General features: G+C 32.4%; 46 protein-coding genes and 2 pseudogenes (1 of these 48 only partly in view). 39 read left to right on the plus strand and 9 right to left on the minus strand.

The features are described 5' to 3' along the window. Positions 1–1,694, minus strand: partial view of a zinc-dependent metalloprotease gene (locus RMO53_RS13125; RefSeq protein WP_310381572.1) — the 5' portion only. The gene continues 781 nt to the left of window position 1, outside the view; only the first 1,694 of its 2,475 coding nucleotides appear in the window; the start codon lies at positions 1,692–1,694; its stop codon lies beyond the left edge, outside the window. A gap of 167 nt (positions 1,695–1,861) precedes the next feature. On the opposite strand from RMO53_RS13125, the gene RMO53_RS13130 reads away from it, so the two are divergent. From RMO53_RS13130 to RMO53_RS13150, 5 genes are all read left to right on the plus strand, one after another. Then, positions 1,862–2,482: a peptidylprolyl isomerase gene (locus RMO53_RS13130; RefSeq protein ID WP_310381576.1), complete on the plus strand. Its 621-nt coding sequence runs from the start codon at positions 1,862–1,864 to the stop codon at positions 2,480–2,482. Between the two features lie 44 nt (positions 2,483–2,526). Further along, a complete protein-coding gene (locus tag RMO53_RS13135) occupies positions 2,527–5,736 on the plus strand; it encodes a VPS10 domain-containing protein (RefSeq protein WP_310381578.1) in 3,210 nt (1,069 codons plus the stop codon). Between the two features lie 56 nt (positions 5,737–5,792). Beyond that, positions 5,793–5,969, plus strand: a complete 177-nt coding sequence (locus tag RMO53_RS13140; protein WP_310381580.1) for a GldL-related protein — start codon at positions 5,793–5,795, stop codon at positions 5,967–5,969. 37 nt (positions 5,970–6,006) lie between these two features. Next, a complete protein-coding gene (rlmH, locus tag RMO53_RS13145; RefSeq protein WP_310381581.1) occupies positions 6,007–6,480 on the plus strand; it encodes a 23S rRNA (pseudouridine(1915)-N(3))-methyltransferase RlmH in 474 nt (157 codons plus the stop codon). 226 nt (positions 6,481–6,706) lie between these two features. Continuing rightward, the gene (locus RMO53_RS13150) at positions 6,707–7,135 is read left to right on the plus strand and encodes a CHRD domain-containing protein (protein ID WP_310381583.1); all 429 of its coding nucleotides are present in this window, start codon (positions 6,707–6,709) and stop codon (positions 7,133–7,135) included. 418 nt (positions 7,136–7,553) lie between these two features. Here RMO53_RS13150 and folP read toward each other — a convergent pair whose 3' ends face one another. Beyond that, the gene (folP, locus tag RMO53_RS13155) at positions 7,554–8,381 is read right to left on the minus strand and encodes a dihydropteroate synthase (RefSeq protein ID WP_310381585.1); all 828 of its coding nucleotides are present in this window, start codon (positions 8,379–8,381) and stop codon (positions 7,554–7,556) included. Positions 8,382–8,517: 136 nt separating this feature from the next. On the opposite strand from folP, the gene RMO53_RS13160 reads away from it, so the two are divergent. The 12 genes and pseudogenes from RMO53_RS13160 (at position 8,518) to RMO53_RS13215 (ending at position 17,750) form a co-directional block, all read left to right on the plus strand. Continuing rightward, positions 8,518–9,060, plus strand: a complete 543-nt coding sequence (locus RMO53_RS13160) for a DUF1599 domain-containing protein (RefSeq protein WP_310381586.1) — start codon at positions 8,518–8,520, stop codon at positions 9,058–9,060. Between the two features lie 204 nt (positions 9,061–9,264). Further along, positions 9,265–9,480, plus strand: a pseudogene (locus tag RMO53_RS13165) (four helix bundle protein); the annotation flags it as partial. A gap of 156 nt (positions 9,481–9,636) precedes the next feature. Next, entirely contained in the window at positions 9,637–10,737 is a 1,101-nt protein-coding gene (locus RMO53_RS13170; RefSeq protein ID WP_310381589.1) for a BT_3928 family protein, read from the plus strand. 62 nt (positions 10,738–10,799) lie between these two features. Then, on the plus strand, positions 10,800–11,297 hold the full coding sequence (locus RMO53_RS13175; protein ID WP_310381591.1) for a TlpA disulfide reductase family protein: 498 nt from the start codon (positions 10,800–10,802) through the stop codon (positions 11,295–11,297). 51 nt (positions 11,298–11,348) lie between these two features. Continuing rightward, positions 11,349–12,101: a triose-phosphate isomerase gene (tpiA, locus tag RMO53_RS13180; RefSeq protein WP_310381593.1), complete on the plus strand. Its 753-nt coding sequence runs from the start codon at positions 11,349–11,351 to the stop codon at positions 12,099–12,101. A gap of 304 nt (positions 12,102–12,405) precedes the next feature. After that, positions 12,406–13,239, plus strand: coding sequence for a 50S ribosomal protein L11 methyltransferase (prmA, locus tag RMO53_RS13185; RefSeq protein WP_310381594.1), 834 nt, complete (start codon positions 12,406–12,408; stop codon positions 13,237–13,239). Between the two features lie 16 nt (positions 13,240–13,255). After that, the gene (locus RMO53_RS13190; protein WP_310381596.1) at positions 13,256–13,867 is read left to right on the plus strand and encodes a class I SAM-dependent methyltransferase; all 612 of its coding nucleotides are present in this window, start codon (positions 13,256–13,258) and stop codon (positions 13,865–13,867) included. A gap of 41 nt (positions 13,868–13,908) precedes the next feature. Then, positions 13,909–14,184 (plus strand): ATP-dependent Clp protease adaptor ClpS, encoded by a 276-nt coding sequence (locus tag RMO53_RS13195; protein WP_310381599.1) that lies wholly within the window; start codon positions 13,909–13,911, stop codon positions 14,182–14,184. A gap of 95 nt (positions 14,185–14,279) precedes the next feature. Then, positions 14,280–15,551 (plus strand): sterol desaturase family protein, encoded by a 1,272-nt coding sequence (locus RMO53_RS13200; protein ID WP_310381601.1) that lies wholly within the window; start codon positions 14,280–14,282, stop codon positions 15,549–15,551. A 4-nt stretch (positions 15,552–15,555) separates the two neighbouring features. Continuing rightward, positions 15,556–16,230, plus strand: a complete 675-nt coding sequence (locus RMO53_RS13205; protein WP_310381603.1) for a lysoplasmalogenase — start codon at positions 15,556–15,558, stop codon at positions 16,228–16,230. A 33-nt stretch (positions 16,231–16,263) separates the two neighbouring features. Further along, complete coding sequence (locus RMO53_RS13210; RefSeq protein WP_310381605.1) at positions 16,264–16,926, plus strand: hypothetical protein; 663 nt, start codon at positions 16,264–16,266, stop codon at positions 16,924–16,926. Positions 16,927–17,108: 182 nt separating this feature from the next. After that, positions 17,109–17,750 (plus strand): annotated as a pseudogene (locus RMO53_RS13215) (hypothetical protein). 155 nt (positions 17,751–17,905) lie between these two features. On the opposite strand, the gene RMO53_RS13220 reads toward RMO53_RS13215, so the two are convergent. Both RMO53_RS13220 and RMO53_RS13225 read right to left on the minus strand, forming a co-directional pair. Next, complete coding sequence (locus RMO53_RS13220; RefSeq protein ID WP_310381607.1) at positions 17,906–18,319, minus strand: DUF6691 family protein; 414 nt, start codon at positions 18,317–18,319, stop codon at positions 17,906–17,908. Between the two features lie 3 nt (positions 18,320–18,322). Continuing rightward, entirely contained in the window at positions 18,323–18,880 is a 558-nt protein-coding gene (locus RMO53_RS13225) for a YeeE/YedE thiosulfate transporter family protein (protein WP_310381609.1), read from the minus strand. Between the two features lie 156 nt (positions 18,881–19,036). Between RMO53_RS13225 and RMO53_RS13230 the strand changes: the two genes are divergently transcribed. From RMO53_RS13230 to RMO53_RS13310, 17 genes are all read left to right on the plus strand, one after another. Further along, positions 19,037–19,489, plus strand: a complete 453-nt coding sequence (locus RMO53_RS13230) for a 2-dehydro-3-deoxyphosphooctonate aldolase (RefSeq protein ID WP_310381611.1) — start codon at positions 19,037–19,039, stop codon at positions 19,487–19,489. Between the two features lie 67 nt (positions 19,490–19,556). After that, positions 19,557–20,375 carry a 3-deoxy-8-phosphooctulonate synthase gene (gene kdsA / locus RMO53_RS13235; protein ID WP_310381613.1) on the plus strand — a complete coding sequence of 273 codons (819 nt, stop codon included), beginning with the start codon at positions 19,557–19,559 and terminating at the stop codon, positions 20,373–20,375. 10 nt (positions 20,376–20,385) lie between these two features. Continuing rightward, positions 20,386–21,243: a hypothetical protein gene (locus RMO53_RS13240; RefSeq protein WP_310381615.1), complete on the plus strand. Its 858-nt coding sequence runs from the start codon at positions 20,386–20,388 to the stop codon at positions 21,241–21,243. A gap of 91 nt (positions 21,244–21,334) precedes the next feature. Further along, entirely contained in the window at positions 21,335–21,958 is a 624-nt protein-coding gene (locus RMO53_RS13245) for a hypothetical protein (protein WP_310381617.1), read from the plus strand. 2 nt (positions 21,959–21,960) lie between these two features. After that, positions 21,961–22,257, plus strand: a complete 297-nt coding sequence (locus tag RMO53_RS13250) for a transcriptional regulator (protein WP_310381618.1) — start codon at positions 21,961–21,963, stop codon at positions 22,255–22,257. Positions 22,258–22,311: 54 nt separating this feature from the next. After that, positions 22,312–22,644 (plus strand): hypothetical protein, encoded by a 333-nt coding sequence (locus tag RMO53_RS13255; RefSeq protein WP_310381620.1) that lies wholly within the window; start codon positions 22,312–22,314, stop codon positions 22,642–22,644. Between the two features lie 19 nt (positions 22,645–22,663). Beyond that, the gene (gene creD / locus RMO53_RS13260) at positions 22,664–24,025 is read left to right on the plus strand and encodes a cell envelope integrity protein CreD (protein ID WP_310381622.1); all 1,362 of its coding nucleotides are present in this window, start codon (positions 22,664–22,666) and stop codon (positions 24,023–24,025) included. A gap of 372 nt (positions 24,026–24,397) precedes the next feature. Beyond that, positions 24,398–24,976, plus strand: a complete 579-nt coding sequence (locus tag RMO53_RS13265) for a hypothetical protein (protein WP_310381624.1) — start codon at positions 24,398–24,400, stop codon at positions 24,974–24,976. Positions 24,977–25,130: 154 nt separating this feature from the next. Beyond that, positions 25,131–25,919 (plus strand): transglutaminase domain-containing protein, encoded by a 789-nt coding sequence (locus tag RMO53_RS13270; RefSeq protein ID WP_310381625.1) that lies wholly within the window; start codon positions 25,131–25,133, stop codon positions 25,917–25,919. Between the two features lie 45 nt (positions 25,920–25,964). After that, positions 25,965–27,212, plus strand: coding sequence for a peptidase T (pepT, locus tag RMO53_RS13275; RefSeq protein ID WP_310381627.1), 1,248 nt, complete (start codon positions 25,965–25,967; stop codon positions 27,210–27,212). A gap of 160 nt (positions 27,213–27,372) precedes the next feature. Next, complete coding sequence (locus RMO53_RS13280) at positions 27,373–27,798, plus strand: hypothetical protein (RefSeq protein WP_310381629.1); 426 nt, start codon at positions 27,373–27,375, stop codon at positions 27,796–27,798. Between the two features lie 181 nt (positions 27,799–27,979). After that, a complete protein-coding gene (locus RMO53_RS13285; protein ID WP_310381631.1) occupies positions 27,980–29,125 on the plus strand; it encodes a beta-propeller fold lactonase family protein in 1,146 nt (381 codons plus the stop codon). Positions 29,126–29,256: 131 nt separating this feature from the next. Further along, a complete protein-coding gene (locus RMO53_RS13290; protein WP_310381632.1) occupies positions 29,257–29,958 on the plus strand; it encodes a response regulator transcription factor in 702 nt (233 codons plus the stop codon). A gap of 7 nt (positions 29,959–29,965) precedes the next feature. Beyond that, a complete protein-coding gene (locus RMO53_RS13295; RefSeq protein WP_310381634.1) occupies positions 29,966–31,432 on the plus strand; it encodes a HAMP domain-containing sensor histidine kinase in 1,467 nt (488 codons plus the stop codon). A gap of 46 nt (positions 31,433–31,478) precedes the next feature. After that, positions 31,479–32,039 carry a TlpA disulfide reductase family protein gene (locus tag RMO53_RS13300; RefSeq protein WP_310381636.1) on the plus strand — a complete coding sequence of 187 codons (561 nt, stop codon included), beginning with the start codon at positions 31,479–31,481 and terminating at the stop codon, positions 32,037–32,039. 75 nt (positions 32,040–32,114) lie between these two features. After that, the gene (locus RMO53_RS13305; protein WP_310381639.1) at positions 32,115–32,597 is read left to right on the plus strand and encodes a TlpA disulfide reductase family protein; all 483 of its coding nucleotides are present in this window, start codon (positions 32,115–32,117) and stop codon (positions 32,595–32,597) included. A gap of 1 nt (position 32,598) precedes the next feature. Beyond that, positions 32,599–34,068 carry a DUF6029 family protein gene (locus tag RMO53_RS13310; RefSeq protein WP_310381641.1) on the plus strand — a complete coding sequence of 490 codons (1,470 nt, stop codon included), beginning with the start codon at positions 32,599–32,601 and terminating at the stop codon, positions 34,066–34,068. Between the two features lie 134 nt (positions 34,069–34,202). On the opposite strand, the gene yajC is transcribed toward RMO53_RS13310, so the two are convergent. The 3 genes from yajC to nusB are packed head-to-tail and all read right to left on the minus strand — an operon-like array spanning position 34,203 to position 35,855. Further along, positions 34,203–34,475, minus strand: coding sequence for a preprotein translocase subunit YajC (gene yajC / locus RMO53_RS13315; RefSeq protein WP_310381643.1), 273 nt, complete (start codon positions 34,473–34,475; stop codon positions 34,203–34,205). Between the two features lie 24 nt (positions 34,476–34,499). Then, positions 34,500–34,925 carry a DUF1573 domain-containing protein gene (locus RMO53_RS13320; protein WP_310381645.1) on the minus strand — a complete coding sequence of 142 codons (426 nt, stop codon included), beginning with the start codon at positions 34,923–34,925 and terminating at the stop codon, positions 34,500–34,502. An 18-nt stretch (positions 34,926–34,943) separates the two neighbouring features. Continuing rightward, positions 34,944–35,855 (minus strand): transcription antitermination factor NusB, encoded by a 912-nt coding sequence (gene nusB / locus RMO53_RS13325; RefSeq protein WP_310381660.1) that lies wholly within the window; start codon positions 35,853–35,855, stop codon positions 34,944–34,946. A gap of 156 nt (positions 35,856–36,011) precedes the next feature. Here nusB and RMO53_RS13330 point away from each other — a divergent pair, with 156 nt between their 5' ends. Continuing rightward, positions 36,012–37,772: an ABC transporter ATP-binding protein gene (locus RMO53_RS13330; RefSeq protein ID WP_310381648.1), complete on the plus strand. Its 1,761-nt coding sequence runs from the start codon at positions 36,012–36,014 to the stop codon at positions 37,770–37,772. 70 nt (positions 37,773–37,842) lie between these two features. After that, positions 37,843–38,220 (plus strand): PUR family DNA/RNA-binding protein, encoded by a 378-nt coding sequence (locus RMO53_RS13335; protein WP_310381650.1) that lies wholly within the window; start codon positions 37,843–37,845, stop codon positions 38,218–38,220. A 60-nt stretch (positions 38,221–38,280) separates the two neighbouring features. Here the strand turns inward: RMO53_RS13335 and RMO53_RS13340 are convergent, their stop codons facing one another. Together RMO53_RS13340 and RMO53_RS13345 are read right to left on the minus strand one after the other, a co-directional pair. Further along, positions 38,281–38,634, minus strand: coding sequence for a tRNA-binding protein (locus RMO53_RS13340; protein WP_310381651.1), 354 nt, complete (start codon positions 38,632–38,634; stop codon positions 38,281–38,283). Positions 38,635–38,727: 93 nt separating this feature from the next. After that, positions 38,728–39,660, minus strand: coding sequence for a peptidylprolyl isomerase (locus RMO53_RS13345; protein WP_310381652.1), 933 nt, complete (start codon positions 39,658–39,660; stop codon positions 38,728–38,730). 118 nt (positions 39,661–39,778) lie between these two features. Here RMO53_RS13345 and trmD point away from each other — a divergent pair, with 118 nt between their 5' ends. From trmD to RMO53_RS13360, 3 genes are all read left to right on the plus strand, one after another. Continuing rightward, positions 39,779–40,459 carry a tRNA (guanosine(37)-N1)-methyltransferase TrmD gene (gene trmD, locus RMO53_RS13350; protein WP_310381654.1) on the plus strand — a complete coding sequence of 227 codons (681 nt, stop codon included), beginning with the start codon at positions 39,779–39,781 and terminating at the stop codon, positions 40,457–40,459. A gap of 145 nt (positions 40,460–40,604) precedes the next feature. Next, on the plus strand, positions 40,605–40,955 hold the full coding sequence (gene rplS / locus RMO53_RS13355; RefSeq protein ID WP_310381656.1) for a 50S ribosomal protein L19: 351 nt from the start codon (positions 40,605–40,607) through the stop codon (positions 40,953–40,955). A gap of 219 nt (positions 40,956–41,174) precedes the next feature. Then, a complete protein-coding gene (locus tag RMO53_RS13360; protein ID WP_310381658.1) occupies positions 41,175–42,398 on the plus strand; it encodes an isocitrate dehydrogenase (NADP(+)) in 1,224 nt (407 codons plus the stop codon). Positions 42,399–42,605: the final 207 nt, after the last annotated feature.

Genomic DNA, 42,605 nt, shown 5'->3' on the forward strand with positions numbered 1-42,605 from the left:
TCTGTTTGAGTTGTTGGATCAAAATCACTACTTTGTTTCCCATATTTATAGATTGGATTACCTACTTTTTCAAGTATCCATGAATCTAATGTAGCTATTTCATCTTCTGGAGATTTGGCTTTTGGAATCACACGATAACCCCAATTTGTAGCATAATGATCATATGGTCCCATTTGTCTAAAAAATCGAATGTTTTTATCACCAGGTTGTGCGATGTAATTGAATCGGGCATAATCCATCAAACTGGCAGCTATACCAAATTTTTGTGTAAAAGCACCGTCTCTATAACGCTCTACATCATAAGCATTACTTGCACACATATTATGAGGAAAACCAAGTGCATGACCTACTTCATGAGCAATTACAATGCGCATCATGTTTCCCATGTCCTCATCACTCGTTTTTAATGTTCGAGCCGAAGGATTTGCTGCGCCAGTTTCTAATAAATAACGATTTCTGTAAGAACGCAAATGATTGTGATACCAGATAACATCGCTTTCGATAATTTCGCCAGTTCGTGGATCAGAAACACTTGGTCCAACTGCGTTACGGGTTGTACTGGCTACGTATCGAATTACAGAATACCGAATGTCTTCTGGGCTAAAATCTGGATCTTCTTCTTTGGTTGGAGCATCTTTGGCAATGATAGCATTTTTAAAGCCTGCTGTTTCAAACGGTTTTATCCATTCTTCGACTCCAAGTTTTATATATTTTCGCAATTTTTCTGGAGTAGCAGGATCTAAATAATAAACTATAGGTTTTATAGGTTCAACAAGTTCTCCTCGTGCATAAGCTTCTGGGTCTTTGGGTTCTAATCTCCAACGTCGAATGTATGTTTTTTGATCCGATTTTAAAGCATCACTACCATAATCGTATTGACTTACTGTAAAAAATCCTAGTCTCGGATCGGCAATTCTTGGTGTCATCAATTTTTCTGGAAGAAGAATCATAGATTGATTCATTTGTATACTAATGGTTTCTGTGTCTTCAAGCACTGATGGTTTTGATGCATTGTAAGTAAAATCTTGAATTACTTCGATATTTAACGGAAAACTTTTCATAGTAGTAATAAAACTTCGAGTGTCATCTAAACCTTTCACCTTATAGGCTTCTCTGATTCCTGCAGATAAACCACTTATGGCTTTTACATCGCTACTGTAAAATTTAGTGACATCAATAACGGTATTTGCTGAATCCTTACTGAATGCTACGATGTCAAAAGCAAACAATGTTGGCGCATAATTATTAGCTTTAACGGATATGCTTATGGGTAAACTGTCATTTGCTACAGCATTAAATGATTTTGATTTCAAAAGAATTTTATCTTGAAATCGTTCCCAAACTACCATTTGCTCATTAGTTTCAGAACCCGCATTTACAAATCCACCTCCCAAATTTGCCGGAAGTTTTGATAATCGACTTACAAGCAACATGTCTTTATTCAAGTATTTATTAGGCACTTCAAAAAAATATTTTTTATCCACTTTATGCACTTTAAATAAACCATCATCCGTTACAGCATCTTTAGTTATTACTTGGCTGTATTCTTTTATTGCGCCATCTTTCTTTTTTTCGGGAACTACGGTTGGAGCAACTTCTGATTTCTTGTTTTTATCTTTTTTAGATTGAGCAAATGAAGTTATCGTTGTTAAACTAAAAATAATTGCTGTTGCGAAAATGAAATATTTTTTCATTTAATGGTTTTTAAAGATTAATTCATACCAAAAATAATTTTAACTCGCTGTAAAATGATTTTTATTCATTGATTTAACTAATAATTAACAAATAAAAATATCAAAAACACAATCGTACCAAATAATTATTTCTACTTTTGATTGGCTTGTAATTAATTTTTAAATTAATGAAAAAACTATTTTTTATCTTTTCCTTAATTCTATTATTTAGTTGCAGTAAATCTGTATATAAAACCAAATGGACAACGGCAAAAGCACCTGATACTTTCGTTACTAGATTTGAAACTTCAAAAGGAACATTTGATATTCAAATTAACAGAGTAAGTTCTCAAAAAGCGGTTGATCGCTTTTATCAATTAGTAAAAAATCATTATTTTGATACAACGATTTTTTATAGAGTTGTACCCGATTTTGTAGCTCAATTTGGAATAAGTGATTCTACAAAAACGGCACAATGGAAAAAATCAAAAATTCCCGATGAAGAAGTTCGTCAAAGTAACATAAAAGGGGCGTTAAGTTTTGCTAGAGGTGGAAAAGAAACCAGACACGATCATCTTTTTATAAATCTGACAGACAACCCTCGCCTTGATACCTTAAATTATCAAGGAGTCAAAGGATTTCCCGCTTTTGGAAACGTGATAAACGGAATGGAGGTAGTGGAAAAATTATATTCAGGATATGGAAATGAAACCATGAGCAAAGTAAATCCATTAAATTATGCTCAATTATTAAAAAAATTTCCAAAACTAGACCAAATAAGTAAAATATATATTCTCAACATTAAATAGTTTAATTTAACTAAATTTATCAATAAATTTTCAAATCAATAATTATGAAACAGTACTTTACAAAAGGAATCCGATTTAGTATTTTATTAGTGTTTTTTATCAGTTTAAATTCCGGTTCGGTTTTTTCACAAAAAAACAAAAAGACTACCACTACTGTAAATGATAGTGTATTTAATGGTTTGAAATGGCGCAATATTGGTCCATTTCGAGCAGGTCGATCACTTGCTGTCGCTGGACATGCAGACCAACCATTAACCTATTATTTTGGTGCTACTGGCGGTGGAGTTTGGAAAACTACTGATGGAGGAAATGAGTGGAAACCAATCTCTGACAGCGTCTTCAAATCTTCATCGGTTGGTGCAATAACTGTGGCACCATCTGATCCAAACGTAGTCTATGTGGGAATGGGAGAAGCAGATATGCGTTCTAATATTTCTTTTGGCGATGGAATGTATAAATCTGTAAATGCGGGTAAATCTTGGTCAAAAATAGGACTTGAAAAAGCAGATGCTATCGGAAATATTGAAGTTCATCCTACAAATTCAGATATTGTATTTGCTGCAGCAATGGGAAATCCGTTTCATACAAATCCTGAAAGAGGAATTTATCGTAGTAAAGACGGAGGTAAAACATGGCAATTAGTACTTTCTAAAGATGAAAGCACTGGAGCAATGTGTGTTCGAATTGACCAAAATAATCCTCGAATTGTATACGCAACACTTTGGCAAGCCTATAGAAACGGGCATTCAATGTCCTCTGGCGGAAAAGGTTCTGGAATGTACAAATCTATTGATGGTGGTGATACTTGGACTTGTTTAAACGAAAAACCTGGAATGCCTGTGGGAATTTTAGGCAAAATAGGCGTTGCTGTTTCTCCTGTAAATTCTAATCGTTTGTATGCATTAATCGAAAATACAAAAGGTGGATTGTACCGTTCAGATGATGCTGGTGAACACTGGGAATTAATCAATGAAGATAAAAACCTTTGGCAAAGACCATGGTATTATATGAATTTACAAGCAGATCCAAAAAATGAAAACGGGCTAATTGTATTGAATGTAAATGCTTGGAAATCTAGCGACGCAGGTAAAAGCTTTAAAGAAATTCCAGTTCGTCATGGCGATACGCACGATGTTTGGATAAATCCAAAAAATCCTGATAATTTTATAATAGGTGATGATGGTGGCGGCGAAGTAACTTTTAATGGTGGCGAAGTTTTTTCGGATATAGATATTCCTACAAGTCAGTTTTATCATGTCTCATTAGATAATGATTTTCCTTATAATGTATATGGCGCACAGCAAGATAATTCTTCTATAAAAATTGCTTCACGAACCGATGGCAATAGCATCGACAAAGATTCATGGTTTCCAGTAGCTGGAGGTGAAGCTGGTTATATTCAAGCTGATCCAAGTAATTCAGACATTACTTATGGTGGCGAATATGATGGTTCATTAAGCAAGTATAACAAAAAAACAAATCAATACCAAGATATTTCTCCGTATCCAGAATCAAATATTGGCGCACCATCTAGTGCCAAAAAACATCGTTTTCAATGGACATATCCTATCGTTTTTTCCCCACAAAACCCAAAACGTATGTATGTGACATCACAAGTAGTACATGTTACTGAAGATGGCGGAAATTCATTCGAAATTATAAGCCCAGATTTAACACGTAATGATCCTAAAACTACAGGCGAAACTGGTGGACCAATTACTAAAGATCAAACTGGAGCCGAAGTTTATGCTACTATTTTTACAATGGCAGAATCGCAATTAGAACAAGGTGTGCTCTGGACAGGATCAGATGATGGTTTGGTTCATGTTTCAAAAAACAATGGAAAAAATTGGGATAACATTTCTATCCCAACAAATCAATTGCCTGATTTTTCTCTAATAAGCATGATTCACACATCAGATCATGCAAAAGGGAAAGCGTATTTAGCAGCCAACAAATACATGTACGGAGATAGAAATCCCTATTTATTTAAAACTGCTGATTACGGTAAAACTTGGACAAAAATAACTACTGGAATTCCTTCGGACGAGTATTGTCGTGTGCTTCGTGAAGACCCAAACAAAGCGGGTTTACTTTACGCTGGAACCGAAAGAGGTGTTTATGTTTCTTTCAATGATGGAAATTCTTGGCAAAAACTCAATCTAAATTTACCACTTACTCCTATTCGTGATTTGCAAATTCAAAAACGCGAAAAAGATTTAGTCGTGGCAACTCACGGTCGTGCTTTTTGGATTTTGGACGATATTAGTCCACTTTACGAAATCATGGACAATGCAGTTAAATCAAGCAAACACCTTTTCAAACCTCGACCTGCGTATCGAATGCAAGGTGGGCAAAGTGATTCGAAAAACTCAGGAACTAATGCACCAAATGGGGTTTTGGTACGATATTATTTGAAAAATAAAGCTTCTAAAGAACTAAAACTTCAATTCTTGAATGAAAAAAATGATACTATTATCTCCTATTCTTCGACCAAAAATTTGAAAGGCGAACCAATGAAAATAGCCAAAGAATTTCACCAAGATCCCACTAAAACACAAGCTGGATTTATAACTTCAAAATCAGGCATGAACTCTTTTAACTGGAACATGCGTTATCCTAGTGTGACTAAAGTAGATGGTACAAATGTAATGTGGGCAGGTTCTGGAGTTGGTCCAAAAGTTGTCCCTGGAAATTATAAAGTTCGTTTAATCGAAGACGGAAAAATAATAGGAGAACAACCTATCGAAATTAAAAAAGACCCAAGATTAACAGTAAGTGATTCCGATTTGGCAGAACAATTTAATCTTCATCAAAAAATAAACAAAAAAGTAGATGAAGCCCATATTGCTATTAATAAAATTCGTAAAATTCGAACTCAAATAAATGGCTATGTTGGTTCCGTAAAAGATTCAACTCTTGTAAATGAGATGAAAAAAATCACAAAACCTATACTTGAATCTATTGATGAAATTGAATCAACATTAATGCAACCAAAAGCAATTGCACCACAAGATGTTCTCGCGTTTCCAATTATGTTAAACGATAAAATGGCTGGATTAGGTTCTAATGTTTCCTCTGCCGAAACCAAACCCATAAAAAGTGCTTATGTGGTTTATGAAGATTTAGCTGCAAAAATTGATACCGCTGTAGCCAAAGTAAAAGACATTACTGAAAATAAAATAACCCAATTTAATGACTTTGTAAAGAGCAAACAGATTCCAGCGATAATTTTGGATAAAGAAAAAAAGTAAAACAAATGCGAAAGAGACAGCAAATAAATTAGCTGTCTCTTTTTTATATTTAAAAAATGAGAAATATACCACTACTAGTTTTATTTTTATTAGGGACTGTAATTACTGTTTTAGGTGCACTTTTTAAAATTATGCATCAATCTGTAATACTCTCCAATTCTTTTTTAATAACTGGGATGATTATTGAAGCTTTGGCAGTATTTTTTATATTTTCAAAACTATCAAAAAAGTAATTCTAAAACTTACTAAAAAGTTAATTTTCAAACTAAAATGAACATTAAACTCATTGCCATAGGTAAAACCGACAATAAAAACCTGCAACTATTTATAGATGAATATCTAAAACGATTGTCGTTTTACATCAAGTTCGATTTAGAGATTATTCCAGATATTAAGAACGTCAAAAACTTATCCGAAAATCAACAAAAAGAAAAAGAAGGCGAATTAATTTTGGCTAAAATAACAGCAACCGACCAACTTATTTTATTGGATGAAAACGGTAAAACTTTTTCGAGTGTGAGTTTTTCTGAAGAATTGCAAAAGAAAATGAATTCAGGTGTTAAAACACTAGTTTTTGTAATTGGTGGACCTTATGGTTTTTCGGAAACTGTTTATGCTAAAGCGCATGGTAAAATTTCGCTTTCGCAAATGACATTCTCACACCAAATGGTTCGTTTATTTTTTATTGAACAATTGTATCGAGGATTTACGATTTTAAAAAACGAACCGTATCATCATCAATGATTTTAAATCGAAGTGGTTTATTTCAAACGAAACAAAGATTGAACATCAATATATTTTTTTTACTAATCGCAGTTCTATCATTATGACTGGATTATAAAAAAAGTGAACAAAATGAACTTCAACGAACGTTAAAAGTTTATTAAAGTTATTCTGATTGATATTTTGATGAAGTAATTAAAACTAAATTTGTTTAAGAATTGTATAAAAATCTTAAACAAAAAAAATTATGAAACACCTATTTAAAATTTTAGTTTTTACACTTATTTCGACTTTTGTTGTATCCTGTAATGATGATGAACCAAATCCTAATGTAACTTATAAAGCTACTTTGAGTGGTGCTAATGAGACGACACCAAATTCTTCAACAGCAACTGGAACTGGAACACTTGTCTTTAACACAACAACAAAAATTTTCACCATCACTGTAGTACATACTCTTGCATCACCTACAGTAGGTCACATTCACAAAGCTGCAGCAGGCGCAAATGGACCTGTTGTTTTTCCGTTTTCAAGTTTAGTTTCGCCAATAATGTATACTAGTGCAGCACTTACTGCTGAACAAGAAGCAGATTTAAATGCTGGCCTTTATTATGTAAATTTGCACAGCGCTGCGTTTCCTGGAGGAGAAATTAGAGGGAATCTAACCAAACAATAAAATATTTTTGCTTAATTTTTGAATTAAGATATCAATAATTTATTATTTTAATGAACATGCCCCAAAAAGTTAAACACTATTTGGGGCATTTTTTATGAAAAGAAAAGTTAAGTATGAATATACATTTGGCCTGAATATTTGAAATTAGTATTAGAAAATCACCATTCGCATGGATTTGTTTCTACTACAAAAGGTATAAATGAATCTAACATTTGCAATCGGATTGGGTCTTATAAACACTTTGGCACAATTGGTTTATTACAGAGAAAAAATCAAAATTATTTGTTCAAAAAAAAAATTAAATCGGAGCATGATCTAACATATTTGAGACGAGGGTCGCATTCGATTTTGGCAACAAAAATTGATTATCTCCAAAAGAAAGCATCGCAAAAAAGGATTACTAAACTAAAATACTTTATTACAGATTATTAATTTTATTAAATAACGTAACACATTCCATTGCCTCTTTTACATCGTGAACACGAAGGATTTTAGCTCCTTTAGTCAAGGCAATTGTATTTAAAACTGTGGTTCCGTTTAAAGCATTTTCAGGTTTAGTTTCTAATGGTTTATAAATCATGGATTTTCTTGAAAAACCCACAAGTAAAGGCAATTCAAGCAGGTCAAACAATTCCATTTTTTGTAAAATTTCATAATTTTGATCTATTGTTTTAGCAAAACCAAAACCTAGATCTACAATTAAATCATTGAGACCAAAGCTTCTCGCTTTTGCAATTTTTTCTGAAAAATAAAATAGTATTTCTTTGATTATATTTTCATAACTGGTCATGTTCTGCATATTCTCAGGTGTTCCTCTCATGTGCATCATAATGTATGGAACATTATATTTAGCAACTGTTTCAAACATTTTATCGTCTAAATTTCCTGCTGAAATATCGTTTATCATTGCCGCTCCATTTTCAATACAAATTTTGGCCACTTCGCTCCTAAAAGTATCTATCGAAACTAGGGTTTCTGGAAAATGTTTCAAAACTAAATCGACTGTTGGAATTATTCTTGAAATTTCATCTTTTTCAGAAACAAACTCGGCTTTTGGTTTACTTGAATAGGCTCCAATATCAATGAAAGTTGCTCCATCAAGAAGCATTTTTTCGACATGAACCAAAATCTCTTTTTCTCCAATAAATTTTCCGCCATCGTAGAAAGAATTTGGTGTAACATTCAAGATTCCCATCACTTTAGGAATTGATAAATCTACGAGTTTACCTTTGCAGTTAATTGTCATTTTAGGAATAGAAATCTAGTTTAGTATATAAATACTTGAAAAATCAAGGTTCAAAAATCATCTCCCAAAAGTTCGAGCTAAAATCAAAAAAATTATGCTTATTTTTGAAGAAATTTTATACAAATATAAAGCATAAATGAATACTACTTCACAAGAATATGACAAAGTAATAGCAATTTGCAGATCGCTATTTGTCAACAAGATGAAAGATTACGGTAGTGCTTGGCGCATATTGAGATTGCCTTCTTTAACCGATCAGATTTTTATAAAAGCACAACGTATTAGAAGTTTACAAGAAAATGATGTTCGTAAAATAAACGAGGATGAAACAGGAGAGTTTATAGGAATCATCAATTATTCTATAATGGCACTAGTTCAATTAGAGCTTGGCGTTGCGGAACAACCCGATTTAAATGTTGAAAAAGCAACACAATTATTTGACGATAAAGTTACATTGACCAAAGATTTAATGCTAGATAAGAACCACGATTATGGAGAAGCTTGGCGCGAAATGCGAGTAAGTTCACTCACCGATTTGATTTTGCAAAAACTACTTCGGGTAAAACAAATTGAGGATAACAAAGGCAAAACATTAGTTTCAGAAGGTATAGATGCAAATTATCAAGATATGATAAATTACGCCGTATTTGCTTTGATATTAATGGAAAAAGTAAAATAGCAAAAATCAAATAACAAATAACAAATAACAAATAACAAATAAATTCTAAATCTAAAAATTCAGAAACTAATGGAACCGAAAAAATACGATTTAGAAGAACGAACTTTGAAATTTGCAATTAACTCTAGATTATTTTTTAAAAAATTACCACGTACAATTTCCAATATTGAAGATGCAAAACAATATGTTTGATCATCTGGTTCAGTTGGGGCAAATTATATTGAAGCAAATGAATCTTTAAGCAAAAAAGATTTTTGCTACAGGATTAAAATTTGTAGAAAGGAAGCTAAAGAAAGTAGTTATTGGTTAAAAATATTGAAGGCAACAAATTTAGAATTTGAAACAGACATGAATATCTTAATACAAGAATCTGAAGAACTAAAAAAAATATTTTCTTCTATAATCGAAAAATCATCCTGATATTTATAATTTTGAGTTTATTAATTTTTGAATTTTGAAAATTAATATTTGGAATTTATTTGTTATTTGGCTTTTGTTTTTTGGAATTTAATAAATAACAAATCGTTAACAACCCAAAAAAGTAATCTAGTTTATATTTGCACTTAAAAATTAATTATGAAAAATAGTATTACCCAATTCTCAAGAATTTTTGTTGGAATTTTATTTATTATTTCTGGATTAATAAAACTCAATGATCCTATAGGATTCTCTTATAAATTGACAGAGTATTTTAGTGAGCCTGTTTTTAATATGCCATTTTTTGCACCATTCGCACTAGCAATTGCGCTAGTATTGGTTATACTTGAGGTCGTTTTAGGTGTTATGTTACTCATTGGATATAAATCAAAAATTACAATTTGGAGTTTGCTACTTTTGATAGTGATGTTTACCTTCTTGACTTTTTATTCCGCTTATTTCGATGTTGTAAAAGACTGTGGTTGTTTTGGTGATGCACTAAAATTAACTCCTTGGCAATCATTCACTAAGGATATTGTTTTATTGGTATTTATTCTGATTTTGTTTTTTAATCAAAAATTAATCAAGCCATTATTTGGTAATAAAACCCAAAATAGTTTAGCCTTAACAAGTTTAATTTTGTGTGCTTTTTTAGGATATTGGGTAATTAATCATTTGCCTCTAATTGATTTTAGACCTTACAAAGTGGGTATAAATATTCAAAAAGCAATGGAAATTCCAGATAATGCTCCAAAAAGTGTGGTTGAAATGGTTTTTATCTACAAAGTAAATGGAGTTGATACAGAATTTACAGAAAAAGATTTGATGTCATTGCCAGCTGGAGCTGAATTTGTGGATCGAAAAGACAAAGTTATTGTTCAAGGTTACCTTCCTCCTATTCACGATTTTAAACTTGAACTAGAAGGTCAAGACAACACTCAAGTAATTTTATCAAAAGAAAAAAACCTCATAATTGTTGCATATAATCTAGAGAAATCTTGTCCCGAAGGCCTTCAAAAACTCAATAAATTATATCAAGATGCTGTAGCAAAAGGATATTATGTTGGATTATTAACAGGTTCTACCAAAGCCATTATTGATGTTACTAAAAAGAAATACAATCTAAAATTTGATTTCTTCTTTTGTGATGAAACAGCTTTAAAAACTATTGAAAGAGCAAACCCAAGTATCGTGATTTTAAATTATGGAACTGTAATTCAAAAAGTACATCATCATGATATTAATAAATTGAAATTATAAATCAGTAATTAAAATTTAATACTATAAAGAATCGTTTAAGTAACTTTACCAAAATAAATAAAATGAAAAAAATAGCCGCATTCTTAGTCGCCTTAATATCTATTTCTTGCACTAATGCTCAGAAAACAGATTTTTCAAACGAAGCTTTACAAGAAACATTATTATCCAGAGATGGTCAACAAATTGCTTTTAGGGATATCCTAAAAAAATATGAAGGCAAAACCGTAGTCATCGAAGTTTGGGCTTCATGGTGTGGCGACTGTGTAAAAGCCATGCCAAAAATTCATGAATTACAAGTACAAAATCCCGAAGTTGTTTATGTTTTTATTTCAATGGATAAAACTGTTGAAAAATGGAAAATTGGTATCGAGAAACATAAAATTATTGGCGATCATTTTATGGCAAACGACCAAATGAAAGGTGTATTTGGAAAAGCTATCGATTTAGATTGGATTCCAAGATACATCATTATTGACAAAACAGGTAAAATTGCACTTTATAGAGCAGTTGAAACTGATTTTGATAAAATCAATATCACTTTAAAAGGATTAAATCAATAGCAATTTCAATGGCAATCACAATAAAATAATAAAAACACAAACACAACTAAAATGAGAAAGAAAATTGTTGCAGGAAACTGGAAAATGCACAAAAACGCAGAAGAAACCGAAGATTTATTAAACGAATTAATAGCAAAAATACCAACTGATAGCAACGCACAAGTAATTGTAGCGCCAACATTTATCAACTTATCATCAGCAGTTGAGCATTTAGAATTTACAAATATTACCGTTGCGGCACAGAACATGCACCAAGCAGAAAGTGGAGCTTATACTGGCGAAATATCAGCAGATATGCTCAAAAGTATTGGTGTGAATACAGTGATTCTAGGACATTCAGAACGCAGAGCGATTTTTCATGAAACCGATTCTATAATTGCATATAAAGTTGATACGGCCTTAAAACACGATATGACCGTAATTTTTTGTTTTGGTGAAGAGTTGAAAGACAGACAATCCAAAAATCATTTTAACATTGTGGAAAATCAATTGCGTGATGGTTTATTTCATTTACAAGCAAAAGATTGGGAAAACATAGTTTTAGCCTACGAACCCGTTTGGGCAATTGGAACTGGCGAAACAGCAAGTCCAGAACAAGCACAAGAAATGCACGAATTCATCAGAGAAACTGTTCGTCATACTTTTGGCAGTAACATTGCCGAAGATGTTTCGATACTTTATGGCGGAAGTGTAAAACCTGATAATGCCAAAGAAATTTTCTCTAAACCTGATGTTGACGGAGGTTTAATTGGTGGAGCAGCATTAAAATCTGACGATTTTGTTGCGATTGTGAATGCTATTTAAAAGAAGTTATGAGTTAAAAGTCAAAAATTTTCGTCATGGAAATTTTTGACTTTTTTTTATTGCTATAAATCGATTTTCAACGGAAATTTAAACCCATTATTTGTCATTCTGACGCAGGAAGAATCTCATCTTGTTGCTTAATTTTGTTGAGATTCTTCCTTCGTCAGAATGACAAATTAACAACTATTTTTTATTGTTAAGTCAAAAATTTCAATCTTGCATTTAGAATTTTTTCTACTTACAGCAATATGATTCTTGACTTTCTGACCTTAACTAGAATTATTATCTTTGCAAAAAAATAAACATGTCAAACATTTATATAGGCTATCATTTTACAATTGAGCCAAGAGAACTTGGTTCCGAAATATTGATTGCCGAACTAGGAGAAAAAGCATTCGAAAGTTTTACCGAAACCGAAACTGGAATTTCGGCTTTTGTACAAAAAGATTTATGGGACGAAAAAATTCTAGAAGACATTTACATTCTACAATCCGATGAATTTAAAATCGATTACACTTTCGAAGAAATAGCACAAGTGAACTGGAACGAAGAATGGGAGAAGAATTTTGACCCAATTGATGTTGATGGAAATTGCCATGTTCGCGCACCTTTTCACCCCAAAACAAACGCCGAATTTGATATTGTAATCGAACCCAAAATGAGTTTTGGAACCGGTCATCACGAAACCACACACATGATGATTCAGCATTTATTAGAAATCGATGTAACTGGAATGAAAACCCTAGACATGGGATGCGGAACAGCAATTCTGGCAATTTTAGCCGAAATGAAAGGCGCAAAACCAATAGATGCAATTGATATTGACAACTGGTGTTATTTGAATTCTATCGAAAATGCGGAACGTAATAATTGCAACCATATTTCCGTTTATGAAGGAGATGCAGCACTATTAAAAGACAAAAAATACGACCTCATTATTGCAAACATCAACCGAAATATTTTGTTGAACGACATGCAAAGTTATGTTGCTTGTTTGAATCCAAATGGAACGCTACTTTTGAGTGGTTTTTATGAAGAAGACATTCCGTTTATTGATGCATCTTGCACCGAAAAAGGATTGACGTATGTTAAAAAGTTCCAAAGAAACAATTGGGTATCTTTAAAATATGTAAATTAGTACTGAAAACTAAAAAATGGAAACCAACCGAAAAAATCATTGGCAAACCGTTTATGAAACAAAACTTCCTAGTGAAGTAAGTTGGACGCAAGAAATTCCAAAAACATCACTTGATTTTATTCGAGAAACTAAACTGGATAAATCAGCTAAAATCATTGATATTGGTGGTGGTGATAGCAATCTAGTAGATTTTTTGTTAGCTGACGGATACGAAAATATTTCTGTTTTAGACATTTCTGCAAAGGCATTAGAAAGAGCAAAAAAACGTCTCGGAAAAAACGCCAAAAAAGTAAATTGGATTGTTTCGGATATCACAGAATTCAAACCTGATACGACTTATGATATTTGGCATGACCGCGCAACTTTTCATTTTTTGACAACCCGCGAACAACTCAATTCCTATCATGCCATTGCAAAAAAATGGGTAACTGGTTTTGTAACTATTGGTACTTTTTCTGAAAATGGGCCGAGCAAATGTAGCGGACTTGAAATTAAACAATATACCGAAACTGCTCTCGAAAATGAATTTTCGGATGGTTTTGAAAAACTGAAATGTATCAATGAAGATCATACAACTCCTGTTGAAACCGTACAAAATTTTACGTTTTGTATTTTCAAAAAAAGATAAACCAAACTGTATTTTTATTTAACCTCTAAAATTATTTAAAAATGAGTACCAAAGAAAAAATAAGAGAAAAAACAACTACAAAAGAAATTACATCCATAAACAACGAAATTGTAGTTTATAATGATGATGTAAACACTTTTGACCACGTAATTGACACCCTAATTCGGGTTTGTAATCACACCTCAGAACAAGCAGAACAATGCTCTTTGATTGTGCATTACAACGGAAAATGTACCGTAAAAACAGGCACTATCGACAAACTTAAACCTCAATGCTCGCAATTACTGGAAGCGGGTTTAAGCGCCGAGATTATTTAAAAAACTACTGATACAATCGCAATGCAGAATTAATTTTACACAATAATTAATTCTGCATTGTCTTTTATCATATATTCGTATAAAAATCATGCTTTATGGAAGAATACGCTAAAATTTTAGTATTCGTTATGCCAATATTTTTATTACTAATTGCAATAGAAAAAATTTACGGTTACTACAAAGGGCAAGACACAGCGCCATATATGGATACAGTTTCGAGTGTGAGTTCTGGTATGACAAATTCTGTGAAAGACGTTTTAGGAATTAGTATTTCCTTATTATCCTACGAATGGTTGTATTCTAAAATTGCTATTTTTCATCTCGAAGCAACAGTTTTGGCCTACATTATAGGTTTTATAGTAATCGATTTTTATGGCTATTGGACACATCGATGGTCGCATCAAATTAATTTTTTGTGGAACAAACATGCTATTCATCACAGTAGCGAAGAGTTCAACTTGGCTTGTGCTTTGCGCCAAACGGTTTCCAGTTTTGTGAATTTATTTACTTTTTTATTAATTCCAGCAGCTTTTTTTGGCGTTCCGCCAGTCGTGATTGCCATTACTTTACCTATTCAATTGTTTTTGCAATTTTGGTATCATACCCAACACATCAAAAAAATGGGTTTTATAGAAAAAATCCTTGTAACGCCATCACATCATCGAGTGCATCACGCCATCAATCCTGAATATATGGACAAGAATCATTCGCAAATATTCATAATTTGGGATAAATTATTTGGCACTTTTCAGGAAGAATTACCAACAGTTCCAGCAGTTTATGGCATCACGAGACCAGCACAAACTTGGAACCCCATTCGGATTAATTTTCAGCATTTGTGGTTACTGATTCGCGATGCTTGGTACGCCGAAAATTGGAAAGACAAATTCACTATTTGGTTTAAACCCACAGGTTGGCGACCGGAAAATTTCGAAGAGAAATATCCTGCACACAAAATTACCAATGTTTATAATTTCGAGAAATACGGCACGCAACACTCTAAAAAATTGATGTATTGGGCAATTACACAAACGGTGGTTACCTTGTTACTTATTACATATATGTATGATTCGATTGCGAAAATTGGTTTGCCAAATGTTTTTGTTTACGGCGCATTCGTTTTCGCAACGATTTACAGTTACACGGAACTGATGGATACTCGAAAATTTTCTTTGTTTTGGGAAAGTATTCGGTTTGTGTTTGGGATTGCAATTATTTCGTATTATGGTGATTGGTTTGGGTTGAACGCAGTATTTCCTTTTACTAATTATATCATTATTAGCTATTTGACTTTGTCCTTATTGGTTACAATTTACTTTGTAAGTGTCAATTTCGAAAAGGAAAAACTAACATTGGCTCAAATTTAAGTTTATGAAAGATGCTTTATTATTAAAAAGTTTTATTGGTTTTAGCGCTTTTTATCTTTTGATAATCCTTTTTGGGCAGGACAACATTTCGTGGTTTTTGAAACCATTATTGCTTCCTTTTTTGCTATTGGCAGTATATTATTCTGAACCTTTTCCAACTAAAAAGTTGCTTTTACTTGCTTTGACTTTCTCTTGGATTGGCGATGTAATTTTGATGTTTGCTGACAAAGGTGAGTTGTATTTCATCTTTGGATTGGTTGCTTTCCTCTTATCACATCTTGTTTATATTGTTTTATTTAGCAAACAATTACCAACCGAAAACCATTCAAATAAAAGTATATTGTGGATTGGAATTGTAGCTATTCTGGCTTATCTAGCATTAATGTTGGCTACTTTATTACCGAGTTTGGGTGATTTGAAAATTCCTGTTGTGGTGTATGCTTTGGTGATTTCTACGATGCTTTTCTTTGCTTTCAAACGGAGTTTGAGTTGGGAAAAACCAGCAAATAATTATATTTTATTGGGTGCAATTATTTTTGTAAGCTCAGATAGTATTCTGGCTTTCGATAAATTTTACATTCCAATTCCAATGAGTAATTTTCTAATTATGGCAACGTATTTAGTAGCACAGTATTTAATCGTCGCTGGGATTTTGAAGTTGAATGAGGAAAAAACATAGTGGTAATATATATGTACCTGAAAGCTTAAAAAAATGAAACTAAAAAACCCAACGAAAGAATTCATTGATGAAATTCTTAAACAATATTCAGTTGAAGATGGTTACGAACTTGATAAAAATCTTCTTAAATTATTTAAAACATTTAATGATGATAAAAACAAATTCAATGTTTTAATAAAAGTTGCATCATTAAATAAAATTTACTCAACAGCAATCGTTAATATAAATCCAGTAGTTGACCAAATAAATAAAACCTCTATCTCTGAATCAAATCCAAAAACAATAACTGAATATATTACATTTGTAGATAAAATAGCTAAAGTTAATTGGACAAATGGAAAAGGAAAATGTTTTGAACGGAATAACTTATCTTTTTCAACCAAATACGTTCATTTTTTAAGCGATTTTGAAACACCAATTTACGATAGTTATATTTGGATTATTATAAATGGATATTTAGGTCAAAAAAATAACGAAAAGATTTCATTTGAAAACCCAAATAATTTCAAAGAGTTTTATGCAACATTTGAAAAATTTAAAACAGATTTAGGTTTAGAAAGCTACTCGAATTACGATATTGATAAGTTTCTATGGCAATATGGAAAAAAGTTAATACAAGAAATTGAAAATGAAATGTTGATTGATTTAGAACAAGCTAAATCTGAACTAAAGAAAAGAATAAAAGCCAGTTGCTAACAGTTACAAAGGATTTGTCCATTTGGCTTAATAGAAAGTTGGTTTTGTATTTGGGAGTTTTAGCAAATCCGAAAATTGGGCTTAATTTATTACCAAACCCATGTATACCCAGAGTTTAGCGACTATTTTGAACCGCTATTATCGAAACATTCTACTTATCAATTCTTTGTTTATATTTGTAAATGCAAAATCATTTAAAAGATGAACTACACTATGTCCTTTCAGGAAAGAGCGAAATTAGGTTTGGAACAGTTATCCAAACAATCGCCAGTTACCTTAACGATGGCGAGAAAGCAGGCCAAACTATTGAAATCGAAAAGCATTTCAAAAGACAAGAAGCAGAGAAGTTAGAAAAATATATTTCTGAGAATAATCTTTGGATAAAGAACATAGACTTTTCACAATATGTTAGCGAAGGAGCTGAACAGAAAGTTTACTTATAAGACAGCGAACACGTTTTGAAACTTAACGATGCGATATATTACAATTCTTGGAAAGATTATCTTTACAACTTATTACTTCACAATTATTTCTTCGCTGACACAGCTTATGAGTTAGTCGGATTCACAAAAGACAGTGAAACTTTATACGCTGTTGTCCAACAAAATTATGTCACTGCTACTTCCAATACAGATTTATTTAAAGTAAAAACATTTTTAACTTTAAACGGATTTAAAAATAACCGTAACAACGATTATTTTAATAGTGAATTAGGAATAATCCTTGAGGATTTGCATGACGAAAACGTACTTACTCAAAATGATATTTTGTACTTTATAGATACTGTTTTTTATTTGACAGAAGAATTTTGGACAAGAGATTAAAACATTCGCTAACAGGCATTTACGCTATTTCAGGTTTGGGCATCATTTAAATTTATTTGTACTGTTGCACCTTTAACCAAAATATAAGTTCATACATAATCACAACCACAAGTGTGGTAACGTGGAATCCATAAAATATCTTCAAAATATAATTTCTAATGCCACAATTTATCTTTCAAAACCCCATAAATAAAAGTCCCTACCAACGCACCAAAAAGCACCAATAAAACACTCCAAAATCCTGCACCGAGCAAAATAAAAATAGGTCCAGGACAACAACCAACCAATGCCCAACCGAGACCGAAAAATAATCCGCCAATCCAATATCGAGCTGAGCCTTTGTCTTTGTCAGGAATTACAATGGGTTCGCCATTGATGTCTTTGATGTTTTTTCGTTTTATAATTTGAATCCCTATCAATCCCGTGGCAATTGCAACGCCAATGATTCCGTACATGTGAAACGACTGAAACTGGAACATTTCGTAGATTCTATACCAAGATACAGCTTCGGATTTTGTGAGAACAATTCCAAAAACAAAACCAACGAGTAAATATTTTATAAATTTCATAATCTAAAAAAGTAAGGGTAAAATAAAATGAGCCATAATTAATCCGCCAACAAAAAACCCTATAACCGCTTTGAGAGAAGGTAATTGCAAACTACTCAAGCCTGTAATAGCGTGGCCTGACGTGCAACCACCAGCATATCGTGAACCAAAGCCTATTAAGATTCCACCAATAATTAAGATAAAAATATGGTAAGGCGATTCGAGAATTTGGCTTCCAAAAAGAGCATCGGGAACTAATTTTCCGTTTGGCGCATCGATGCCAAGTGTTGCGAGTTGCGCAATCGTTTTTGGATTAATAGCCACATTCGAAGCATCGCTCATATAATGAACCGCTACAAAACCGCCAAGCATAGCGCCAAGCACAACTACCAAATTCCAGCGTTGCGCTTTCCAATCGAAATCAAAGAAAGACACTTTTTTGCCAACACCAATTATGGTGCAAAGCGAGCGAAGGTTAGATGACATTCCGAAAGTTTTTCCGAAATAAATCAGACAAAGCATAATCATGCCAATCAAAAATCCCGAAATAGACCAAGACCAAGTTTGAAAAAGTAGATTCATAGTGTACATTTTATGAAACAAAAATAGGAAATCTAATTTTTAAAAATAGTATGAATTAGGCATAATTATTGATTTATGTTGCGCTGTGTTTGAAAGACTTATTATCTTTGTTTCAATCATCAAAAGGATCTAAAAATCACGCTCAAAAATACATTTATGAAAAACATTCTGGCTTATATTGCTATAGTTTTAGCAACGGTTTCTTGCGGAAGTACAAAATCAACTTTGAAAAATGTCGATGACAATGCGCCGAATCTAAAACTTACTAATGACAACACTTTTGTAATTACTGAAAACAGCAAAGACTCAAAATATGGGTACAATAAAGATTATCCGGTGAATGTTTTTTATAGAAACAGCAAAGAAGAAACCATCAATCAGGAACGTTATTTGAGTGCTTTGGCTGGACCAAATGGAGAGAAAATTACCTACACCAGACTCGAAAGTTGCTGTCCGTTTCCCACAAAAAGAAGCGATATGGGAGCAGGATTTCTAGACGTTTACGAAATAAAATGGGAAGGTCTAAACAAACCGCTCCTACTCTATTTGAACATTTACGAAAAAGGATTCGTGATGATACCTGTTGGTCTTACTTTAAAAAAAAGGTAAATTAACCCTAAATCATAATTCATAAATCGTAATTCCTAATTACATTTGCACCATCAAAAATCACATTATGAACATACACCATATTCCGCAAATCAAACATACTAAGAGTGGTAATTTCTTTTTACTTGCTGGACCTTGCGCCATTGAAGACGAAGAAATGGCGATGCGAATTGCCGAAAAACTAATAGGAATTACAGATAAATTACAAATTCCTTTTGTTTTTAAAGGTTCTTTCAAAAAAGCAAATCGCTCTAGAATTGACAGTTTTTCGGGCATTGGCGACGAAAAAGCATTGAAGATACTTCGAAAAGTTTCCGAAACTTTTAGAGTTCCAACCGTTACTGATATTCATACTAATGAAGATGCCGAAATGGCAGCGCAATACGTAGATGTCTTGCAAATTCCAGCTTTCTTAGTACGTCAAACGGATTTAGTCGTGGCTGCAGCCAATACCGGAAAAGTCGTAAACCTGAAAAAAGGACAATTTATGAGTCCCGAAAGCATGAAACACGCCGTACAAAAAGTGTTGGATTGCAACAATCAAAATGTGATGGTTACTGATCGCGGAACCATGTTTGGTTACCAAGACATGATTGTGGATTTTCGTGGAATTCCTACCATGCAACACTATGCCACCACAGTTCTAGATGTAACCCATTCGCTACAACAACCCAACCAAACTGCTGGTGTTACTGGCGGAAGACCCGATATGATTGAAACCGTTGCAAAAGCCGGAATCGCAGTAGGCGTTGATGGAATTTTTATAGAAACCCATTTTGATCCTGCAAATGCAAAAAGTGATGGAGCAAATATGTTACATCTCGATTATTTCGAAGATTTGATGACTAAATTAGTAGCCATTAGACAAACTATAAATCAGTTTTAAATTTAATTCCTTGAAAAATATATTTCTATATTCAGTATTTATATTGGCTTTTTCTGCAACTACTTTTGCTCAAGAAACTATCAAAGTTCAAGACAAATACACCGCTCACAACAAAGGAAAATTCTTTATTTCTTGGGGCGGAAACAGAGACAGTTACTCAAAATCAGATATTAATTTTCGAGGTAAAGACTATAATTTTACTTTAGAAAATGCAGTTGCACACGACAAACCAAAAGGTTGGCATGTTGATTATCTTAATCCTGCGAGAATGACCATTCCGCAAACTAATTTTAGAATGGGCTATTTTATAAACGATCATTACAGCATTGCAATAGGTTGGGATCACATGAAATATGTATTGACACAAGTCCAAACCGTGAATGTAACTGGAGAAATAAACTTTCCTATAACCGAACCTGGTGCTGTATATAACGGAATTTATAACCATAATTCTACAGTAATGACCCAAGATTTTATGATGTTTGAACATACTGATGGTTTGAATTATGTAAACACGGAGTTTTCGAGACATGATGACGTTTCGGCTTTGTTTAAAATAAAAAATACGGATAAAATCCAAATTAATTTAACCGAAGGAGTTGGTGTTGGGTTGCTTTATCCAAAGACAAACGCTACACTTTTAGGCAAAACACGCTATGATGATTTTAATGTTTCGGGTTTTGGAACTTCTCTCAAAGCAGGTGTAAATATTACCTTCTACAAACATTTTTATATTCAGGGAGAATTAAAAGGCGGATACATCAATATGCAGGACATTCGAACTACACAAAGCACAGCCGATAGTGCTTCCCAGGAATTTTTCTTTTTCCAAAGTATTATCGCTTTTGGTGGAATTTTTAAGATTTAGAACTTTTTTTAGACAGTTTATAAAATAGTTGCCTTTTTTTTTGGTAACTATTTTTTTTATTATTTACTTTGCAATTCAAAGTACTTTAAAAATGGAAAAAGAAAAATACCTTAGTGATATTTCCGAAATAAAAAATTTAATGGATAAATCTTCTCGATTCATTTCTTTGAGTGGACTTTCAGGAATTTTGGCTGGCGTGTATTCCTTAATTGGAGCATGGTTGGTGTATAAAATAATTTATTTTGACACAACAACTTTAGGGAATTATAGCGATTTGATTGTAACAGAAACTGCACTAATCAAACTTTCTATGATTGCTTCGACAGTTCTTTTGTTGTCAATACTAACAGCAATCGTTTTGAGTATTAGAAAAGCTAAAAAAAGTAATGACACACTTTGGAATGCTTCTTCAAAACGATTGGTCATTAACTTTATGATACCATTAGCAACTGGTGGTTTTTTTATTTTGTTTTTAATCGAAAAAGAAGTTTTGGGATTAGTTGCTCCTTTAACATTAATTTTTTACGGATTAGCCTGTGTAAATGCGAGTAAATACACACTTGGTGATGTACGCTATTTGGGAATTACTATGATCTTTTTGGGATTGCTTTCCACTTGGTTTTTAGGATATGGTTTGCTATTTTGGGCACTAGGTTTCGGGGTTTGCCACATACTTTATGGTTCAATAATGTATTATAAATATGATAGAAAATAGTTTTGAAAAACATTATCCAAAATATAAACAAAGCCTTCGATCATCGAATACGACTGGGAATCATGTCGGTTTTGATGGTGAATGAATCAGCAGATTTTAGTACACTAAAAGAACTTTTGGGTGTTACTGACGGTAATCTTGCCAGTCATACCAAAGCATTAGAACTAGAGAATTATATCGCCATCGAAAAGCAATTTATTGGCAAAAAACCAAACACCAGTTATAGTGCTACAATTGATGGAAAAAAAGCATTTAGAGAACATATTGATGCACTCGAAAAATTAATTCAAAAAAAATAATCCTATTTTTTTAATTATTTACTTTGAATTTCAAAGTACTTTTAAAATAAAATTATGAAAAATTTAGAAAAACAAAAAAAAGATTTTCAAGGAGCATTTTCTACAGAAATTGCCATTACTACATTTGCCATTGGAACCATATTATTTCTATTGTATTATATATTTCCAAATAAATCGGAGCTACTAATTACAGGATTATTTTACATATTTTTTGCTGTTCTCGTGAATGGAATACTACTCTTAATATTACTCTACCACTACATTATTTTGCCAAATCAAAGAGAATTTATTGCTATAAAAATCATGATTCTGATAAGCAACATTCCTATTGCGACACTTTACCTCTATATCATAATAAACCTATTGAACAATGAACTTAAATTTTAAACCTTAAACAAAAACAAAAATGGAAACATCAGAAAATCAAAATCAATCAAATTTTTTTCAATCTAATACTGCCAAAATGATTATGGTAGGTTTACTGACACTCGTTTTACTTATTCCTCTTGAACTGGTCAAAGACTTAATTATAGAACGGTCGCAGCGCCAAAACGAAGTTATTACTGAAATCAATGACAAATGGGGCGAAAACGTATTTTTTTATGGTCCAATTCTAAAAGTTCCCTATACATCTTACGAAGAAACAATTTCGATTAACGAAAAGACAAAAGAAACCGTAAAACAAAAAAAAGCATCCACTAACTATGCGTATTTTTTTCCTGAGGAATTAAAAGCCAACACAAATGTAACTACTAAAGTATTGAACAGAAACAATTATGAATCCGTAGTTTTTAGCTCAAAAATGAAGTTTGAGGGCGATTATAATCTTCCGGATTTCAGTAGCAAAAACATTAAAAACGAAAATATTCAATGGGACAAAGCTACAGTTTTGATAAAAACAACCAATTTAAAAAGCATAAAAGACGAAGTGAAAATCAAATTTAGAAACACCAATTTCACCTTTGAACCCGTTTATAGCGACACCACAAAAGACAGCACCGAAGCATTAGAAACGGGTTATATTGATTTAAGAAAAATCCTAGTTCTAGGGAAAACTAATTTTAATTTTGACATTACTTACAACGGAAGCCAGCAAATAAAAATGGTTCCTATAGGCAAAACTACACAAGTAAGTATGAAATCAAATTGGGCTGCGCCAAGTTTTACAGGAAACTTTCTTCCTGATGACAAGACCAAACAAATTACAAATTCGGGATTTGTAGCTAATTGGAAAATATTACATATCAACAGAGCGTTTTCGCAACAATCATTTGACAACTTACCTGATTTAAGTCAATATGCCTTTGGGGTTGATTTTGTAATTCCTGTGAATCAATACCAGCAAAACGAACGCGCTTCTAAATATGGTTTTCTAGTAATTGGGTTGACATTTCTAATTTTCTTTTTGATACAATCCATCAGCAAAATCAGGATTCATATCTTTCAATATTCAATGATTGGTTTGGCACTAATACTATTTTACACCTTACTCATTTCAATTACGGAGCATAGCAGTTTTAGGAATGCCTATATTATTTCTGGAATTGCGGTTGTTATATTAATTGCACTTTATTCCGTTTCAATTTTAAAGAATCGAAAATTTCCGGTATTTATTGCTCTCTCTCTTAGCGCATTATATACTTTTCTATATGTAATTATTCAATTAGAAAATTATGCTTTGATAGTAGGAAGCATCGGATTGTTTGCAATACTTTCGGCAGTGATGTATTTTTCTAGAAAAATAGATTGGAACACTAGTAATTCTTGATGCTGATAAAATTGTTATTTGAAATAATTTTAAAAAATCACTACTTCTAAAAAATTCTCCTAATCAAGGAGAATTTTTTTATTTATAAATAGGAATCGTTTATTAAATAAAAACTCCTAAAATAGAATTATTGTTAGTAATTAAAATCCCCTTTTTACGTATTAATAAATATCAAAATACTAGGGATTATTCTGGCTTCATTAGCCATTTAGGTCATAAAAAGTCTCACAAATAAAATTTGTTTTGTATATTTGAAAGTTAAACTTTTTTTTGTAGCAAAATCACTATTATCTTAAAGCCACAAGACGTTATAAAATTTACATAATTTTAAAAAAATAATTTATAATTCGTATGAAATTAGAACCTATGAAAATGATTAGAATTTACCCCAACGAAGAGTTTAGGGAAATTATAATTGAAGATAAACTAAAGTTACGCTATGCAATTTCGAACAAAGGCCGATTGATTAGTTTTGTAAAAGACATGAAATTTGGCAGGATTTTAAAAGGAGGAACTTCTGACGGTTATAAACTTTTTAAATACAAAATCTACACAGACGGAAAAGTATCCAACAAGCATTTGTTTTTTTCAAAACTTATTGCGGAATTTTTTATACCTAAAAGTTCTGAAGAACAAACATTTGTCCTACATTTAGATAGAAAGCGTGACAATGACGATTATCGAAATTTAAAATGGGCGACTAGAGATGAAATGATAGAACACAGCAGGCAAAGCCCATTTGTAATTCAAGCCAAAAAAAATTTATTAGAGCACAATATAAAATCAGACGGAAAAAAATTAACCGTAACAAAGGTTATGCTCATAAAAAAAATCCTAGCTAAGCCAGACCAAAAAACACGGCTTAAAATGATTGCAAAACAGTTTGGTGTTAGCGAAATGCAAATTCGCAGAATCAAATCTGGAGAAAATTGGGGGCATATAATTGTATAATATTAAAAAAATAAAATATTTTATATTCCCTTTAAGTTTTTAATAATAAAACACTACTTTAGTAAGATATTACAACTTAAACTACCCCAAATCAAGTTTGTAAAACAGTTTGTTGCTGAATAAAATTTCAGCAACTTCATTTAAATTCATACAAATGGGTAGATCTATTCAATGGTATTTAAGACGACATCCTTTATTATATAAAATTAGGTTTAGATTAGTTTCAAAAAACACCACTTTATCTTCCGTAGAGCACTATTGCTATAATGACATCAACAAGAAAAATAATGTTTCTTCAATTTTTTATGAATTAAACACAAAAATATTCGCTAATTATAGTGAAACTTTAACCAACTTTGAAAAGGCAAAAAAAATCACACTTTGGTTAAAAAACAATATCAAAGGCGGACCAGGGTTAGGTAAATCGTCAACGACAGCTTTAAAAAAAATGATTCAAGGCGAAGGCGGTGTTTGCAGTGATGTTGCACAAGTTTTCAATAATTTTTGTGTAATTAATGATTTAAAAGTAAAAGAATGGGGGATGAAAAATTCCTCAAAGGACTCCTCTATTTCTGGCGGACATTCCTTTAATGAAGTCTATTGCAATGAATTTCAAAAGTGGATTATGATCGATGTGGGTAAATCAATTGTTTTTAAAGTTGCGAATCAAAACATACCCTTATCTGCTTTTGAGTTTATAAAATTTAAAAAAGAGAATAAAGAAATAAATGTTATAGATCTATTTTCAAATAGCAAAATTGAAGATGATAATATAAATAATGTCTTTTTAAAATCGAATTCATCACTTTTTGTAATTACAAATTACAACAATAAAAACTATGATTATTTATTGGATAAATTAGAATTTTTACCAGAATCAATTATTCATGGTTTACTATTTATAGTAGGTAAAAGTTATGTTTTTGAATTTCCAAATCAATAAAAAACTCCTAAAAAAAAGTTTATATTTGCGTAAAACAAAAACAAAATGCAACACATCATAGATCGATTTGTCAGTTATGTAACAATTGATACTGAATCCGATTCCAGTTCCGATACCACACCAAGTACAGCAAAACAATGGGACTTAGCCAATAAACTTGTCGAAGAACTAAAAACCATTGGAATGCAAGACGTTACTATTGACGAGAAAGCCTATATCATGGCTACTTTGCCAAGCAATGTTAAACATGATGTTCCCACAATTGGATTCATATCCCACTTTGACACCACACCAGATTTTACTGGAGCCAACGTAAAACCTCAAATTATTCCCAATTACGACGGAAAAGATATTATTTTAAATAGTCAGCAAAATATCGTTTTGTCACCATCCTATTTTAAAGATTTATTACTTTACAAAGGGCAAACCCTAATCACGACCGACGGAACAACGCTTCTTGGCGCTGATGACAAAGCCGGAATTACCGAAATTGTTACCGCAATGGAATTCCTTATTAAAAATCCCGAAATCAAACACGGAAAAATCAGAATAGGATTCACGCCCGATGAAGAAATAGGTCGTGGCGCACACCATTTTGATGTCGAAAAATTCGGTTGCGATTGGGCTTACACCATGGACGGAAGTCAAGTTGGGGAATTAGAATTCGAAAATTTTAATGCGGCTTCTGCCAAAATTACTTTCAAAGGAAAAAGCGTACATCCAGGTTATGCCAAAGGCAAAATGATAAATTCTATGCTTATCGCCAATGATTTCATAAACGAATTACCTAAAAAAGAAACACCCCAAGAAACAAGAGGTTACGAAGGTTTTTTTCATGTACACCATCTTTCAGGAAGCATTGAGGAAACGGTTTTGGAACTTATTATACGTGATCATAACAAGAAAAAATTTGAAAAACGTAAAGAATTTATTGCCAAAATTGCCCAGAAATTCAATAAAAAATTTACAAAGCAATTTGGTGAAGATATTATTATTACCGAAATAAAGGACCAATACTATAATATGAAAGAAAAAGTTTTACCCGTAAAACATATTGTAGATATTGCCGAAAAAGCCATGAAAGAACTAGGGATAAAGCCACTCATAAAACCCATTCGAGGCGGAACCGATGGTTGTCAATTGTCATACAAAGGGTTACCTTGCCCAAATATTTTTGCAGGCGGTCATAATTTTCACGGAAAATACGAATATGTTCCCGTTGAAAGCATGCAAAAAGCAATTGAAGTAATTGTAAAAATCGCCGAATTAACAGCCAAACCTCATGTCAAATAAAACAATAAAAAAGCATCAAACTTAATTAAAAACCATCTATTGATGGTTTTTTTGTGGAGAAAAATCAGGTAAAAAAACTTAACATTGGCGGATTGTTTTAATGATTATATTTGTTAACAATTAATTTACATTAGAAATAAATCATTTTAAAAAGAGAGTTATGGACGAAAACAAGGAAGAAATTGCAAATGAAATTACCCCAGAAACCATTGAGGTAGTAGCAACACCTAAACTAAGAAAACCAAGGGTTAGCAAACCAACCCAAGAAGTTGAGACAAACATTGATATTCCAGAAGCTGATGAAAATCAAGAAGTAGTTATTTCAGAAGAAGTGGTTATTCTAATAGAAAAAGAAATCAAAAAAGAAAAGAAAAACAAAAACAACAAGATGAAAGAAAAAGAGAAAGAAAAAGCTAAAAAAGCGAAAACTAAAGAAAAAGCTAAGGCTAAAGCAAAAAAGGTAAATAAAGCTAAAAAAGAAAAAGCTAAAAAAGAAAAAGTAAAAGCGAAAGCAAAAGAAAAAAAGGCTAAAGCTAAATCTAAAAAAGCAAAGCAAAATAAAAAAAATAAAAGCAAGAAAAAATAGTTTTAAACTATAAAATCAGCTCCAATTCAAGTCATGAATTGGAGCTGATTTTTTTTTAACAAAGACATCTAGCATTTTAAAAACACAGCTCTATAAAAACTTTATACTTCTGCAATAATTTCGTGATAACTTCAAACGAGATTTGCTTCATAATAAATTAATAACTTTTAAATATTTAATTATGAAAAAATCAAATCTCTTTTTAACAGGATTAACATTGTGTTTATTTATTATAAACGGATGTCAAGACGAAAGTGCTTCACCTCTTGAAAGCACGACTTCTGCTTCGTCTGCTCGAGTGGGGCAAAACAGTACAGGAGCAGTTTATGTAATGGACAATGCAACTAGCGGAAACAACATTGTAGTGTACAATCGCAGTTCTAATGGGCAACTTACCGCTGCCGGAACTTATGCAACTGGCGGTAATGGTTCTGGTGGTGGACTTGGATCTCAAGGTTCACTAATCATCGAAGAAGAGTATCTATATGCTTGCAATGCAGGAAGTAATGAAATATCTATTTTGCATATTAGTAAATCTGGCTTAACGCTTGTTGATAAAATTTCTTCCAACGGAATGCGACCTGTAAGCATTACAACACATGATAATTTAGTCTATGTCTTGAATGCTGGTGGAACAGGTAACATTAGTGGTTTTACAATCTCTGATTCTCATAAATTATATCCAATTGTGGCATCAACAAAACCTTTGAGTAGTTCAAGTGCTGGTGCAGCACAAATCCAGTTTAATGAATCAGGAAGTCAGATAGTTGTTACCGAAAAAGCAACAAATAACATTCTAACTTATACAGTAAATTCATCTGGTTTACCAAGCGATGCTGTTGTAAATGCTTCGGTTGGACAAACGCCTTTTGGTTTTGAATTTGGAAAAAACAATACTCTTATTGTATCGGATGCTTTTGGTGGAGCCGCAGGATTAAGCGCTTTAACTTCGTATTCGTTGAACGATAACGGAAATTTAAATCTCATTTCTGGTCCAATAGGAAATTTTCAAGCTGCTGCATGTTGGGTGGTTGTAACCAATGACGGTCGTTTTTGTTATACTACAAATACTGCAAGCGATAACATTTCAGGATACAAAATAACAAATTCAGGTGCTTTAGAATTAATTGATGCAAACGGAATTACCGTAGTATCTGGAGATGGACCAATTGATATGTATTTAAGTCGCGACTCGCGTTATTTATATGTGCTAAACACAAACGGTCATTCTATAAGTATCTTTAGCATCAATAACAAAGGTGGACTTACAAATATAGGAACAGTATCCGGTTTACTTGCAGGTGCTGTTGGCATGGCAGCTGAATAATTATTAAAATGTAAATTTTAAAAATCAGAAAAGTCATACTCAAAATAGTATCGCATTTTTTTGCAAAAGAGTTTAATTTTATATGTAGATTTGAGTTGTGCCAATTTTAAAAAACTAATAAAGTTTCATTGATGAAAAATATTTTAATGGTCGAAGATGATGTTTCCATAATTGAATTAGTTGATATTCATTTGAAAGACATTCATTGTCAAACAACTAAAGCAAACAATGGAACCGATGGATTGCGTTACGCTTCCAAGAATAAGTATGACTTAATCATTCTTGACATTATGCTTCCTGATATTGATGGAATCGAAATTTGCAAACGAATTCGTGCCGAAAAAAATTTCACACCCATCTTGATGCTCACAGCACGAAGCGAAGAAATAGACAAAATCATAGGTTTAGAAACTGGAGCCGATGATTATTTGACAAAACCCTTTAGTATAAGAGAATTTATAGCACGTGTAAAAGCAATTATTCGTCGAAGTGAAATCGACAACAAAGAGAAAAGCATTTCCGAAGAAGTTTTCACCTGTGATTCATTATCAATTGACCCGCAAAAAAGAAAGGTAACATTGAGCAACGCTAAAGTCGAACTTACACCAAAAGAATTTGATTTACTCTACTTGTTCATGTCAAATCCCGGCAAAAGTTACTCACGTGAAAACTTATTAAACCTAGTTTGGGGTTATGAATTCTCGGGATATGAACATACGGTAAACTCACACATTAATAGATTAAGAACTAAAATAGAAACAGATCTCGCTTCCCCAAAATACATTTTAACAACATGGGGAATTGGCTATCGCTTTACTGATGAAATAAAATAGAATTTATATGAAAAAGAAAACCTTCAATAGCTTATTCTGGAAAATCTCGGCCGTGTTTTTTATACTACTAACGGTTGTTGGATTAATGTACATCTATATTAGTTTTGGGTATTCTGATAACTATTTAGACGAAGTAAATCAACGATTGAATCACGACACTGCCAAGAACATTGTCGAAAATTCAACACCTTTCTATAATGGAGAGGTTATAAAACCTGCTTTAGAGGAAATGTTTCATCACGTTAGAGCTATCAATCCAAGTCTTGAAGTTTATCTAGTTGACCCAAAAGGAAAAATAATTGCTTGGTATCCGCCAGAAAAGAAAATTGCAATGGAATCGATCAATTTGAAACCGGTGCTTCTGTTTATAAATGACAGTACAAATCAATTTATCAAAGGAGATGATCCATTAAATCCAGGTACGCAAAAAGTATTTTCGGCCTCACCATTAACCATGAATAACATGCTTTACGCATACATTTATGTAGTGTTAAAAGGTCAAGAACATCAAGTCGCTTCGGATTCCGTTTTTGGAAGTTATATGTTACAACTCAGTGCTAGAACAATGCTCGTTACGCTTTTGTTTACGTTAGTAATTGGTTTACTAATCATTCGAATTATAACCCAAAATTATTCGAAAATACTTACCGTAATGCAAAAATTTCGACAAGGAGATTTGACTGCTCGTGTGCAATTACAATCCACTGGCGATGAAAAACAACTGGGCGAAATGTTTAATGAAATGGCGGATATATTGACCACAAATATTGACAAACTCAAACAAGTAGAAAATCTCCGACGCGAACTTATTGCTAATGTTTCTCACGATTTGCGAACACCAATTGCTATTATTCGCGGTTATGTAGAAACCCTGCAAATGAAAGAAGAAACCATCACTGCCGAAGAACGAAAACGCTATATAAATACCGTTCGAGAAAGTGCCGAAAAGTTAGAGAAACTAGTAAACGAACTTTTTGAACTCTCAAAACTCGAAGCAAATCAAGTCCAAGCCAAGAAAGAACCTTTCATAATTAGTGAATTAGTAAGCGATATAAGTAGCAAATACCAGCTCATTGCACAAACTAAAAACATATCTATAAGCACCATTTTGTCCAAAGAATTGCCGCCTGTTTATGCTGATGTTTCGCTAATCGAACGTGTGATGCAAAATCTTATAGATAACGCAATGAAGTTCACTCCCGAAGGTGGAAAAATAATTATCCAAACAGCACAAAGTACGGATAACAATGTAGAAATTACAGTATCAGACAACGGTATTGGAATTCCAGAAAATGATCGAGAACAAATTTTTGCTCGTTATTATAAAGCAAACAATTTCACCGATTTAAAAAACAGCACTGGTCTTGGCCTTGCTATTGCAAAAAAAATATTGGACTTGCACAACTCTACTCTTGACTTAATAAGTGTAGAAAATTCAGGCAGCTCTTTTAACTTTAAATTAAAATGTTACTAAAAGCTAGTGACTATAAAAAAATTAAAAATCTAAAATTAAAAATATCATGAAAAAATTAAAAATTCAATCCGCAACAATACTTTTTTCGACTATTCAAAAAGTATCTTTTTTAATAATCATCTTTTTTGCTCTAAATGCATGTTCTGGTAGTGACGATGCAACTACAAATCCAACTCCAACTCCATCTGGGACAACTGCACCCGCATTCACGTTAACCTCTTTAGACAATACACAAGTTAAATTGTCTGATTATAGTAACAAAGTCGTTGTGCTTTTCTTCTTCGGAAATACCTGTCCTTCCTGCAAAGCTATTGCTCCAAGTTTTGAATCAAAATTAGTTACCCCTTTTGCTTCAAAAACAGATTATCAAATTTTAGGATTGGATCAATGGGACGGAAATGCAAGCTCGGTTCAAGGTTTTAAAACTGCAACTGGCGTATCATTTCCGTTACTATTAACTGCATCTAGTGTTGCAGCTTCTTACAAAACTACTTACGACCGACTTGTTGTTATTGACAAAGCTGGAAAAATTGTTTTCACAGGAACACAAGGCGCGGCTGGCGATGTTGATGCCGTTAAACTAAAAGTTCAATCTCTTATAAATTAATCCTTTGGTTAGAAATTCAATTTATATCTTTTAAACGTATAGAATCTTAGTTTTAACTAATTCAAAAGAGCAATAATGAAAAAATGGATAGCAGTATTTGTAACCTTTGCGTTTATGGGTATTCAAGCGCAAACGGTTACTGATTTTCAGTTGAAAGATATTGAAAACACCAGCCGGGATTTTTCGGAATTAAAAGGAGAAAAACTAACCTTAATCGATTTTTGGACCACTTGGTGCAAACCTTGTAACAAAGCAATCCCAGAATTAAATAAAATATACGCCACTTATAAAGACAAAGGAGTTGCGATAATAGGCATTAGTTGTGATGGACCAAGAAGCATTGCAAAAGTGGCACCATTAAGTAAATCACTTCAAATACAATATCCAATTTTGTTAGATATTGATTCAGAAATCAAGAATCGTTTGAATCTAATGGCTTTTCCAACACTCATTTTAGTCAACTCAAAGGGCAAGATTATTTGGATACACGAAGGATTCGTTTCGGGAGATGCGGAGTTAATTATTAACGAACTAGAACGAAATCTAAATGCAAATTGATATGCAAGAAATTAAAAAAGGAGTATTGCTCTTGGCTTTATTTTTTGGTTCTATCCATGTTTTAGTAGCCCAGATTAGTGGTAATAATCTACTAGAATATCAGTATGGAAAACTCCCAAGTGATAATTCAAAATTTTCAAGTTTTTATGACAGAGCGGTTGTTGGATACACGTATAATGCTTTCAAAGCAGGCATCACTTGGGAGCAGTTTTACACGCCTTTTCAAGAAAGAAATTATACGCAACTCACACAATATTCGTTGCAATATAATTCTAAAATTGTAACGGTAAAATTGGGTAATTTTCAAGAAACAATAGGACGTGGATTATTGTTGCGGTCTTTTGAAATTCTTGGTGCCATTCTTGAGGATTTGAGTTATCGTTCCCGAAATTATTTTCAAAGAGATATTTTAGGATTTAGTGCAAACTTAAAATTCAAGAATTTTACAACAAAAATTATCTACGGCAAACCACTCAACAATGTTTTTCCACCAACACAATCTAATAGTTTGCGCCGTTCAGATGAGATAAAAGCGATTTATTCTGACTATTCCTTTAAAAAACAAACTCTAGGAATTGCCGTTCTTGATGTTTCCAACGCTAGTGGAAATAAACAATATGGCATGGCAACTGTATCCGGAAAAGTATCGCCAATAATTTCTTATTATACCGAATTTGCAAAAGAAACCGGCGATACTAATTTTTCTGATTTCTCTAAAACATCGTCTCATGGGTATTACGGAAATATCAATTTTACGTTTGAAAAACTAGGAATCAGTGCGGAATACAAAGATTATAACGATTTTAATGTTGGCGCAGGAATTAATGAACCACCAGCATTAATCAAAGAACACAGCTATAAAGTCCTCAATCGAAGTACACACGTGGTGCAACCATTAAACGAAACAGGATATCAAATCGAAATGTACTATACTTTTCCAGATGCGTCAACCTTGACATTTAACAATGCAATTGCACGAAATAAACTGGGGAAAGAATTTGTGTTTAAAGAATATTTTACAGAGTATAGTTTTGCAATTGCGCAGAAACATGACGCCAAAGTATTTCTGGATTATGCCGAAGATCCATTTAAACTCGAAGAAAATAGAATTTCGGCTGGAACGTATTTTGAATGGAAAGCCTTTAAAAAAGCCACTTTAAAAACCGAATATGAGTTTCAAACTTTTAGTAGAACTGGAGAAAATATTCAAAATCATGTGCTTACACTTGGTTATGCCTATAAATCGAAATTAGTATTCAATATAGTTACTGAGTTGAGTAACGACTCGTTTATAACACAAAACAATTTGAAATCTTGGATTGGTGCAAACGTAAAATACCAATTAAATAAATCCAATAGTTTACAATTATTTGGAGGACAACGCAGAGGAGGACCAGCTTGTAACGCAGGAATTTGTTACGAAGTATTAGATTTTAATGGCGCAGAATTGAGATGGACAGCTCGTTTTTAGAACTATTAAAAAAAACAGATTCCTAAAATTATTTGCCTCTATTTAAAAAAAAGGAAAACCGCAAATTCGTATATTAAATCAATTGATTTTATTGAATATAATTTGCGGATTTACGGTTACTAATTTCAATAAAACTATTTTTTGTTCAAAGCAGCACTCAATTCCATAGAAATTGCTGAACGCTCCATTTTAAGTTTTCCTGACATAGTTTCTATAACTACTGTAGTTTCTGCAAGTTCTGAAACCTTGCCGTGAAGACCGCTTTTTGTAATAATTTTATCACCAACTTTCAAAGCACTTTCAAATTCTTTTTCGTTTTTTGCTCTCTTTTGTTGTGGTCTAATCATAAAGAAATAGATAACCACAAACATTAACAGAAACGGTGCAAACTGACTTAATTGTTCCATAATTTTAATTTTTATTGTTTTTATTTATTGTGCAACTCCACTTTTTGGGGTTACGATTGCTTTAATACCAAGATTTTCAATGCCTGAATAGGTATTTGAAATAATGGTTATGCTCATATCTTGAACACCTGATTTACCGTGTGAATCAAATGAAATGTTGATATTCTTTTTTTCTCCTGTTTTTACAGGTTCTCTAGGATATTCAGGAACGGTACAGCCACAGGAACCATAAACCTGTGTAATAATCAAATCTGTATCACTAGTGTTTGTAAACGAAAAACTTGTTTTCACTTTATCTCCTTCATTAATTGTTCCAAAATCATGCACTCTTTTTGAAAAATCAATTTTGGCAAAATTCATATTCATTTCCATTGAAGTTTCTTTTTTCTTGCAAGAAAAAAGTAAAACTAGCATAGAGAATGCACACAAAAAAAGGAATTTTCTATTCATATCAAATTTAATTAAGGATTACATTAATCCTCGACCCGCTTTTATAATTCTATCACTAGACTGCAATTCTTTTACTAAATTATCTAAAATTCCGTTTATAAAAATACTACTTTTTGGTGTAGAATATTCCTTGGCAACTTCTAAATATTCGTTGAGTGTCACTTTTATAGGAATGGATGGGAATTTTAAAAATTCGCAAATCGCCATTTTAAGGATAATGGTGTCGATTTCTGCAATACGATCACTATCCCAATTGGGTGTTTTATCATCGTATTCTTTGGCAAACTCCTTTTCGTTTAAAAGCGTTTTTCTAAACAAATCTTTCACAAAATCACGATCTTCATTGTCTTTAAATAATTTTGGAACTCTAAAATTACCTTCCTCTACATCTTTAATCGAATTAAACTGCTTGATAATGTGAGTATTAACAATAGGAATATCATCTATCCATGTCAATTTATTATCTTCTAAATAGTCGTATAATTTATCATTGGTAACTATCACTTCAGTAAATATATCAATGACAAAATCTTTGTCTTCTTGAAAAGTGTTTATTGTATTGCTCATGTATTTATGATACAATTTACTCTTTTTAATAGCATCGAGCAAGATTAAAATATAATCATCGTTTAATATCCAATTGTTAATTTTACGATTTTCTAAAGCTATCGAAAGAGAATTGTTTTCGGTAAGAATTTGGAAAACACGATTCTTAATAAATTTTTCGTTGGGTTTAAGTTCTGCTGCAGTTGCAAGATGTTTTTGACTGGATTTATGCAAAAAAATTGTTTCTTTTTTGCAAATTTCAATTAAAGTCGACAGCATTATTAGATACAAATCTTGAATAGCATCTATACTATGAAACAGAAATTTTTCCTCTTTTTCTAAATCATCCGAACCATTTTGATGCATCGCATATATGGATTGCATGACCTTAACGCGAATATGTCTTCTATTTACCACCTTGTAAGAACTTTTATTATTTAGAGCGCAAAAGTATGAATTTCATTTTTTAAAATAAAATTAAACTTGAAAAATAAACTAAATTCATATTACCTTTGAATTTCTTAAGAATACTTAAATCACATGAAAGAATTACGCTATTTAAATAAATACTTTTTCAAATATAAATACAGCTTTCTCCTTGGAATATTCATCACTATAATTGCTCAAATATTTTCGTTATTTACTCCAAAATTAATTAGTAAATCCTTTAAAATAATAGAATCATTTGAAATAGACAAAACGGTTCCAATTACTGTTGTTCAAAAAGAATTAATTTCGAATATTTTACTCATAATTGCTACGACAATTGTTGCGGGTTTCCTTACATTCTTGATGAGACAAACCTTAATAGTGATGTCACGCCATATTGAATTTGATTTAAAAAATGAAGTTTTCAAGCAATATGAAAACCTTTCGCATAATTTTTACAAACAAAACCGAACGGGAGATTTGATGAATCGCATTAGTGAAGATGTTTCAAAAGTGAGAATGTACGTTGGTCCTGCAGTAATGTATACTATAAATACTTTTATCAGGTTTGCAATTGTAATAATTTACATGTACAAAGTTTCGCCACAACTTACTTTGTACACGTTAATTCCCTTACCCCTACTGTCGTATGCCATATTTAAACTAAGCTCCGAGATTAATAAGCGCAGTACCGTTTTTCAGGAATATTTATCTAAAGTATTTAGTTTTACTCAAGAAATATTTTCAGGAATTAGAGTTATCAAAGCGTATTCATTAGAAAATCAACATCAAAATAACATGATAGCTTTAGCCAATGAAAGCAAAAGCAAGAGTTTAAATTTGGCAAAAATACAAGCCTTATTTGGTCCTTTAATGATCGCGCTTATTGGTGTAAGCAATCTAGTTGTAATCTACTTTGGGGGTTTAATGTATATCGAAGGAACTATAAAAAGTATTGGAACCATTGCCGAATTTATTTTATATGTCAACATGCTTACTTGGCCAGTAGCTTCATTAGGTTGGGTTTCATCCATGGTTCAAGAAGCCGAAGCTTCACAAAAACGAATCAATGAATTCCTGAAAATTGAACCCGAAATCCAAAATAATAACGCTAAAAATTCATTAATTGAAGGCTTTATTTCTTTCGAAAATGTGAGCTATACTTATGAAGATACAAATATAGAAGCCTTAAAAAATGTATCCTTTAAAGTTCACGAAGGCGAAACTCTGGCCATATTAGGAAATACAGGTTCCGGAAAATCTACTATTCTATCACTAATTTCACGAATGTATGATGTAACTCACGGGCAAATAAATATCGACGAACAAGAAATAAGCACGTTAAATTTATATGATTTAAGAAACAGTATTGGAATTGTACCACAAGATGCTTTTTTATTTTCGGATAGTATCCGAAATAATATAAAATTTGGTAAAGAAAATGCAACTGATCTTGAAGTGATAAATGCTGCCAAAACAGCAGTAGTTCATGAAAATATTATTGGATTTAAAAACCAATACGAAACCATTTTGGGCGAAAGAGGCATCACACTTTCTGGTGGGCAAAAACAACGAGTTGCAATTGCAAGAGCTATTATAAAAAATCCAAAAATCTTACTTTTTGACGATTGCTTATCCGCAGTTGACACAGAAACAGAAGAAGCGATTTTGACTAATTTACAAGAAATATGTAAGGATAAAACCACGATTATAGTAAGTCATCGTGTTTCATCGGCAAAAAATGCGGATAACATCATCATTCTAGAGGAAGGTAAAATTATTGAACAAGGTTCTCATAATCAATTATTAAAGCAAGACGGTTATTATGCCTCTTTATATTTTAAACAACTTTCAGAAAAAGAATTACAATAATTGTTGTTTAATACATATATTTTTTAGATTTTTGATTATAACTTAACAACACTAAATTGAGAGAGCGATTATGAGAGAAAATGATATGTTAGAAAAAGAAGAAATATTTTCGAAAGTACTTCGAGCTGGTAGAAGAACCTATTTCTTTGATGTAAGAGCCACTAAAGCCGATGATTATTATATAACAATTACCGAAAGTAAAAAATTCACCGAAGAAGATGGATCTTTTCATTTCAAGAAACACAAAATTTATTTATACAAAGAAGATTTTAGTGCTTTTGCAGAAATTCTTGACGACATGACTTCGTATGTTTTGAACCACAAAGGCGAAGAAGTAATTTCTGAAAGACACCAAAAGGATTTCAAGAAAGAAGTTTCCTATGAAAAAACAGAGGACGAATTACCTTCAACTTCAAGTTTTACTGATATTGAATTTGACGATATTTAGTTTTTTAATACAATTTTAAAATCAATTAGTCTAAAATTCGAAAGAGTTTTAGACTTTTTTTTACCCAATTCGCAATCCGTTTTCAACTTTAAAATCGGGAGCTAATAAAACAATTTCGTTGTTCTCTCCAACAGAACCTAGCACTAAACATTCACTCATGAATTTTCCAATTTGTTTTTTTGGAAAATTCACAACCGAAACAATTTGCCTTCCTATCAAATCCTCTTTCGTATAACGAACCGTTATTTGTGCCGAAGTTTTTCGAATACCAATAGCAGCTCCAAAATCGATTGTAAGTTGATACGCTGGTTTTCGAGCTTCTGGAAAATCATTGGCTTCTAGGATTGTTCCAACTCGCATTTCTACTTTTTCAAAATCTTGCCAAGAAATATCTGGTTGTTTTTCGTTACTCATAAATTCTTTAAATTTGAATTGTAAATATAAAAAAATCCCAATAACAAAATTCGTTATTGAGATTTTTATAAATCAAATATGCTAAATTGTATATTACTTCACGTCCATTAATTCTACATCAAAAATCAACGTTGCGTTTGGCGGAATTGCTCCTCCAGCGCCGTGAGAACCATAACCTAAATGTGATGGAATTACAAAACGGGCTTTGTCTCCCACTTGCAATAAAGCGATTCCTTCATCCCAACCTTCAATAACTTGACCTTGACCTAATCTAAACTCAATTGGTTTTTTGCGAGGATAAGAAGAATCGAAAACTTTTCCGTTTTCTAGAGAACCTTCATAATGAACCGCTACAGTTTTTCCGTTTTCGGCTTTTTTACCAGAACCTCTTTGAATAAATTGGTAACGCAAACCACTTTCGGTTTTTTCGAAACCAGCTGCAAGTTGCTCCATTTTTGCTTCAGCTTCAGCTCTCAGTGCTGCATCACGCTTATTACGAGCACCTTTCAAAGCTATAAAAGCTTCGATTGCATTCCATTTTTGGGCTTCTTCTCCTACTCTAACAATTTCTAGAGTTTCTAAAACATCATTTCCTTCAACTGCATCAACAACATCTTGACCTTCTATCACATGTCCAAAAACGGTGTGTTTGTTATCCAACCAATCCGTTGGAATATGAGTAATAAAAAACTGTGAACCATTACTTGCTGGTCCAGAATTTGCCATAGACAAAACTCCTGGACGGTTGTGTTTTAACGAAGGATGAAATTCATCGTCAAATTTATATCCTGGATCACCAGTTCCTGTACCTTGTGGACAACCACCTTGAATCATAAAATCAGGAATTACTCTGTGAAATTTTAATCCATCGTAGAATTTAGTTCCTTGAGGTTTTACTTTATTTTCCATGTTTCCTTCTGCAAGTGCTACAAAATTCCCTACAGTTCCAGGCGTTAAATCGTGTGTTAGTTTTACTAAAATCGACCCTTTTGTGGTGTTGAATTTAGCGTATATTCCGTTTTCCATGTTTGTGATTTTTTATTGAGGTGCAAATTTACGAATTAAATAGGAAATTTGGAAATTTGAAAACCTTGAACTTTTCAATCTCTAAAACTTCGTACCTTTGCACTTTCAAAACTAAATCATGCGCATAGACATCATCACTTTATTACCTGAATTATTACGAAGTCCGTTTGAAGCTTCGATGATGAAACGTGCTATAGATAAAGGAATTGTCCAAGTACATTTTCATAATTTAAGAGATTACACAACCAATAAACAAAAGTCAGTTGATGATTATCCTTATGGTGGTGGCGCAGGAATGGTAATGAACATACAACCCATTGATGATTGTATCACGCATTTAAAATCCGAAAGAACGTACGACGAAATTATTTATATGTCGCCAGATGGGGAAACTTTGAACCAAAAAATGGCGAACACCATGTCGATGTACGAGAACATTATTATTCTTTGTGGCCATTATAAAGGTGTCGATCAGCGTGTTCGTGACCATTTTATTACCAAAGAAATATCTATTGGCGATTATGTTTTGTCAGGCGGAGAATTAGGCGCACTCGTTTTATGCGACGCTTTAATCCGATTAATTCCTGGAGTATTGAGCGATGAAACCTCAGCATTGACAGATAGTTTCCAAGATAACTTATTGTCTGGACCAATATATACAAGACCTGCAGATTACAAAGGTTGGAAAGTTCCTGAAATTTTAACCAGCGGAAATTTTGCCAAAATCGACAAATGGCGCGAAGATATGGCATACGAACATACTAAGAATAGGAGACCGGACTTGTTAGATAATGGATAATTAACAATGTATAATTGACAGTTAAAAAATTATTAATTATTCATTGTTAATTATCAATTATTTATTACTTTTGCGCCCACATTAGACCAACCTCTGGCGAAAACCGTGAATGTTGCTCTTTTTAAAACCATAATTATATAGTATCATGGCAGATTTAATGAAATTCGTAAAAGACGAATTTGTAGCAAGAAAAGATTTCCCTGTATTTGGAGCTGGAGACACCATCACCGTTTATTACGAAATTAAAGAGGGTGAAAAAACGAGAACTCAGTTTTTTAAAGGAGTTGTAATTCAAAGAAGAGGTTCAGGAAATACTGAAACTTTTACAATTCGTAAAATGTCAGGTGCAATTGGAGTAGAACGTATCTTTCCGGTAAACTTGCCTGCTTTACAAAAAGTTGAAATCAATAAAACAGGTGCTGTTCGTAGAGCTAGAATTTTCTACTTTAGAGAACTTACTGGTAAAAAAGCAAAAATTAGAGATAAAAGAAGATAATACCTTCTTTTGTTTTATCATAAAAGTCCTGACTTCATCGTCAGGACTTTTTTTTTTAATAAAAACAAATGCCCTAAATTATTGTTTTCACAATTTACAAACTACAATTTACGAAATTCATAATTCAATCGATATAGCAATTGAAATACACATTTTATAAACGAATTCATTATATTTGCACCCAGATTTTTTAAGACACTAAACTAATATAAAAATAGCATGGCAAAGATTAAAGTAGCTAACCCTGTAGTTGAATTGGATGGCGATGAAATGACACGAATTATTTGGTCTTTCATAAAAGAAAAATTGATACTTCCTTATTTAGATTTGGATATTAAATACTACGATTTAGGAATGGAAAGTAGAGATGCCACAAATGATCAAATTACTATTGATTCAGCCGAAGCTATAAAAAAATATAATGTTGGAATCAAATGTGCTACTATAACTCCAGATGAAGATAGAGTTAAAGAATTTGGCTTGAAAAAAATGTGGAAATCACCAAACGGAACCATTCGTAACATCGTAGGTGGAACTGTTTTTCGCGAACCAATCATCATGAGCAATGTTCCTCGTTTAGTTCCAGGTTGGACACAACCTATAGTTATTGGTCGTCACGCTTTTGGAGATCAATACAAAGCAACTGACACCGTTATTAAAGGAAAAGGGAAACTAACCATGACTTTTGTTCCAGACGCTGGCGAAACTCAAACTTGGGAAGTATATGATTTTCAAGGCGATGGCGTTGCAATGGCAATGTACAACACAGACGAAAGTATTTTTGGTTTCGCTCATTCTTCGTTCCAAATGGCATTGACAAAAAAATGGCCTTTGTATCTTTCGACAAAAAACACAATTTTAAAAGCGTATGATGGACGTTTCAAAGATATTTTTGAAGAAGTGTATCAAGAACATTACAAAGCAAAATTTGCCGAAGCTGGAATTATTTACGAACACCGATTGATTGACGATATGGTTGCTTCTGCAATGAAATGGAGTGGCGGCTTTGTTTGGGCTTGTAAAAACTACGATGGTGACGTTCAATCTGATACTGTTGCACAAGGATTTGGTTCACTCGGATTAATGACTTCTGTACTCGTAACGCCTGACGGAAAAACCGTTGAAGCCGAAGCTGCGCACGGAACTGTAACACGTCATTATAGACAACATCAACAAGGAAAAGCCACTTCTACAAACCCTATTGCTTCTATTTTTGCATGGACAAGAGGTTTGGAACACAGAGGTAAATTAGATAATAATCAAGCCTTAATTGATTTTTGTTTAACCCTAGAGCAAGTTTGTGTAGCCACTGTAGAAAGCGGAAAAATGACCAAAGATTTAGCCATGTTAGTAAAACCAGAAGGTTTAACTGCTGCTGATTACCTAACTACCGAAGCATTTTTAGCTGCCATCAAAGAAAATCTAGACGCTAAATTAGCCTAATAAAAATCATAAAATTTTCAAAAGACAACTGGAAACGGTTGTCTTTTTTATTTAGATATAATTTTTAACCCGTTGGGTGCAATTAATAAAAACAAGTAAAAAATAATTTTACCACATAGAAACATAGAAAAAAAGAGTTAGATAGCCCACTTCATGGGTTCAGATAGCTATGATTTTCTTAAAATAAGTGAAACGCCTTTTAAAATT

The sequence above is a fragment of the Flavobacterium sp. genome (assembly GCF_031409475.1).
In the GTDB taxonomy this organism is placed as follows: Bacteria; Bacteroidota; Bacteroidia; order Flavobacteriales; family Flavobacteriaceae; genus Flavobacterium.

Bases quoted from the DNA above. Each gene is read 5' to 3' on its own strand.
- RMO53_RS13130 (WP_310381576.1), top strand. From the start codon at position 1,862: ATGAAAAAACTATTTTTTATCTTTTCCTTAATTCTATTATTTAGTTGC.
- RMO53_RS13135 (WP_310381578.1), top strand. From the start codon at position 2,527: ATGAAACAGTACTTTACAAAAGGAATCCGATTTAGTATTTTATTAGTG.
- RMO53_RS13140 (WP_310381580.1), top strand. From the start codon at position 5,793: ATGAGAAATATACCACTACTAGTTTTATTTTTATTAGGGACTGTAATT.
- rlmH (WP_310381581.1), top strand. From the start codon at position 6,007: ATGAACATTAAACTCATTGCCATAGGTAAAACCGACAATAAAAACCTG.
- RMO53_RS13150 (WP_310381583.1), top strand. From the start codon at position 6,707: ATGAAACACCTATTTAAAATTTTAGTTTTTACACTTATTTCGACTTTT.
- folP (WP_310381585.1), bottom strand. From the start codon at position 8,381: ATGACAATTAACTGCAAAGGTAAACTCGTAGATTTATCAATTCCTAAA.
- RMO53_RS13160 (WP_310381586.1), top strand. From the start codon at position 8,518: ATGAATACTACTTCACAAGAATATGACAAAGTAATAGCAATTTGCAGA.
- RMO53_RS13170 (WP_310381589.1), top strand. From the start codon at position 9,637: ATGAAAAATAGTATTACCCAATTCTCAAGAATTTTTGTTGGAATTTTA.
- RMO53_RS13175 (WP_310381591.1), top strand. From the start codon at position 10,800: ATGAAAAAAATAGCCGCATTCTTAGTCGCCTTAATATCTATTTCTTGC.
- tpiA (WP_310381593.1), top strand. From the start codon at position 11,349: ATGAGAAAGAAAATTGTTGCAGGAAACTGGAAAATGCACAAAAACGCA.
- prmA (WP_310381594.1), top strand. From the start codon at position 12,406: ATGTCAAACATTTATATAGGCTATCATTTTACAATTGAGCCAAGAGAA.
- RMO53_RS13190 (WP_310381596.1), top strand. From the start codon at position 13,256: ATGGAAACCAACCGAAAAAATCATTGGCAAACCGTTTATGAAACAAAA.
- RMO53_RS13195 (WP_310381599.1), top strand. From the start codon at position 13,909: ATGAGTACCAAAGAAAAAATAAGAGAAAAAACAACTACAAAAGAAATT.
- RMO53_RS13200 (WP_310381601.1), top strand. From the start codon at position 14,280: ATGGAAGAATACGCTAAAATTTTAGTATTCGTTATGCCAATATTTTTA.
- RMO53_RS13205 (WP_310381603.1), top strand. From the start codon at position 15,556: ATGAAAGATGCTTTATTATTAAAAAGTTTTATTGGTTTTAGCGCTTTT.
- RMO53_RS13210 (WP_310381605.1), top strand. From the start codon at position 16,264: ATGAAACTAAAAAACCCAACGAAAGAATTCATTGATGAAATTCTTAAA.
- RMO53_RS13220 (WP_310381607.1), bottom strand. From the start codon at position 18,319: ATGAAATTTATAAAATATTTACTCGTTGGTTTTGTTTTTGGAATTGTT.
- RMO53_RS13225 (WP_310381609.1), bottom strand. From the start codon at position 18,880: ATGAATCTACTTTTTCAAACTTGGTCTTGGTCTATTTCGGGATTTTTG.
- RMO53_RS13230 (WP_310381611.1), top strand. From the start codon at position 19,037: ATGAAAAACATTCTGGCTTATATTGCTATAGTTTTAGCAACGGTTTCT.
- kdsA (WP_310381613.1), top strand. From the start codon at position 19,557: ATGAACATACACCATATTCCGCAAATCAAACATACTAAGAGTGGTAAT.
- RMO53_RS13245 (WP_310381617.1), top strand. From the start codon at position 21,335: ATGGAAAAAGAAAAATACCTTAGTGATATTTCCGAAATAAAAAATTTA.
- RMO53_RS13255 (WP_310381620.1), top strand. From the start codon at position 22,312: ATGAAAAATTTAGAAAAACAAAAAAAAGATTTTCAAGGAGCATTTTCT.
- creD (WP_310381622.1), top strand. From the start codon at position 22,664: ATGGAAACATCAGAAAATCAAAATCAATCAAATTTTTTTCAATCTAAT.
- RMO53_RS13265 (WP_310381624.1), top strand. From the start codon at position 24,398: ATGATTAGAATTTACCCCAACGAAGAGTTTAGGGAAATTATAATTGAA.
- RMO53_RS13270 (WP_310381625.1), top strand. From the start codon at position 25,131: ATGGGTAGATCTATTCAATGGTATTTAAGACGACATCCTTTATTATAT.
- pepT (WP_310381627.1), top strand. From the start codon at position 25,965: ATGCAACACATCATAGATCGATTTGTCAGTTATGTAACAATTGATACT.
- RMO53_RS13280 (WP_310381629.1), top strand. From the start codon at position 27,373: ATGGACGAAAACAAGGAAGAAATTGCAAATGAAATTACCCCAGAAACC.
- RMO53_RS13285 (WP_310381631.1), top strand. From the start codon at position 27,980: ATGAAAAAATCAAATCTCTTTTTAACAGGATTAACATTGTGTTTATTT.
- RMO53_RS13290 (WP_310381632.1), top strand. From the start codon at position 29,257: ATGAAAAATATTTTAATGGTCGAAGATGATGTTTCCATAATTGAATTA.
- RMO53_RS13295 (WP_310381634.1), top strand. From the start codon at position 29,966: ATGAAAAAGAAAACCTTCAATAGCTTATTCTGGAAAATCTCGGCCGTG.
- RMO53_RS13300 (WP_310381636.1), top strand. From the start codon at position 31,479: ATGAAAAAATTAAAAATTCAATCCGCAACAATACTTTTTTCGACTATT.
- RMO53_RS13305 (WP_310381639.1), top strand. From the start codon at position 32,115: ATGAAAAAATGGATAGCAGTATTTGTAACCTTTGCGTTTATGGGTATT.
- RMO53_RS13310 (WP_310381641.1), top strand. From the start codon at position 32,599: ATGCAAGAAATTAAAAAAGGAGTATTGCTCTTGGCTTTATTTTTTGGT.
- yajC (WP_310381643.1), bottom strand. From the start codon at position 34,475: ATGGAACAATTAAGTCAGTTTGCACCGTTTCTGTTAATGTTTGTGGTT.
- RMO53_RS13320 (WP_310381645.1), bottom strand. From the start codon at position 34,925: ATGAATAGAAAATTCCTTTTTTTGTGTGCATTCTCTATGCTAGTTTTA.
- nusB (WP_310381660.1), bottom strand. From the start codon at position 35,855: ATGCAATCCATATATGCGATGCATCAAAATGGTTCGGATGATTTAGAA.
- RMO53_RS13330 (WP_310381648.1), top strand. From the start codon at position 36,012: ATGAAAGAATTACGCTATTTAAATAAATACTTTTTCAAATATAAATAC.
- RMO53_RS13335 (WP_310381650.1), top strand. From the start codon at position 37,843: ATGAGAGAAAATGATATGTTAGAAAAAGAAGAAATATTTTCGAAAGTA.
- RMO53_RS13340 (WP_310381651.1), bottom strand. From the start codon at position 38,634: ATGAGTAACGAAAAACAACCAGATATTTCTTGGCAAGATTTTGAAAAA.
- RMO53_RS13345 (WP_310381652.1), bottom strand. From the start codon at position 39,660: ATGGAAAACGGAATATACGCTAAATTCAACACCACAAAAGGGTCGATT.
- trmD (WP_310381654.1), top strand. From the start codon at position 39,779: ATGCGCATAGACATCATCACTTTATTACCTGAATTATTACGAAGTCCG.
- rplS (WP_310381656.1), top strand. From the start codon at position 40,605: ATGGCAGATTTAATGAAATTCGTAAAAGACGAATTTGTAGCAAGAAAA.
- RMO53_RS13360 (WP_310381658.1), top strand. From the start codon at position 41,175: ATGGCAAAGATTAAAGTAGCTAACCCTGTAGTTGAATTGGATGGCGAT.